Source organism: Erythrobacter sp. EC-HK427 (assembly GCF_902498745.1).
Taxonomy (GTDB): Bacteria; Pseudomonadota; Alphaproteobacteria; order Sphingomonadales; family Sphingomonadaceae; genus Alteraurantiacibacter.
The window spans coordinates 2588032-2644706 of record NZ_LR701479.1 but is presented as its reverse complement, the minus strand read 5'-3'; the positions used below and the strand labels follow the sequence as shown (position 1 = coordinate 2644706).

Annotated in this window: 55 protein-coding genes and 1 tRNA gene (2 of these 56 only partly in view); 36 read left to right on the top strand and 20 right to left on the bottom strand. The window is 62.4% G+C overall.

Going from position 1 to position 56675, the window contains the following annotated elements; translation table 11 throughout:
* A protein-coding gene (locus GC121_RS12970) for a trehalose-6-phosphate synthase (RefSeq protein WP_151974998.1) crosses the window boundary here: on the top strand, positions 1 to 861 show its 3' portion. The gene continues 540 nt to the left of window position 1, outside the view; only the last 861 of its 1401 coding nucleotides appear in the window; the start codon falls outside the window, past its left edge; its stop codon occupies positions 859 to 861.
* A 26-nt stretch (positions 862 to 887) separates the two neighbouring features.
* On the opposite strand, the gene GC121_RS12965 is transcribed toward GC121_RS12970, so the two are convergent.
* From GC121_RS12965 to GC121_RS12950, 4 genes are all read right to left on the bottom strand, one after another.
* Positions 888 to 1325, bottom strand: coding sequence for a PleD family two-component system response regulator (locus GC121_RS12965; RefSeq protein ID WP_151974996.1), 438 nt, complete (start codon positions 1323 to 1325; stop codon positions 888 to 890).
* An 86-nt stretch (positions 1326 to 1411) separates the two neighbouring features.
* On the bottom strand, positions 1412 to 1831 hold the full coding sequence (locus GC121_RS12960; RefSeq protein ID WP_151974994.1) for an MAPEG family protein: 420 nt from the start codon (positions 1829 to 1831) through the stop codon (positions 1412 to 1414).
* Positions 1831 to 2274 carry an MAPEG family protein gene (locus GC121_RS12955; RefSeq protein WP_151974992.1) on the bottom strand — a complete coding sequence of 148 codons (444 nt, stop codon included), beginning with the start codon at positions 2272 to 2274 and terminating at the stop codon, positions 1831 to 1833. The genes GC121_RS12960 and GC121_RS12955 overlap by 1 nt, the downstream gene beginning before the upstream one ends.
* A gap of 65 nt (positions 2275 to 2339) precedes the next feature.
* The gene (locus tag GC121_RS12950; protein WP_151974990.1) at positions 2340 to 3311 is read right to left on the bottom strand and encodes a threonine/serine dehydratase; all 972 of its coding nucleotides are present in this window, start codon (positions 3309 to 3311) and stop codon (positions 2340 to 2342) included.
* Between the two features lie 262 nt (positions 3312 to 3573).
* Here GC121_RS12950 and GC121_RS12945 point away from each other — a divergent pair, with 262 nt between their 5' ends.
* The 3 genes from GC121_RS12945 to GC121_RS12935 are packed head-to-tail and all read left to right on the top strand — an operon-like array spanning position 3574 to position 5829.
* The gene (locus GC121_RS12945; RefSeq protein ID WP_151974988.1) at positions 3574 to 4632 is read left to right on the top strand and encodes a deoxyhypusine synthase; all 1059 of its coding nucleotides are present in this window, start codon (positions 3574 to 3576) and stop codon (positions 4630 to 4632) included.
* A 7-nt stretch (positions 4633 to 4639) separates the two neighbouring features.
* Entirely contained in the window at positions 4640 to 5335 is a 696-nt protein-coding gene (locus GC121_RS12940) for a hypothetical protein (protein ID WP_151974986.1), read from the top strand.
* On the top strand, positions 5332 to 5829 hold the full coding sequence (locus GC121_RS12935) for an N-acetyltransferase (RefSeq protein WP_199857857.1): 498 nt from the start codon (positions 5332 to 5334) through the stop codon (positions 5827 to 5829). The genes GC121_RS12940 and GC121_RS12935 overlap by 4 nt, the downstream gene beginning before the upstream one ends.
* Here the strand turns inward: GC121_RS12935 and GC121_RS12930 are convergent.
* Entirely contained in the window at positions 5826 to 6779 is a 954-nt protein-coding gene (locus tag GC121_RS12930) for a DUF3137 domain-containing protein (RefSeq protein ID WP_151974982.1), read from the bottom strand. The two genes, GC121_RS12935 and GC121_RS12930, sit on opposite strands and share 4 nt — an antisense overlap.
* Positions 6780 to 6852: 73 nt before the next feature.
* Between GC121_RS12930 and GC121_RS12925 the strand changes: the two genes are divergently transcribed.
* Together GC121_RS12925 and GC121_RS12920 are read left to right on the top strand one after the other, a co-directional pair.
* Entirely contained in the window at positions 6853 to 7404 is a 552-nt protein-coding gene (locus GC121_RS12925; protein WP_151974980.1) for a LemA family protein, read from the top strand.
* A 147-nt stretch (positions 7405 to 7551) separates the two neighbouring features.
* Positions 7552 to 8757 carry a type III PLP-dependent enzyme gene (locus GC121_RS12920; protein WP_151974978.1) on the top strand — a complete coding sequence of 402 codons (1206 nt, stop codon included), beginning with the start codon at positions 7552 to 7554 and terminating at the stop codon, positions 8755 to 8757.
* 20 nt (positions 8758 to 8777) lie between these two features.
* Here the strand turns inward: GC121_RS12920 and GC121_RS12915 are convergent, their stop codons facing one another.
* From GC121_RS12915 to murI, 4 genes are all read right to left on the bottom strand, one after another.
* Positions 8778 to 10916, bottom strand: coding sequence for a bifunctional diguanylate cyclase/phosphodiesterase (locus tag GC121_RS12915; protein ID WP_234421252.1), 2139 nt, complete (start codon positions 10914 to 10916; stop codon positions 8778 to 8780).
* Between the two features lie 235 nt (positions 10917 to 11151).
* Positions 11152 to 11574, bottom strand: coding sequence for a hypothetical protein (locus tag GC121_RS12910; protein ID WP_151974974.1), 423 nt, complete (start codon positions 11572 to 11574; stop codon positions 11152 to 11154).
* Positions 11575 to 11576: 2 nt separating this feature from the next.
* Entirely contained in the window at positions 11577 to 12797 is a 1221-nt protein-coding gene (gene hemA, locus GC121_RS12905; protein ID WP_151975740.1) for a 5-aminolevulinate synthase, read from the bottom strand.
* 141 nt (positions 12798 to 12938) lie between these two features.
* Positions 12939 to 13727: a glutamate racemase gene (gene murI / locus GC121_RS12900; RefSeq protein ID WP_151974972.1), complete on the bottom strand. Its 789-nt coding sequence runs from the start codon at positions 13725 to 13727 to the stop codon at positions 12939 to 12941.
* A gap of 116 nt (positions 13728 to 13843) precedes the next feature.
* Here murI and plsY point away from each other — a divergent pair, with 116 nt between their 5' ends.
* The 6 genes from plsY (at position 13844) to GC121_RS15880 (ending at position 19896) form a co-directional block, all read left to right on the top strand.
* Positions 13844 to 14455: a glycerol-3-phosphate 1-O-acyltransferase PlsY gene (gene plsY, locus GC121_RS12895; RefSeq protein ID WP_151974970.1), complete on the top strand. Its 612-nt coding sequence runs from the start codon at positions 13844 to 13846 to the stop codon at positions 14453 to 14455.
* Complete coding sequence (gene dprA / locus GC121_RS12890; protein ID WP_234421250.1) at positions 14452 to 15561, top strand: DNA-processing protein DprA; 1110 nt, start codon at positions 14452 to 14454, stop codon at positions 15559 to 15561. Before plsY ends, dprA begins: the two co-directional genes overlap by 4 nt.
* A gap of 18 nt (positions 15562 to 15579) precedes the next feature.
* Complete coding sequence (locus tag GC121_RS12885; RefSeq protein ID WP_151974966.1) at positions 15580 to 16284, top strand: hypothetical protein; 705 nt, start codon at positions 15580 to 15582, stop codon at positions 16282 to 16284.
* Between the two features lie 74 nt (positions 16285 to 16358).
* Positions 16359 to 18911 (top strand): type I DNA topoisomerase, encoded by a 2553-nt coding sequence (gene topA, locus GC121_RS12880; protein ID WP_151974964.1) that lies wholly within the window; start codon positions 16359 to 16361, stop codon positions 18909 to 18911.
* A gap of 75 nt (positions 18912 to 18986) precedes the next feature.
* Complete coding sequence (locus GC121_RS12875; protein ID WP_234421248.1) at positions 18987 to 19226, top strand: hypothetical protein; 240 nt, start codon at positions 18987 to 18989, stop codon at positions 19224 to 19226.
* Between the two features lie 19 nt (positions 19227 to 19245).
* Positions 19246 to 19896, top strand: coding sequence for a response regulator (locus GC121_RS15880; protein WP_339390192.1), 651 nt, complete (start codon positions 19246 to 19248; stop codon positions 19894 to 19896).
* 10 nt (positions 19897 to 19906) lie between these two features.
* On the opposite strand, the gene era is transcribed toward GC121_RS15880, so the two are convergent.
* From era to lepB, 3 genes are read right to left on the bottom strand one after another with little or no spacing between them, the layout of a single operon-like run.
* Positions 19907 to 20809: a GTPase Era gene (gene era, locus GC121_RS12865; RefSeq protein WP_151974962.1), complete on the bottom strand. Its 903-nt coding sequence runs from the start codon at positions 20807 to 20809 to the stop codon at positions 19907 to 19909.
* A complete protein-coding gene (gene rnc / locus GC121_RS12860) occupies positions 20806 to 21477 on the bottom strand; it encodes a ribonuclease III (RefSeq protein WP_151974960.1) in 672 nt (223 codons plus the stop codon). The genes era and rnc overlap by 4 nt, the downstream gene beginning before the upstream one ends.
* A complete protein-coding gene (gene lepB, locus GC121_RS12855) occupies positions 21474 to 22283 on the bottom strand; it encodes a signal peptidase I (protein WP_151974958.1) in 810 nt (269 codons plus the stop codon). Before lepB ends, rnc begins: the two co-directional genes overlap by 4 nt.
* 253 nt (positions 22284 to 22536) lie before the next feature.
* Here lepB and pgi point away from each other — a divergent pair, with 253 nt between their 5' ends.
* The 3 genes from pgi (at position 22537) to GC121_RS12840 (ending at position 25227) form a co-directional block, all read left to right on the top strand.
* Positions 22537 to 24057 carry a glucose-6-phosphate isomerase gene (gene pgi / locus GC121_RS12850; RefSeq protein WP_151975738.1) on the top strand — a complete coding sequence of 507 codons (1521 nt, stop codon included), beginning with the start codon at positions 22537 to 22539 and terminating at the stop codon, positions 24055 to 24057.
* Positions 24054 to 24605, top strand: a complete 552-nt coding sequence (locus tag GC121_RS12845; protein WP_151974954.1) for a hypothetical protein — start codon at positions 24054 to 24056, stop codon at positions 24603 to 24605. Before pgi ends, GC121_RS12845 begins: the two co-directional genes overlap by 4 nt.
* Positions 24606 to 24756: 151 nt before the next feature.
* On the top strand, positions 24757 to 25227 hold the full coding sequence (locus tag GC121_RS12840; RefSeq protein WP_151974952.1) for a TspO/MBR family protein: 471 nt from the start codon (positions 24757 to 24759) through the stop codon (positions 25225 to 25227).
* Between the two features lie 99 nt (positions 25228 to 25326).
* Here GC121_RS12840 and GC121_RS12835 read toward each other — a convergent pair whose 3' ends face one another.
* Complete coding sequence (locus tag GC121_RS12835; protein WP_151974950.1) at positions 25327 to 27660, bottom strand: TonB-dependent receptor; 2334 nt, start codon at positions 27658 to 27660, stop codon at positions 25327 to 25329.
* A 428-nt stretch (positions 27661 to 28088) separates the two neighbouring features.
* Here GC121_RS12835 and GC121_RS12830 point away from each other — a divergent pair, with 428 nt between their 5' ends.
* The 4 genes from GC121_RS12830 (at position 28089) to GC121_RS12815 (ending at position 33220) form a co-directional block, all read left to right on the top strand.
* The gene (locus tag GC121_RS12830; protein WP_151974948.1) at positions 28089 to 29513 is read left to right on the top strand and encodes a DEAD/DEAH box helicase; all 1425 of its coding nucleotides are present in this window, start codon (positions 28089 to 28091) and stop codon (positions 29511 to 29513) included.
* 95 nt (positions 29514 to 29608) lie between these two features.
* Positions 29609 to 30637: a hypothetical protein gene (locus GC121_RS12825; protein WP_151974946.1), complete on the top strand. Its 1029-nt coding sequence runs from the start codon at positions 29609 to 29611 to the stop codon at positions 30635 to 30637.
* Between the two features lie 112 nt (positions 30638 to 30749).
* Positions 30750 to 32102 (top strand): glutathione-disulfide reductase, encoded by a 1353-nt coding sequence (gene gorA / locus GC121_RS12820; RefSeq protein WP_151974944.1) that lies wholly within the window; start codon positions 30750 to 30752, stop codon positions 32100 to 32102.
* Between the two features lie 101 nt (positions 32103 to 32203).
* The gene (locus tag GC121_RS12815; protein WP_151974942.1) at positions 32204 to 33220 is read left to right on the top strand and encodes an isoaspartyl peptidase/L-asparaginase family protein; all 1017 of its coding nucleotides are present in this window, start codon (positions 32204 to 32206) and stop codon (positions 33218 to 33220) included.
* Positions 33221 to 33338: 118 nt separating this feature from the next.
* Here the strand turns inward: GC121_RS12815 and aroB are convergent, their stop codons facing one another.
* The gene (aroB, locus tag GC121_RS12810; protein WP_151974940.1) at positions 33339 to 34448 is read right to left on the bottom strand and encodes a 3-dehydroquinate synthase; all 1110 of its coding nucleotides are present in this window, start codon (positions 34446 to 34448) and stop codon (positions 33339 to 33341) included.
* A complete protein-coding gene (locus tag GC121_RS12805; RefSeq protein ID WP_151974938.1) occupies positions 34436 to 35014 on the bottom strand; it encodes a shikimate kinase in 579 nt (192 codons plus the stop codon). The genes aroB and GC121_RS12805 overlap by 13 nt, the downstream gene beginning before the upstream one ends.
* Before the next feature lie 91 nt (positions 35015 to 35105).
* Here GC121_RS12805 and GC121_RS15370 point away from each other — a divergent pair, with 91 nt between their 5' ends.
* The 5 genes from GC121_RS15370 to GC121_RS12785 all read left to right on the top strand — a co-directional run bounded on the left by GC121_RS15370 (position 35106) and on the right by GC121_RS12785 (position 40573).
* Positions 35106 to 35243, top strand: coding sequence for a hypothetical protein (locus GC121_RS15370; protein ID WP_199857856.1), 138 nt, complete (start codon positions 35106 to 35108; stop codon positions 35241 to 35243).
* Positions 35240 to 37114, top strand: coding sequence for a hypothetical protein (locus GC121_RS12800; RefSeq protein WP_234421246.1), 1875 nt, complete (start codon positions 35240 to 35242; stop codon positions 37112 to 37114). The genes GC121_RS15370 and GC121_RS12800 overlap by 4 nt, the downstream gene beginning before the upstream one ends.
* Positions 37114 to 37998: a tyrosine recombinase gene (locus GC121_RS12795; RefSeq protein WP_234421244.1), complete on the top strand. Its 885-nt coding sequence runs from the start codon at positions 37114 to 37116 to the stop codon at positions 37996 to 37998. Before GC121_RS12800 ends, GC121_RS12795 begins: the two co-directional genes overlap by 1 nt.
* Before the next feature lie 11 nt (positions 37999 to 38009).
* On the top strand, positions 38010 to 38969 hold the full coding sequence (locus tag GC121_RS12790) for an acetyl-CoA carboxylase carboxyltransferase subunit alpha (RefSeq protein WP_151974936.1): 960 nt from the start codon (positions 38010 to 38012) through the stop codon (positions 38967 to 38969).
* Positions 38970 to 39094: 125 nt separating this feature from the next.
* Positions 39095 to 40573, top strand: a complete 1479-nt coding sequence (locus tag GC121_RS12785) for a M48 family metalloprotease (protein WP_151974934.1) — start codon at positions 39095 to 39097, stop codon at positions 40571 to 40573.
* A 124-nt stretch (positions 40574 to 40697) separates the two neighbouring features.
* Here the strand turns inward: GC121_RS12785 and GC121_RS12780 are convergent, their stop codons facing one another.
* From GC121_RS12780 to GC121_RS12765, 4 genes are all read right to left on the bottom strand, one after another.
* On the bottom strand, positions 40698 to 40880 hold the full coding sequence (locus tag GC121_RS12780; RefSeq protein WP_151974932.1) for a Flp family type IVb pilin: 183 nt from the start codon (positions 40878 to 40880) through the stop codon (positions 40698 to 40700).
* 227 nt (positions 40881 to 41107) lie between these two features.
* Positions 41108 to 41290 carry a Flp family type IVb pilin gene (locus GC121_RS12775; RefSeq protein WP_151974930.1) on the bottom strand — a complete coding sequence of 61 codons (183 nt, stop codon included), beginning with the start codon at positions 41288 to 41290 and terminating at the stop codon, positions 41108 to 41110.
* A gap of 229 nt (positions 41291 to 41519) precedes the next feature.
* The gene (locus GC121_RS12770) at positions 41520 to 41702 is read right to left on the bottom strand and encodes a Flp family type IVb pilin (protein ID WP_151974928.1); all 183 of its coding nucleotides are present in this window, start codon (positions 41700 to 41702) and stop codon (positions 41520 to 41522) included.
* A gap of 60 nt (positions 41703 to 41762) precedes the next feature.
* Entirely contained in the window at positions 41763 to 41951 is a 189-nt protein-coding gene (locus GC121_RS12765; RefSeq protein WP_151974926.1) for a Flp family type IVb pilin, read from the bottom strand.
* Positions 41952 to 42022: 71 nt separating this feature from the next.
* Here GC121_RS12765 and GC121_RS12760 point away from each other — a divergent pair, with 71 nt between their 5' ends.
* The 5 genes from GC121_RS12760 to GC121_RS12740 all read left to right on the top strand — a co-directional run bounded on the left by GC121_RS12760 (position 42023) and on the right by GC121_RS12740 (position 46218).
* The gene (locus tag GC121_RS12760; RefSeq protein WP_151974924.1) at positions 42023 to 42466 is read left to right on the top strand and encodes a (deoxy)nucleoside triphosphate pyrophosphohydrolase; all 444 of its coding nucleotides are present in this window, start codon (positions 42023 to 42025) and stop codon (positions 42464 to 42466) included.
* A 47-nt stretch (positions 42467 to 42513) separates the two neighbouring features.
* Positions 42514 to 42590: transfer RNA gene (locus GC121_RS12755), tRNA-Arg, on the top strand.
* 160 nt (positions 42591 to 42750) lie between these two features.
* Positions 42751 to 44280 carry a phospholipase D-like domain-containing protein gene (locus GC121_RS12750; RefSeq protein ID WP_234421243.1) on the top strand — a complete coding sequence of 510 codons (1530 nt, stop codon included), beginning with the start codon at positions 42751 to 42753 and terminating at the stop codon, positions 44278 to 44280.
* Positions 44277 to 44876, top strand: a complete 600-nt coding sequence (gene folE, locus GC121_RS12745) for a GTP cyclohydrolase I FolE (RefSeq protein WP_151974922.1) — start codon at positions 44277 to 44279, stop codon at positions 44874 to 44876. Before GC121_RS12750 ends, folE begins: the two co-directional genes overlap by 4 nt.
* A 49-nt stretch (positions 44877 to 44925) precedes the next feature.
* Positions 44926 to 46218, top strand: a complete 1293-nt coding sequence (locus GC121_RS12740; RefSeq protein ID WP_151974920.1) for a UDP-N-acetylglucosamine 1-carboxyvinyltransferase — start codon at positions 44926 to 44928, stop codon at positions 46216 to 46218.
* A 143-nt stretch (positions 46219 to 46361) separates the two neighbouring features.
* Here GC121_RS12740 and GC121_RS12735 read toward each other — a convergent pair whose 3' ends face one another.
* Positions 46362 to 46841 carry a peroxiredoxin gene (locus tag GC121_RS12735; RefSeq protein WP_151974918.1) on the bottom strand — a complete coding sequence of 160 codons (480 nt, stop codon included), beginning with the start codon at positions 46839 to 46841 and terminating at the stop codon, positions 46362 to 46364.
* A 213-nt stretch (positions 46842 to 47054) separates the two neighbouring features.
* On the opposite strand from GC121_RS12735, the gene ahcY reads away from it, so the two are divergent.
* The 7 genes from ahcY to addA form a co-directional block, all read left to right on the top strand.
* Complete coding sequence (gene ahcY / locus GC121_RS12730) at positions 47055 to 48467, top strand: adenosylhomocysteinase (RefSeq protein ID WP_234421242.1); 1413 nt, start codon at positions 47055 to 47057, stop codon at positions 48465 to 48467.
* Positions 48468 to 48554: 87 nt separating this feature from the next.
* Positions 48555 to 50894, top strand: a complete 2340-nt coding sequence (locus tag GC121_RS12725; RefSeq protein WP_151974914.1) for a PAS domain-containing sensor histidine kinase — start codon at positions 48555 to 48557, stop codon at positions 50892 to 50894.
* A 120-nt stretch (positions 50895 to 51014) separates the two neighbouring features.
* Positions 51015 to 51452 (top strand): tRNA (adenosine(37)-N6)-threonylcarbamoyltransferase complex ATPase subunit type 1 TsaE, encoded by a 438-nt coding sequence (tsaE, locus tag GC121_RS12720; RefSeq protein ID WP_151974913.1) that lies wholly within the window; start codon positions 51015 to 51017, stop codon positions 51450 to 51452.
* Positions 51449 to 52444, top strand: coding sequence for an aminoglycoside phosphotransferase family protein (locus GC121_RS12715; protein WP_151974911.1), 996 nt, complete (start codon positions 51449 to 51451; stop codon positions 52442 to 52444). The genes tsaE and GC121_RS12715 overlap by 4 nt, the downstream gene beginning before the upstream one ends.
* The gene (locus GC121_RS12710; RefSeq protein ID WP_151974910.1) at positions 52441 to 53157 is read left to right on the top strand and encodes a nucleotidyltransferase family protein; all 717 of its coding nucleotides are present in this window, start codon (positions 52441 to 52443) and stop codon (positions 53155 to 53157) included. Before GC121_RS12715 ends, GC121_RS12710 begins: the two co-directional genes overlap by 4 nt.
* The gene (locus tag GC121_RS12705; protein WP_151974908.1) at positions 53150 to 56125 is read left to right on the top strand and encodes a PD-(D/E)XK nuclease family protein; all 2976 of its coding nucleotides are present in this window, start codon (positions 53150 to 53152) and stop codon (positions 56123 to 56125) included. The genes GC121_RS12710 and GC121_RS12705 overlap by 8 nt, the downstream gene beginning before the upstream one ends.
* Positions 56095 to 56675: the start of a double-strand break repair helicase AddA gene (addA, locus tag GC121_RS12700; RefSeq protein WP_151974906.1), read on the top strand. The gene runs 2911 nt beyond the window's last position; the window shows 581 of its 3492 coding nt (coding positions 1–581); the start codon lies at positions 56095 to 56097; the stop codon falls past the right edge of the window. Before GC121_RS12705 ends, addA begins: the two co-directional genes overlap by 31 nt.

Genomic DNA, 56675 nt, shown 5'->3' with positions numbered 1-56675 from the left:
ATGCTGCATTACGATCTGCTCGGTTTCCAGACCGCTGTCTGGCTGGAAAGTTTCCTACATTATTGCGGCAAAGAACTGGGAGCGGATGTCGACACCGAAACCGGCGCCATCACACTGGATGGCAAAACCACGATTGCTCGCGCTTATCCTATTGGAATTGATTTCGACTACTTCACCGTAATGGGCAAGACCGATGCGGCGGCGCAGGCGGAGGAGCGGCTTTTGTCCTCCACCCGTAACCGCAGCGCAATGATCGGCGTCGACCGGCTCGACTATTCCAAGGGCCTGCCCGAGCGGCTCGACGGTATCAGCCGCTTCTTTGATCGCTATCCCGAGCGGGTGCGCGATCTCGTCTTTATCCAGATTGCACCGCCCAGCCGCGAGGATATCGGCAGCTACAAGGATATACGCGCGCTGCTGGAACAGAAGGCAGGGCAAATCAATGGTGCGTGCAGCGAAGTTGACCTTGTGCCCGTCCGCTATGTCAACAAGGGCTACAGCCAGGAAGAGCTGATCGGCTTTTATCGGGCCGCGAGAATCGGCGTGGTGACCCCCTTGCGCGATGGCATGAACCTTGTGGCCAAGGAATATGTGGCTGCGCAGGACCCGGAAAATCCCGGCGTGTTGATCCTTTCGCGCTTTGCCGGGGCGGCGGAGCAACTCGATTGCCATGGCGAGGGCGCGGTACTCGTTAATCCCTACAGCGCGGATGAGATGGCGCATGCGATCCGCGTGGCACTGGATATGCCACTGGAAGAACGCAAGAGCCGGTATCACAAAATGATCGTCACCGTGCGCGAAGAGAATGTGCACGAATGGACGGCGAGCTTTATCGCCGATCTGGCGGGCGTCGCTGCCTGACGGCCGGTTTGCCGCGCCTATTTGCGTCAGATCATTCGTATCGCAGGCGGCGTGCTGGCGGGCATATGCTTGAGATGCCGCTGCGTCGCGCCGATCTGCCGCGCTTTCAGCATCTGGCGCACGCGGAACAGCAGCATCTTCTCGCTGAAGGGCTTGCGGATATAATCCTGCGCGCCGTGGTAATAGGCGATCTGTTCTTCGCGGATGGCCGTCACCGCGGTCAGCATGATGACCGGAATATCGTAAAGCCGCGGGGAATTGCGCAGGCGGCGCAGCAGCGCGCTGCCATTCTCGCGCGGCATATTCTGGTCGAGCAGGATCAGGTCGGGCTTGCGCTTCACCAGCAATTCCGCCGCCGCCTTGGTACTGTTCACCCAGCCGCAGCCATGGCCGGCATTGGTGAGGATATTGGCCGCGTGTTCGGCCACAATGTCGTCGTCATCGACAATCAGGATATATGCCATCGCCCATGCTCCTTCTTTGCCGGGGGCATGGCTGTGGTAAACGAGGGTGGTGCAGGGCGGCTGAAGCGGGCCCTGCGCACTAATCCCTAGAATGCGGCAAACGCGGCGAGCACGACCAGCGCGATGAGCACCAGCGAGGATGCCGCAAACAAAGCAAAGCGGATCACCACGCGGTTGATCGTTGCCTGCACCAGCGAATGCACCACCCGCAGCGCAACATAGGCCCAGCCCAGCAAGGCGGCGAGGCCGTTACCTGCTTCGAGCAATGCCAGCGTCAGCGCCACCGCATAAAACACCGTCGGCGCTTCATGCAGATGGTTGTAATTATGTGCTTTCCACTGGATGTGCGGGGGCAGGGTGCGATCGAGGGAGGCATCGGGATCGCGCGCCAGACTGTCCGGATCGACCTTTGCGGCGGACATTGCGGGGAGCCGCGTCGTATACATCCACAGCCACATCACCATCGTCCATGCGGCCAGCGCAATCAGTGGTTGCAGAATATCCATCAGAGCGTCGCCATCAGCGCGCGGATGGCGAGATAGGTGAGCGCGAATGTGCTCAGCAGGAACAGCATGAAGCGCACCGGGATCGTGTTCACCAGCGCCTGCCACAGCGAATGTGCGATACGCAGGGCGGTGTAGAGCCATGCGGCGATCACCATATCCTGCGTCGGCCCGACCATCGCGAGGATCACGACCACCGCGTAGAACAGCGTCGGCTGCTCCATCAAATGGGTGTAATTGTGCGACTTCCAGTTCACATTGTCGGGAACCAAGCCTTCGAGATCCTGCCCGCGTCCGCCCGGCTTGCTTGTGCTGACTGCGCCGGTGGAGCCGCGCGCCTCGCGCATCGCTTTCATCGCCGGAAAGCGCGTGAACGCCATCCAGAACAGCATGATGATCGACCACAGGATAAGCGCGGCGGCGGGTGCAAGAATGGCGGTATTCATGGTGTGAACTCTCCCCGAAAGACGCAGCAAGAGTTACTGCACTCAATTAGATTGTCAATTGCAACCTAATCAGCGTTCGCCAGCACCTTTGCGAAGGCGGCGGCGTCGGTATTGCCGCCGGTCAGCATCACCGCCGTGCTGTCATCCAGCGTGACTTTGCCCGCCAGCACCGCTGCTAGCGCCGCTGCGCCGCCGGGTTCGAGGACGAGCCGCAAATGCGCAAAGGCAAAGCGTTGCGCGTCGCGGATGTCCTTTTCCGAAACGCGCGCCCATTCGCGGCAGCGCTCCTTCATCACCGCGAAGTTGATCGGGAACGTGGCGAAGGTCTGGATCGCGTCGCAGGCGGTCGGCGGAGGGTTAGCGCCCACGCTCTGGATTTCGCCGCTTTCGAGGCTGCGGCACACATCGTCCCACCCTTCGGGTTCGCAGGGCACGATGCTCGCATCGGGGCAGGCGAGGGCGAGGCCTGCGGTGAGGCCGCCGCCGCCGCAGCACACGACGATGCGAGAGACCTCGCGGCCCGTTTGTGCCTGCATTTGTGCGGCAATTTCTATACCCGCACTGCCTTGCCCCTCGATCACCCACGGATCGCCATAGGCATGGGCATAGGTCGCGCCCTTTTCCGCCGCGATGGCCTTGGCGATCTCCTCCCGGTTTTCGGTCATGCGATCATAGGTGACGACGCGCGCGCCATAGGCGGCAGTGCGCTCCAGCTTCACGCGCGGGGCATCCTGCGGCATGACGATAGTCGCTTCGACGCCCAGCATCCGTGCGGCGAGCGCGATGCCCTGCGCATGATTGCCGCTGGACACCGCGACAACCCCGCGCGCGCGTTCCTCTGCGGACATCTCGGTCAGCCGGTGCCACGCGCCGCGGATTTTAAACGCGCCCATCGGTTGCAGGCAATCGGCCTTCGCCCAGACGGTATGCCCGCCCGCCTCGAACGGCAGCAGCGGGGTCGGCGGGAAGTGGGCGGCGATATTGGCAGCAGCGCGGAGCACGCCTTCGCGAGTGGGTTTTCTGGTGTCTGTTTCCATCGTCACGATGGTCTGCCGCTTTCCTACAGAATTGGAAAGATGCTGGATGATCCGGCTATGCGAATCTCCCCCGAATTTTGGCCTCTATCCCGCGCTGGAAGCGGGATTGCGGGTGGTGGGATGCGGTTGGCGTTTTTTGCCTCTGGACCGTGTAACAGGTGTAACAGGTTCGCCGTTCCCTCTTCCCTTTTGCGGCGTTTTGGGGAACGGGGGAGCCATGCGGCCCGTTCAGCGGGCAAACCGGACAGGAGTCGATGACAACATGAGTGACAAGCCCATCAACGATACGCGCAAGAAGGAACTGCTGAGCGCGCAGGTCGAACATATCGACATCACCAGCTTCGATGCCCGTCCGATCGTAGATTCGATGAAGAAGATGAGCTTCACCAGCCGCGATCTCGGCCGCGCGACCGAGATTTACAACCAGATGCTGGCCGACAAGGATTGCACGATCTTCCTCGTCATCGCAGGCTCCACCAGCGCGGGCGGCTGCATGGATCTGTATGCAGAGCTGATCCGTTCCAACATGGTCGATTGCGTCGTGGCAACGGGCGCGACGATTGTGGACATGGACTTCTTCGAAGGGCTTGGTCACAAGCATTATCAAGCACTTGAAGTGCCGGATGATGACACGCTGCGCAGCCTCTATATCGACCGTATCTACGATACCTATATCGATGAAGAGCAGTTGCAGGATTGCGACTTCACCATCAACGCCATCGCCAACAGCCTGCCGCCCGGGCCCTATTCGAGCCGCGCTTTCATCCGCGAGATGGGAAAGTATCTGGTCGAGCATGGCAAGAAGGATAACAGCCTCGTCAAGCTGGCTTACGAGCATGACGTGCCGATCTTCTGCCCGGCTTTCGTGGACTCGTCCGCCGGTTTCGGCCTGGTGAAGCACCAGGTTGACCAGATGGCCAAGGGCGAGCCATACATGATGATCGACGCGGTGGCGGATTTCCGCGAACTGACCGACATCAAGATCAAGGGCGGCGAATCCGGCCTGCTGATGATCGGCGGCGGGGTACCCAAGAACTTCATCCAGGACACTGTGGTGTGCGCCGAAATCCTCGGTCACGAAGACGTGTCGGTGCACAAATACGCGGTGCAGATCACGGTTGCCGACGTGCGCGACGGCGCGTGTTCGTCCTCCACGCTGCAAGAAGCGGCAAGCTGGGGCAAGGTCTCCACCGCGATCGAGCAGATGGTGTTTGCCGAGGCGGGCAGCGTGATGCCGCTGCTGGCATCCGACGCCTATCACCGCGGCCACTGGAAGACCCGCGAGAAGCGCCGTTGGGCAAAGCTCTTCGCGGGCGAGTAATTCTGCAATGTTGGTGGCGATGACGATGGAAAGCCAGGCAACCGAGAACCTTCTCGCGCTTGTCGCTCTGGTAATCTCCGTCATCGCCGCCGCTTACAGCTGGTGGGTCAGCCGCCAGCAGATGAAGCTGGAACGGCACGTTTCTGCCCGTGATGACCGGGTGGAAAAGTCGACCGCCTATCTTCAACTGGAGGTGCATTCGTCCGAGGCGTTTCGCTACGCCGCGCTGAATGCCGAGGCGATGCGGCCTTATGAAGCAAGCACCAAGCCAGCCCGGCTGCCCAAGCATGACCGGCAGAATGCCGAGATTGCGCGGCAATACTACTTTCAATGCCTTAACCTGTTCGAAGTCTGCTCGAACTTCCGCCGCAATGGTGTGATTGACGAAGCGGTCTATGCGAGCTGGGTCGCGTGGTTCCACGAGGTGCTCGACCAGTGGTATTTCCGCGAATTGTGGGTCACCGAAATGCGCGAGAATTACACGCCCGATGTGCGCAACCTGTTCGACATCGGGGTGCAGATTTATGCCGACCACAAAGACCCTGATGAACGCCGCCGCCAGTTCTACCATGCGGCCTGCCACCTGCTCGGCGGGTGCAAGGCTGTGGCGGGCTGGCTCGACGGAATCGAGCAAGTGCCCGAATGGCCTGCGAAGGAGCATGGCACGCTGGTGATGGTGCCGCGAAAGGCCGCAAAGCGATGACCGGTAGCCCCGCCGTCCGCTGGAACGCGCCGGAAGACATCCCGGACGCGGCCGCCTTTGCTGCCCGCGTGATCGGTGCGCAGGCGAGTTATATCAGCCATGGCGAAATCCAGACGGGCCTTAGCGATGACGGCGTAAGCTGGATTCCCGATCTGGAGGAACGCTACGCCGCCGATTTCGCCGATCCGGGTGATCGCGATATGTTGGTTGCGCGCGGCGTGGGCGGGGCGGTATGCGGAATGCTGATCGTCGCCTTCGAGCACGGCGAACATCGCAGCTTCGCGGTGATCGAGGACATGGCGGTTGACCCGCAGGCGCGCTCTGGGGGCATCGGCAGGCAGTTGCTCGAGCGAGCGATGGAACGCATCGCAGCGCGCGGCATCGACTGGGTGTTCCTCGAAAGCGGGCTGCACAACGAGGACGCACACCGCTTCTTCGAGAAGAACGGCTTTGCCAAACTTTCCAGCGTGTTCGGGCGTCGGCTGACTACCTAAACACCCGTGCGCGCCTCGCGGCTGTTGAGCTCTTTGGCGAGGTCGGACAAGCGCATGAACTGGTCTACCGTCTGTTCGATTTTCGTGCGGTCGTCGCTCGCCTCGATGCTCCCGCTCTCGAACATATTGCCGGTTTTGAGCGTGACGACGAGGCTGCCCTCGTGGAAGATCGTCGCCACATCGTCGCCGTGATAGCTCTTTTCGACCGCGATCAGCCGCTCGACATAAAGCGGGTCGATCAGATCGCGCGCTTCCACCTGATCGCTGGTGTAGATGTCGAAGCGGTCCTCGAAATCGGGATGCGTCATATCGGCATAGTCGAGTTGCATGCCGTTCACTTTGACGCTGTCCGACTTGCCGCCCCAGAATTTGCGATAGGCGTTGTCTTTCACCAGAATGGTCGTGCCGAGAAAGCGCTTGGAATAGCCGATGCTCATCACCAGTCCGTGGAAGACGGTGACCCAGCGGGTATTTTTGCCGGAGCCGCGCCTCTCCTCCAGCTTGGCCTCGTGCACGCTGAACGGGATGCTTCCGAAATGGCCGCGCCACTCGTCTTCGAAATGGGCGCGGTCGTGACTGGGCAGCACCTTGCACGCCTTCGCCAGCTCGAACGGCATTCCGGGCTCGCAATCATGGCTGTAGCTGAGGCCAAGGGCATCGGCGATGGCATCATTGATGCCCACTTTCACCGCTTTGACCGCGTTCATGACCGGCATATAGGCCCAGCCGAAGCCGAGCGCGCCCAACACAAACGTGCCCCAAATGACGGGCGCGAGATCAAAACTGAACGCGATCAGCACGAAGGCTGCCAGCGGCAAGAGCACGACCAGCACTGTGAAGCGCCGGCTGCGCATCGTTTTCTTCGCGTCTTCGCGCACATTCTCCTGCTCGCGCAGCCACGCTCCCAGTGGCCCGGCCAGCAGTGTGTCCACATCAGGACGTTCAATCATCGCTTACCCCCTTTTCCCCATGGCGCTTTGATGGCACACAAGGGGCTCACAGGGGAAGGGCAGGAACGCAATCATGGAATTTATCCTTATCGGCATCGTCATCGTGCTGGTCGTCGTCGTCATCGGCATTTACAACCGGCTTGTCGGCTTGCGGCAGAACGTCAATCAGGGGGTGGCCGATATCGACGCGCAATTGCGCCAGCGGCATGATCTCATCCCCAATCTGGTGAACACCGTGAAAGGCTATGCCAGCCATGAAGCGGATACGCTGGAAGCGGTGATCGCGGCGCGCAACAAGGCGGCGAGCGGTTCGGTCAATTCGCAGGACGAGGCGACGTTGCGGATCGCGCTCGACAAGGTGCTGGCGCTGGGCGAGGCCTATCCCGATCTGAAGGCGAACACCAATTTTCAGGAATTGCAGCGCGAGCTGGCCAATGTCGAAGACAAGCTGGCGGCAGCGCGCCGTGCGCTCAACGCGGCGGTATCGCGCTACAATACCGGGCGGGAAAGCTTTCCTGCGGTGCTGTTTGCCGGCACGCTGGGCTTTCAGCAGGCCGATTTTCACCGGCTCGACGACAGCGAGAAGGGCGTGGTCGACCAGGTACCCAATGTGGACTTCTCCTGACCGAAAGTCTGCGTAGGAATCGACGCGAATTCACTTGCAATTAAGCGGGGGCGCTTTATTTCCGCGCTTCCGCTGCCCCATGGGACACCCTCCGCAAGGCAGCCAGCTTTAACGCTAATGGTTTAACGCCTTAGGGGGTCCCTTGAATTGCACCAGTTTCCAGACGCAAAGGCTGTAGTTTCGGCGCTTGAGCCGGACGAACCTGTAATCCTCACGCGCCCCCACGCGGCGGCGCGCGCTGCGCGCTTCTTTGTCGAGAAGTTTCCGGGCACCTCGATGTATGCGGTGAAGGCGAATCCCTCGCCCGATTTGCTGCGCGTGCTGTGGGACAATGGCGTGACGCATTACGATGTCGCTTCCATCGGTGAAGTGCGTCTGGTGCGCGGCCTGCTTCCGCAAGCAAAGCTGTGCTTCATGCATCCGGTGAAGACGCCGCGCGCCATTCGCGAGGCCTATTTCACGCATGGCGTGCGCACTTTCAGCCTTGATACGCTGGACGAGCTGCAAAAGATCGTTACCGCGACGACTGATGATGACGGCGTTGAAGCGAGCGATCTGCAATTGCTGGTGCGCCTGCGGGTTTCCTCCGAACATTCGGAGCTTTCGCTCGCGGCCAAGTTCGGCGTCGATCTGATCGATGCCGCGCCGCTGTTGCAGGCGACCCGCCAGCATTGCGACGCGCTGGGCATCTGTTTCCATGTCGGCAGTCAGGCGATGACGCCATTTGCTTATGTGCAGGCGCTAGAGCGGGTGCGCGCAGCCATCGCCGAAGCCGCCGTCACTGTGGACATCATCGATGTGGGCGGCGGGTTCCCGAGTGAATATCCGGGCATGGAGCCGCCGCCCCTCGAAGATTACTTCGCCATGATCCACCGCCATTTCGAAGCCCTGCCGATTTCCTATTCGGCAGAACTTTGGGCTGAACCGGGCCGTGCGCTCTGCGCCGAATATTCGTCGATCATCGTGCGCGTTGAAAAGCGCCGCGAGAACGAGCTCTATATAAATGACGGTGCCTATGGCGCGCTGTTCGATGCGGCTCACGTGGCGTGGCGCTTCCCCGTGCGCGCGCTGGAGGATGATCTCATCAAGCCGCTCGGTGAATTTGCCTTCTATGGCCCGACTTGCGACGACGCCGACTATATGGCCGGCCCGTTCTTGTTGCCCGAAGATATACAGGCGGGGGACTATATCGAGATCGGGATGCTGGGTGCCTATGGCGCGGCGATGAAGACCGATTTCAACGGCTTCGGTGCCGTGGAAGGCGCGATTGTGATGGATGAGCCGATGGCCAGCCTCTATCGCGGCGACCGCGCCGATCCGCGCGAAAGCGACAATGTGGTGAGCCTTCGCTAAGAGCTTGGCGTGCGCGGGGGTTAACTTCCGCGCGCCACCTGCACTTCGAGGAATTGCGGCGCGGATTTCGGGCCGTCTCCCATCATCTGTGACGGGTAATTGCCCGGCGGCAGCGCGGCAAGCGGCATCCCTGCGGCGGCCAGCGCATAGGGCGACACGCGGTGCCGTGTGACAAGGCCTCCTGCGCCGTCGCTGACCAACGGCGTTTCAAACTCTACCCCGATGATGGCATCCTGCGAACGGCGCACGGTGCACACCGCCAATTGCCCGCCGCCAAGATCGAGCACCAGCCCGGTACCCACCGGCACGCCGACCAGTCCTTCGATCCGCGAGCCGGTTTGCGAAAGATCGCGCATCACGGCGTTGTAGCGGTTGTCCTCATGGATCACACCAATGCGGCGGAAGACGGAGCGGCGTTCGGGCCGGTAGGTTTCCGGGCCGCTCGGTTCGATCTTGTAGCCGCCATTGGCGATGATTTCGAGGATGTCGCTTTGCGGGCGGGCCTTGGAGTAAATCCACCCCTGGATATATTTCGCGCCCTTTGCCGTCACCAGCTTGAATTGGTCGAAAGCCTCGACGCCTTCCACCGTGACATCCATGCCCAGCGCTTCGGACAGACCGATAATCGCGGTGATGATCTTCGCGCTGTTCTCGTTCTTCTGGGTGCAGCTGTCGACAAAGCTCTTGTCGACTTTCAGCTTGTCGAACGGCGCGTTGCGCAGGTAGCTGAGCGAGGAATAGCCGGTGCCGAAATCGTCGAGCGCCAAGCGGACGCCCAGCGCCTTCAGCGTCTTGAAGGTCTGGTCGGTGGCCTCGCTGTCGCCCATGAAGACCGTCTCGGTCAGCTCCAGCTCCAGCCGGTCGGGCGCAAGACCCGTTTCGGCGAGCGCCTGCGTCACCACCGCTGGGAAGCCCTTGTTGGTGAATTGCCGCGCCGAGACATTGACCGCGATCCGCACATTCTCCGGCCATTGCAGCGCATCCTCACAGGCGCGGCGCAGCGCCCATTGGCCGAGCTGGTTAATGAGATCGCTCTCCTCCGCCGCCGGAATGAAGACCCCGGGGCTGACATTGCCGCGTTCGGGATGCTCCCAGCGCATCAGCGCTTCGAATCCGACCACGGCGTTGTCGCTGGTGCGCACGACGGGCTGGTAATGGAGCGCCAGCTGCTCGGTCGCCAGCGCCTCGCGCAGATCATCCAGCAGCTCCTGCCGTTCCTGCTCTACGTCTTTGAGGTCGGCTGAGTAGAAACGATAGGTGCCGCGCCCGCTGTTCTTGGCGGCGTAAAGCGCCAAGTCGGCGCCGTGGATGATTTCCTCGGCTTCCAGCCCGTCATAGGGGGCGATGGAAATGCCCACCGACGCCCCGATGATCGCCCGCTTGCCGTCCAGCTGATAGGGCGAGGTGAGCATCTGGATGATCTTTTCAGCCAGATCGCCCAATTTGCCGCGATCATCCTCGTCGGGCATAACAATCTGGAACTCGTCGCCGCCCAGCCGCCCGACTTCGCATCCACTTGGAACGACCGCCATCAGGCGCTCGGCAACCTGCCGCAGCAGATCGTCACCGGCTTGGTGGCCCATCGTGTCGTTCACCTGCTTGAACTTGTCGAGATCGAGCATCAGCAGGGCGCAGGATCGCTTCTCGCGCTTGTAGGCGGCGAGCGTGCTTTCCAGCTTGCGGTTCATCCGGTGGCGATTGGCAAGGCCGGTGAGCGAATCATATTCGGCCAGCCGCGAATCCTCGCGCGCCCGTTCGTAGGCTTGCGTGATATCCTTGGTGCTGCCGCGATAACCTTGGAACTTGCCCTCCGCATCGAACAGCGGATGGCCAGACAGGGCCCACCAGCTTTCCTTGGGCGTCGGCGCACCCGGCTGCCGGATGGGGCGCACCGGCAGGTCGGTGATCTTCTTGCGCGACTTGAGCTGGAATTGCAGCGGGCGGTCCGAACGGTCAGAATTGTCGGGATCGATTTCGAACAGCTCGGTCAGCGGCTTGTCGAGCAGGCTGGCAAGGCCTTCTTCCAGATGCTCGTCCGCGCTGGGGGAGAGGTAGATCAGGCGATCTTCGGCGTCGGTTGCCCAGATCCAGGCGATGCCGGTGCGCTCGTAATCATCGAGGACTTTGATCCGCGCCGCCGTATCATCGGCCGAGATCACGCGCGATGCGGGACGAGCGGAAACCGACCCGCCGCCAAAACCCCTAAGAAGTCCACCAACTGCCATTACGTACCCACATTGTGCGCCGCGCCGGAAAGGCGGGGCGGAACAGCAAGGCTATGCCAGATATGTGGTTACCAAGCGGCTAACATCTTGGTGATACTGGATGGAGCGCTGCTACGCTTTTGGGAGCAGTGGCAGTCATATCGAATGAGGTTAAACGACTACGAAGACCCTATTGCTCTTCACGCGTTTGTTCAGGTTCCGGTTTAGCGTTCATTCTTGCGACGTACTTCAACATTGCAACAAGACTAATGATGAAGCAGATGGCGAGGAGCTTGGCCAAAACACTTTCGAGCTGAAAATCATTCTCACGACCGAAAAACTCGCGTGTACCCCTCATAACTGTAAGCCATTCTAATCCAGCCGCAGCAAATCCCGCAGCGACCAGAGATCTCCAATCGGATCCCAACAATCCACCGATAAGCAATGCGGAAAGTAGCAAAAAAGGATCAAGCGCTGATCCCGCTGCTTTACCTCCCAAAATCCCAAACGGATGCGATTGCCAAACGAAAATATCGATTATGAAGAGCAATAGAAAGGCAAGCGTGACAAATACTGTGGCGTGCCTAGCAGGGGAAGCGACCAAGGAAGTCACTATTACGCGGCTTTGCGCAATTCTAGCGCGAGCCTATCCCAAATCTCGATTAGCGCGCCGGTCAATTCGGCCATCATCGCTTCGGAATGCATCGGGCCGGGCGTGAAGCGCAGGCGTTCGGTGCCGCGCGGAACGGTGGGGAAGTTGATCGGCTGCACATACACACCGTATTCGGCGAGCAGGATGTCGCTGATCTGCTTGGCGCGCACCGGATCACCCACCATCAGCGGGACGATGTGCGTGGTGCTGTCCATCACCGGCAGGCCAGCCTCGCGGAACAGGCGCTTGAGTGTCGCGGCATTGGCCTGCTGCGCATCGCGTTCCACACTGCTTGCCTTCAGATGCCGCACTGACGCCAAAACACCTGCCACCAGCGCAGGGCTGAGAGATGTCGTGAAGATAAAACCGGGGGCGTAGGAACGGATGCAGTCGATGATCTTCTGGCTCGACGCGACATAGCCGCCCATCACGCCGAAGGCCTTGCCCAGCGTGCCCTCGATGAGGTCGATCCGGTGCGCCGCCTCGTCCCGCTCCGAAATGCCGCCGCCATGCTCTCCATACATCCCGACCGCGTGGACTTCGTCGATATAGGTGAGGGCGTTGTATTTCTCCGCCAGATCGCAAATCGCGTGGATTGGCGCGACATCGCCGTCCATCGAGTAGACGCTTTCGAAGGCGATGACTTTCGGCGTGTTCGCATCTTCGGCCGCCAGCAACTCTTCGAGATGCTGCAAGTCGTTATGCCGGAAAACCCTCTTCTCGCAGCCTGAATTGCGGATGCCCGCGATCATGCTGGCGTGGTTCAGTTCGTCAGAGAAAATGACGCAGCCGGGCAGCAGCTTGGCCAGCGTCGAAAGCGTCGCGTCATTCGAGACATAGCCGCTGGTGAACAGCAGCGCGGCTTCCTTGCCGTGCAGCTGCGCCAGCTCGTTCTCCAGCTCCACATGGTAATGGGTGTTGCCGCCGATATTGCGCGTGCCGCCCGAGCCCGCGCCAACATCGTGCAGCGCCTCTTCCATCGCGGCGATCACTTTGGGATGCTGGCCCATGGCGAGGTAATCGTTGGAACACCAAACGGTGATCGGCTTCGGCCCGTTATGCCCGGCAAAGCAGCGCGCATTGGGAAACGCGCCCTTGTTGCGCAGAATGTCGATAAACACGCGGTAGCGGCCTTCGGTATGAAGGCGGTCAATGGCCTGGTCGAAAACCTGATCGTAATTCACGGCACGCACCCCGGAAGCGGGTTTCAGAATTGTGGCGATTTAGGGAAGGTTTGCCGCAGATTGAAGCACGAAGTTTGCGAGGCGTTCGCAACTACTTCTCGGCGCAGGCAAAAGCGCGCCTGACCTGCCCGAAAATCCGTATCAGAATTGCTCCACACGGGTGATGCCGAAGGGCGCGAATGCGGCGTAAATCGCGGAATCGGGGGTGGCGGTGGTGACCGCGAAGCTGCCCGCCGAATGATCGAACGCCTCGTTCTGCGTGAGCGAAACTATGCGCCGGGCAATGCCATCCGCGCCGTCAATAAAGGTCACCGCGCCGCCCATTGCCGCGCGCAATTCGTCCTCCAGCAGCGGGAAATGCGTGCAGGCGAGCACCACTGTGTCGATGGCATCTCCGCCCGCCTGTTCGCGCAAACCGGCCACGGCGCTGGCGATGATCGCGGGATCGGGCGTGCCGCCGCGCAGCTTTGCTTCAGCCGCGCCGACCAGACCGGGGGCGGCGTAACGGATCAGCCGCTTGTCGGAGGCGAATTGCGCTTCCAGATCGTCGACATAGCGTTGCCGGATCGTTGCCGCAGTGCCGAGCAGGCCGATCGTACCCGATTTGGTGAGCGCCGCCGCAGGCTTGATCGCTGGCACAGTGCCCACAATCGGCACGTTCAGCACATCGCGCACCATGCCGAGCGCAATCGTGCTGGCGGTGTTGCAGGCAATGCAGATGAGGCGCGGCGCATACCGCTCGCTCATCCTCCCGAGCAGCCCGGCCACCCGCGCGGCAATTTCCGCCTCGGTTTTTTCGCCATAGGGCAGGCCGGCGGTGTCGGCGGCGTAGATCACCGGCGCATCGGGCAAAGCCGCGCGCAGCGCCCGCAGCACGGTCAAGCCGCCAAGGCCGCTATCGAACAGCAAGATGGGAGATTTCGCGTCCAAATCCGTTTCTTTCGCGCCACCCTTCGCTTGTCGAAGGCGAGCATTTGCGGTTTAACGCGCTTTAGGAGCAAGCGCGGGGATTCAGCAAGCACTTGCAGGTGGCACAAGGGTTGATCGTGGAAAATATCATCGGTTTCGCAATCGGATATCTGTGCGGCTCGATACCCTTTGGCCTGATTCTGGCGCTGGCGACGGGCAAGGGCGATATCCGCAAGACCGGATCGGGCAATATCGGCGCAACCAATGTGCTGCGCACCGGCAGCAAGGGACTGGCGGTGGCCACTCTGCTGCTCGATCTGGCCAAGGGGCTGGTGCCGGTGCTGCTGGTGACGCAGTGGTACGGCGTCGCTTCGGTGATGCCGAATGCCGCTTGGGGGCCGGTGCCATGGGCCGCGCTTGGCGCGGTACTGGGGCATTGCTTCCCCGTCTGGCTCGGCTTCAAAGGTGGGAAGGGCGTGGCGACCAATGCGGGCGTGGCGTTCGGCCTCGCGTGGCCAATCGGGCTCGCCTATGCGGTGGTGTGGATCGCCGTGCTGGCTATCGGACGCATCAGTTCGGTGGCGGGGATGAGCGCGGTCGTGGCGGCGGCAATTGCCGCCGTGGTGCTGGGGTTTGAACCTTTCGTGCCGGTGCTGGCAGTGATCGCGCTGCTTATCATCTGGCTCCACCGCGCCAATATCGCGCGGCTATTGAAGGGCGAGGAGCCCAAGGTCGGCAGCAAGAAGTGACCGACGCGCCCAAGCTCAGCCAGGACGAGGCGTTTGCGCGCATTCGCCTGCTGCGCTCGGCCAATATCGGGCCGGTAAGTTATTCGCAGTTGCTGTCGCGCTTCGGCACAGCGGCGGAGGCGCTGGAGGCTCTGCCCGACCTCGCCGCGCGCGGGGCGAAGCGCAATTACACCCCCGCCGCTCGCGACCGGATCGAGCGCGAGATTGCCGAGGCGCGCAAGGCGGGTGCGCGCTATCTGTTCCACGATATGCCCGACTATCCCGCGCTGTTGGCCGAGATGGAAAACGCGCCGCCGATCATCACCATGCGCGGTCGGATCGAACTGGCGAGCCAGCCTTGCGTCGCCATGGTCGGCGCGCGCAATGCCTCGGCAGCGGCGGTCAAGCTGTCGCGCGACTTTGCCCGCAAGTTGTCGGAAGCGGGGTTTGTCGTCGTCTCCGGTCTGGCGAGGGGGATCGACGGGGCGAGCCATGAGGGCGCAATGCCTTCGACCATCGGCGTCATCGCCAGCGGGATCGACATTGCCTACCCGCCGCAACACGCCAAATTGCAGGAGCAGATCGCCAGCGAAGGCCTGCTGATCGCCGAGGAGCCTCCAGGTACCGAACCACGCGGGCAACATTTCCCGAAGCGCAACCGCATCATTGCAGGACTCGCCATCGGCACGGTGGTGGTGGAGGCGGCGGTGAAGTCGGGCTCACTCATCACAGCGCGTTTGGCGGCAGAGGCGGGGCGCGAGGTGATGGCGATCCCCGGCAGCCCGCTGGAAGCGCGCAGCCACGGCTGCAACCACCTGATCCGCGAAGGCGCGGTGCTGGTGCAAGAGCCGGAGGATGTGATCGAACTGCTGACCGGCTTCGACGGCGTGCCGCGCTCCAGCTTCCGCGATCCGGTGACTCCGGCCGATTTCGCGCCGCTGGAAGAACCTAGCGAGGCCGAAACCCGCGCCATCGCCGATATGCTGACCCTCGCGCCCGTGTCGGTCGATGAGTTGATCCGCCAGTCAGGCGCAAGCGCGGGTGCGGTGCAGATGGCGCTGCTGGAACTGGAGATTGCGGGACGACTTGAAAGGCACGCAGGTGGCAAGGTAAGCCTCACTACGTAAGTGAAACAGGGGATGAAGATGGAAAACGAACTGACAGTGCGGGAGGTTGTCGAAGGGACAATCGCCAAGGTTCAGGAAAATATGCAGATGCTCGTCGTCTTCGTGTTGACGCTAACAGTTCTGGGAACGGCGCTGCAGGGCGGCTTTTTCTTTCTGGGCGATGGCGACATCGCGGGTTTCGAAATACCTTCCTTCGTTCTGACGGCATTCGGGATAAGCGCCGGTATTGCCGGTATCGCGCTCCTGATCGTCGCAATTGTCGCCAGCTATCTGTTGTGGGAGTTGCTTCTGCGGCGTGCCGGCTATTACCCGCCCGACAGCGAGCGGCGTTTTTTCCGCTATGTTGCGCAGGCTATTCTGATCGGCATCGGAACCGGGCTCGGGTTCATGCTGCTGGTCATCCCGGGTCTCATTTTCGGTGCTCGTTGGGCGGCTGCGCCTGCATTCTTGATCGCCAACAAGCGGGGCACGATCGAGTCAATGGGAGACAGCTGGGACATGGTGAGCGGCAATACGACGCCTGTTGTATTGGCTTATCTCACTGGTGTGGCGATCATTGTCGTGCTTGGATTGGTGTTGAACATAACCGGATTTGGTTTGGTCTCGATTTTCTTTGAGAACCTTGTCAGCAATATCGGTACGGTTCTGACAATCGCTATGGGCGTTTTCTTGTACGACCGGTTGCATGGGCGAAGCGAGACGTTGTCACAGGTGTTTGACTAAACCCGCTTGACGAATCCGCCGCGCGTCCCAACCCTCGCGCGTACGTACACGTGTAAGGGCCGGTCCACACCATCATGCAATTAGTCATCGTCGAATCGCCCGCGAAGGCGAAAACCATCGAGAAGTATCTGGGCAAGGACTACAAGGTCCTCGCATCCTACGGCCACGTCCGCGATCTGCCGCCCAAGGATGGCAGCGTGCGCCCGGACGAGGATTTCGCGATGGACTGGGAAGTCTATGCCGACGCCCGCAACAAGGCGCAGGTCAAGGCGATTTCGGATGCCGCGAAAAAAGCTGACCGTCTGATCCTCGCCACCGACCCTGACCGCGAAGGGGAGGCGATCAGCTGGCACGTGATGGACTTGCTCAAGAAGCGCAAGGCCTTGCCTGCCGAGGTGGAGCGCGTGACGTTCAACGCCATCACCAAAGCGGCGGTGACCGAGGCGATGAAAAAGCCGCGCCAGCTCGATCAGGATCTGATCGACGCCTATCTCGGCCGCCGCGCGCTCGATTACCTGTTTGGCTTCACGCTCTCCCCCGTGCTGTGGCGCAAGCTGCCGGGGGCCAAGTCGGCGGGCCGGGTGCAATCGGTCGCGTTGCGGCTGATCTGCGAGCGGGAGCGCGAGATCGAGCTGTTCCGGGCCGAAGAATATTGGTCGGTCGTGGCGAAGATGGCGCATGACGGCACCGAATTTGATGCGAGGCTTGTGCGGTTCGATGGGAAGAGACTGGAGAAGCTCTCGCTAGGCGACAAGGGCAGTGCCGATGCAGCCAAGGCTGCGGTGGAGCAAGGGCGCTTCACCGTCGAAGAGGTCGAGACCAAGCCGCTGAAGCGCAATCCCGCACCGCCCTTTACAACCTCGACCCTGCAGCAAGAGGCCGCGCGCAAACTCGGATTCTCCGCCAGCCACACGATGCGCTGTGCGCAATCGCTGTATGAAGCGGGCGCGATCACCTATATGCGGACCGACGGCGTGCAGATGGATATGAGCGCCATTCTCGCTGCGCGCGATGCTATCGCGGAACGGTTCTCCGAAGACTATCGCCCGGAAAAGCCGCGCTTTTACCAGACCAAGGCGAAGAACGCACAGGAAGCGCACGAAGCCATTCGCCCGACCGATTTCCGCAAGGATCGCGCCGGATCGGGGGATGAGGCGAAGCTCTATGACCTGATTTTTAAGCGCGCCATGGCCAGCCAGATGGCGACCGCGCAATTGGAGCGCACCACGGTCACACTGCGCGATCCGACCGGTCAACACGAACTGCGCGCGACTGGCCAGGTGGTGAAATTCCCCGGATTTCTGGCGGTTTACTCCGAGAGTTTCGACGAAAAATCGGACGAGGATGACGACAATCTCCTCCCCGTGATGCGCAAGGGCGATGCGCCTGCGAAGAAGGCTGTGGAGGCGACCCAGCACTTCACCCAGCCGCCACCGCGCTTCTCCGAAGCATCGCTGGTGAAGCGGTTGGAGGAACTCGGCATCGGGCGGCCTTCCACCTATGCCTCCACCATCCAGACACTGCGCGACCGGGACTATGTGCGGATGGAGAAAAACCGCTTTTTTGCAGAGGATTCGGGGCGGCTCCTCACAGCGTTTCTCGAGCGATTCTTCCCCACCTATGTCGCCTATGATTTCACCGCCAGCCTCGAAGACGAGCTGGACGAGGTTTCTGGCGGGCGCGCGGAATACAAGGCATTGCTCGAAAGTTTCTGGAAGGACTTCAAACCCAAAAGCGACGAGGTGATGGAGCAGAAGCCTTCGGAAGTGACCGAAGTGCTCGACGAATTCCTCGCTGACTTCCTCTTCCCACCGCGCGAGGATGGCCACGATCCGCGCTGGTGCCCGCTCTGCGCCGAACAAGGCCGCAATGGCGGTGAACTGCATCTGCGCGGCGGGCGGTTCGGCGCGTTTGTCGCCTGCGTCAACTATCCCGAATGCACCTTCCGCCGCAAATTCGGCCAGCCCGGCGGGGAAGACGGTTCGGACGATGGCGTGATTGGAGAGCATCCCGAGACGGGCCAGGCGATCTCGCGCAAATCGGGCCGGTTCGGGCCCTATGTGGAAATGGGCGAGGGCAAGGAAGCCAAGCGCGCCTCCATCCCCAAGGATCTGGACGATTTCGGCCTCGAATGGGCGGTGAAGCTGCTCGACCTTCCGCGCATCATCGGCGCGCATCCCGAAACGGGCTTGGAAATCGAAGCGGCGATCGGGCGTTACGGGCCGTATCTGCGGCACGATGGCAAATATGCCAAGCTCTCCAGCACCCGCGATGTGTTCGAAACCGGGATGAATGCCGCTGTCACTCTGCTCGCCGAAGCCGCCAATCGCGGGGGGCGAGGGGCAAGCAGCCGCGAGCCGTTGAAGGTTCTCGGCCAGACCGAAGCAGGCAATGACATCAAGCTGATGGATGGCCGCTACGGCGCCTATGTGACCGACGGAACCGTCAACGCGACGCTGCCCAAGGATAAGGACAAGGACGCGCTGACACTGGAAGAGGCGCTGGTGCTGATTGCCGAAAAGGCCGCGAAAGCGCCTGCGAAGAAGGGCGGACGGAAAAAGGCTCCGGCGAAGAAAGCTGCTGCCAAGAAGAAGGCACCCGCCAAGAAGAAGGAAGCCGCGAAATAGGGCACACGCAAGGCCGTTCGCAATTCGTCAACCAATCATCATTAGGCCGTGACCCCGACATCAGGGGCGTGCCGTGTGATCGAGATCGAAATCCAGAACGAAACCGACCAGACGCAGCAGCGGCTGCGCTTTGCCTCGGTGCCGCGCATTGGCGAGGGGCTGCGGTTGCAGGACAAGAGCGGTTTGTGGGAGACCTACGACGTACTCGATGTCTGGTACCAGAAGGCTGCGTTTGGCGACGTCTGGGTGCCCTATATCCATGTCCGCGCGGCAGTGGCGACGGCGCCGCTGATGGCGGCATCCAGCGGCTATTGATGGTCAGAGGGATCACACGATGCAACATCTGATCAAGCGCCAAACCGGGATGCGCGCGGGCGAGGGCCTGCTGAAGGACAAGCGCACGCTGGCCGAACGGCTTGCCGATGCGCGTAAGGCTCCCGGCGTGGCCGATCCGGAAGACTTTGTCGCCGAGGAGGAACCGCTCGAACTGACCGAACTCGCGCCCGATCAGGAAGGCGATCTCGAACAGGTGGTGGAGGTGCTCGCCGATGTCGATGCGACCGATGCGATTGTGCAGCAGGCGATGGCGGCACGCGGCGCTGTGCCTGCGGGCAGGCAGGGCAAGACCTGCCTCGTGGTTGATGACAGCCGCGTGGTGCGCAAGCTGGCGGGCAAGATCGCGGCCGAACTGGGCTATATCGTGATCGAGGCTGAGGATGGCCGCGAGGCACTGCTCCGCTGCGAGAAGGCGATGCCCGATCTGGTGGTGACCGACTGGCAAATGCCGGTGATGAGCGGCCCCGAATTCGTCCGCGCCTTGCGGGCCTTGCCGACAACGAAGCGCCCGACCGTGGTGTTCTGCACCTCCAAGGGCGAGGCGAAGGACATCCACACCGGCATCGGCGCGGGTGCGGACGACTACATCGTCAAGCCCTTCACCGAAGAGGCGTTGAAGGCGAAACTGGTGAAGGTGATGGCGGGTTGAGGCGCGCGCTCTAACGCACCCAATCCAGCCCGATTTCTTCATAAATCTCGCGGCTTTCGGCCCAGCGTTCGTCCACTTTGACGTGGAGGAACAGGTGGACTTTGACGCCCAGGATTCCCGCGAGTTCGTTGCGCGCCGCCTCGCCGATTTCCTTGATCCGTCGACCCTGTTTGCCGAGCACGATCGGCTTCTGGCTGTCGCGCGCAATCACGATTTGTTGGCGGATTTCGACCGAGCCATCGGGCCGCTGTTCGTAGCTTTCGGGGCGCACGGCGGCATCGTAGGGTAGCTCCTCGTGGAGTTGCCGGTAGAGCTGTTCGCGGGTCACTTCGGCGGCGAGCAGGCGTTCCGACGCATCGGACACCTGATCTTCGGGATAGTGCCACGGGCCTTCGGGCATCAGCGCGGCGAGGTGATCCTTCAGTTCCGGCACCCCGTCGCCCGTCAAAGCGGAAACGAAGTAGACTTCCGAGAAATCGGCCAGCGCGGTCAACTCCTGCGCCAGTTCGAGCAGCGGTTCCTTCTTGCTCACATCGACCTTGTTAAGGACGAGGATCTTGCGCTCCGTGCGATCCTTCAGCCCTTCCAGCAACGGCATCAGTTCGTGCCGCCGTTGCTTCACCGGATCGACCACCAGCAGCACCGCGTCCGCCGCCGTTGTGCCTTCCCACGCGGCGCTGACCATTGCGCGGTCGAGGCGGCGCTTCGGCTCGAAAATGCCGGGTGTATCGACCAGCAGGATCTGCGTTGCATCGTGCAGCGCAATGCCGAGCAGGCGCGCGCGGGTCGTCTGCGCCTTGGCGGAGGTGATCGCGACCTTCTGGCCGACCAACTGGTTCACCAGCGTGGATTTGCCCGCATTGGGCGCGCCGATCACGGCGATGAGGCCGCATTTGGTCTCAGAAGTGGTCACCCGAATTTCTCCATAAACAGTCGCGCCGCCTCGGTTTCCGCATCGCGTTTGCCGCTGGCCATCGCCTCTACCTCGCCGACCTTGTGGACGCGCACGCGCACGGTGAAGCGGCGGGCGTGGTCAGGGCCGTCAATGCTGGTCACTTCGTATTCGGGCGGGCGGCGCTGGTTGCCGGCGGCCCATTCCTGCAAGGCGGATTTGGGATGTTTGGACTGGCCGGTTTTGCCATCGACCGCCTCGCCCCAAAAGCGGCAGATCAGCGCTTCGGTCGCGTCGAAGCCGCTTTCGATGAAACTCGCGCCGAGCAGCGATTCCATGATGTCGCCCAGCACATTGTCGCTGTCCTGTGCGCCGTCTTCGCGGGCCTGCTTGCCCATCAGCAGGTGCTGCGCGACGCCAAGCTCGCGCGCGCGATCCGCACAGGCGCCTTTGGCCACCAGCGCGTTCAGCCGCTGCGCCATGCGGCCTTCGTCGCTCGCGCTATCGGCGTAGAGCCAGTGCGCGATGGTGAGGCCGAGCACGCGGTCGCCCAGAAACTCCAGCCGCTGGTAATCGCGCTTGGCACCGGTGCTGCCATGGGTGAGTGCCTCGGCCCACAGCGCCTCGTTACCAACGGCAAAGCCGTGGGCTTCAAGCCAGCCCCGCGTGGCTGGATCGAGCCCGCTCATATGCCTTTGAACATCCGGCTCCAACGCACACCGCCGCCCCACGACCAGTACATGAAGCTTGCTTCGCCGACGAGGTTCTCGACCGGCACCAAGCCGATCCCGCGCTGCGCTTCGGCAGGGAAGCGGCTGTCGAGCGAGTTGTCGCGGTTGTCGCCCATCAGGAACAGCTGGCCTTCGCCCACGATGAACGGCGCGGTATTGTCCTGCGGGGTCACACCCAGATCGAGGATGTTGTAGGTGACACCGTTGGGGAGCGTCTCGCGATACTGCGGATTGCTGCAAACAGGGCCGTCTTCGGTCGAGATGCGGGTTCCGCGGCAATCATCGCCGGTGGCCAGTGGAATGACGAAGTCTTCGACCTGTTCCATCTCCACCGGCACATCGTTGATATGCAGCACGCCTTCGACCATTTGCACCGTGTCGCCCGGCAGGCCGATTACGCGCTTGATGTAGTCGCTGCGGTCAATAGGGTGCTTGAAGATCACCACATCGCCGCGTTCGGGCAGCGTCTGGAACAGGTGCCAGTCGCCCGCCTCGGGATCGAGCGGCAGCGCGGCGCGCGAATAGCCGTAGCTCCACTTCTGCGCGAACAGATGGTCACCCACCAGCAGGCGCGGCATCATGCTTTGCGAGGGGATGTTGAAGCTGGTGAAGGCGAAGGTGCGGAAGATCAGCACCACGATCACCAGCTTGACGAGGAACCAGCCGAAGCTCTTCCAGTCGTCTTCCTTCGCTTCCGGCTTGGCGGCTTTGGCCGGCGCTGCGCCAGCGGGCTCTTCGATCTCTCGGATATGCTCTTCAGACATGGGCGTAACCCTTGTTGCGGAGCGCGGCGAAGGTCAAGCATTTGCATCGGCGCGCCCGCCGATTCCCGCCACTTCCGGGGGCAAATCCAACGAACCTGTTACACCTGTTACACAGTCCTGGAGCAAAAACTGCGGCCTGCACGCGGGCAGCGCTTTGGGAGCGTTCCCGCATAGCTATTTCGCGGTTTGCAATCATGGCCAAGGCGCGTAGCGATAGGCGCCCATTGTAGGAAAGGATTCTCCACCCGTGCCCCTGACCCGTGACGAAGCGTGGAACGCGCTCGCCCTGCATCCCGATCCCACGCTGGAAGAGCTGTTTGCCGCCGATCCCGATCGGGTGGACAAGCTTTCCACAAGGCTCGAACTGCGCGGGGGCGAGGCACCTTTGGGCATCCGCTTCGACTGGTCGAAAACGCATTTGACCGACACACTGCTGAGCGAATTTGAAGCGCTGGCCGAAGCGTGCGATTTCGCCGGAATGCGCGCCAAGATGTTTACAGGCGAGGTGGTGAACCCCACCGAAGGCCGCGCAGCAGAGCACACCGCCTTGCGCGGGGTCGGCAAGGAATCCAGCGTCGAGGAAGCCGCCGCGCTGCTCGAACGCATGAAGTTGATGGTCGAGGCGATTCACGGAGGGGTTTTCGGCGAGGTCAAGCATCTGATCCATGTCGGCATTGGCGGCAGCGCGCTTGGCCCCGCGCTGGCGGTGGACGCGCTTACCCGCGACGGGGCGGAAGTCGACGTGCACGTTGTCTCCAATATCGACGGGGTGGCCTTGGAAGCCGCGTTCAAGGCGTGCGATCCGGCGACGACGATGCTGGCAGTCGCCTCCAAAACCTTCACCACCATAGAGACGATGACCAATGCGACCAGCGCGTTGAAATGGCTCGCCGACAATGGGGTGGACGATCCCACGGGCCGCGTGATCGCACTTACCGCCGCGCCGGAGAAGGCGGTGGAATGGGGCGTCGATGAAACGCGCATCCTGCCTTTTGCCGAGAGCGTGGGCGGGCGCTATTCGCTGTGGTCGAGCATCGGCTTCCCGATTGCCGTCGCGCTCGGCTATGCCGATTTTCAGGCGATGCTGGATGGCGCGGCGAAGGTGGACGAGCATTTCCGCGATACCGACGGGCGGGCTAACTTGCCCCTGCGCGCCGCCTTTGCCGATCTGTTCTACTCCCGCCTGGAAGGCGCGCAGACCCGCGCCGTGTTCGCCTATGACGAGCGGCTGCGGCTGTTGCCCGATTATCTCCAGCAGCTGGAAATGGAATCGAACGGCAAGAGCGTGAACGTCGATGGCCTGCCCACCGGCCCGACCGCGCCGATCACCTGGGGCGGGGTGGGGACGGACGCGCAGCACGCGGTGTTCCAGCTGCTCCATCAGGGCACACATCTGGTGCCGATCGACTTTATTGCCAGCATCGAGCCGGGCGATATGCTGGATGCCGCGCACCACCACATCCTGCTGATGAACTGCTTTGCGCAAGGTGCAGCACTGATGAGTGGCAAACACTCTGACGACCCGCACCGCAACTACCCCGGCAACCGCCCCTCCGCGACGATCCTGTGCGACGATATCGACGCGATGACCTTCGGCGCACTGATCGCCTTCCACGAACACCGCACGTTTGCGAGCGGGGTGATGCTCGGCATCAACCCCTTCGACCAGTTCGGCGTGGAACTGGGCAAGGAAATCGCGAAGAAGATCGAAAAGGGCGGCGAGCGGTTTGACGCGAGTACGGAGGCGTTGTTGAAGGCTGCTGGGGTGGGGTGAGTATGGGTATTTCAAGACGAGAATTGATTGTTGGCGCCACCGTTGCATCAACACTTGCCGCGAGCGCGAGCGTTTCTGCCTGCTCGCCGGTCGATTTCGAAATTCCCACGCTTTCGGGTCGCTTCTTCGCGTTGATTGGTCGGGGCGAGTGGGTGCAAGCGAAGGAGTATCTCGCGGAAGATGCGACCTTGTCAGTAGTCAGTTCGGCAGGAGGACACCTTTACTCAGAGCCGCAAGCTATCGTCGAAGTGCTCGGTCGTCTGCTTTCAACTGAAGGCTTCAATATGGTCGGCGATGGGCGCGGTGACGACGCTCTTGGCGGGATGTATTGGAGGCAGGTCGGCCCTTGGCTTTGCAGCGATATGCTGAAGGGGGATGCCGTAACCGTAAGCGGATGTGGCGGAGACGTATGGGGTTCAATGTTCAGCGTGCTGACTGACCCATTTACCGTTGAAGGAAAGCTCTCAACGATTCTGCTGGTTGAGTCTTTTGATTTCATCATCGGCCCGCTCGAGATGAGCAGGGAGTTTGAGCCTCCAGTGGACTGACGAATTATTTCGAAAGGAGGCTGTAGTCGCGAGCCAGCAGGGCGTGGCGATCCAACTTCTGACGTTGCAGCAAGCGGATAGCGTGGAAGCTGGATTGCCGAGTCGCCCAACGGCTCCTCGCAATGACGTGGAATAGGTGTATGCTCGCCCAATGACCTTCCCCCTTATCTTCGCCATCACATGGGCGCTCATTCTCGCTGCAGGCGGGGCGCTGCTTACCAGTATTGGCGAGTGGTATTACAAGCTCAACAAGCCCAGCTGGCAGCCGCCGGACTGGCTGTTCGGCCCAGCGTGGACGACCATTTTCGGCCTTGCCGCTTGGGCGTTCTATCGCAGTTGGGACGGAGCCGTGGCGGCGGGGGAGACGCAGTGGCTGATCGCGCTCTACGTTATCAATGGCGTGGCGAACTTCGTCTGGTCGCCGATCTTCTTCACGCTCCGCCGGCCCGACTGGGCGCTGGTCGAAGTGCCGCTCCTTTGGGCGAGCGTGCTGGCGCTGGTGCTGACGCTGGGCCGGTGGGACGGTCTCGCGCCGTGGCTGATCGTGCCGTACCTCGCATGGGTCAGCTTCGCCACCGTGCTCAACTGGAAGATCGTGCAGCTCAACAAGCCGTTCGGCTAAGCCTGCGTCATTGCGAGGAGCCGCAGGCGACGCCGCAATCCAGTCCCAACGTCAGGACTGGATTGCCGCGCCTGCGGCTCGCAATGACGCGCGCGCTCCCTAGAACCGCACCGCCGCAAACACGCCGTAAGTGCGCGGTTCATTGACCATGGCGGTGAGGTTGTTGAAGTCGATCCCGCTCACCGCGCTTTCATCATCGGTGATGTTACGCACGAACGCAGCGACTTCGAACGTGCCGTTGTCCCAACCCAGCCGCGCGCCGCCTTCCAGCAGGCTCGCATCCTGGAATTCCACGCTTTCATACAGGAAGAAGTTGATGCGGCTGCGGTAATACCAGTCGGTCAGCAGGTACACATCGCCGTCACCCACGGGGAATTCGTAGCGGGCCGTCCAGTTGGCGATCCATTCGGGCGCCTGCGGCAGGCTGTTGCCGTCGATGCTGACAATCGCGGCGGCAAAAGGCGCGGCCGGGGTCACAATCGGATCGGTGATGGTGCAGAGCGAGACATCGGGGAATGTGTCCACCCGCACCCCGCCGCACGCCGCGGTGGTGAGGCCGGCGTCCTGAATCTCGGTGTGATTATAGCTGAGGCCTGCGGTGAAGGTCAGCCCGTCCACCGGCGCCAGCTGCGCGTCAAGTTCGAGGCCGTAACCGCGCACATTGTCCGCATTCACCAGCCGGTTCGCGTTCACATTGCCGCCCACGGCGGTCAGCTGCGCATCGTTGAGATCGTAAATGTAGCCGGTGAGGTTCACCCGCGCACGGCTATCCCAGAAGGTCGACTTGATGCCGGTTTCATAGGACGTGATCGTTTCCGAACCCGCGACGGTCACACCGTCTTCCAGCGGCGTGGCGGTGGCGGGCGGGAAGAGGATGCGGCCCTGGATGCTCGGCGCGCGATAGCCACGGGCGACGCGGGCGTAGAGGTTTACATCATCGGTTGCGGCATAGGTGATGCTCGCGTCCCAAGTGATCGTATCATCGCTCACTTCGCGGGTGACGGTGCCGAGCGGGTTTTGCAGGAAGACAGGGAATTGCGAATCGGCGCTGCGCACCACTTCGAATTCGCGGCTGTCATCATTGTAGCGGGCACCGGCGCTGATGCTCAGCTGCTCGGTCAGATCGTAAGTGAACGATCCGAAAAGGCCGAAGGCGTCGCTCTGCTGGAACTGGCTGACGACGATATTCACGCCGCCGGGCTGGTTCAGCGGATCGCCCAGCGTGGAGAAGTTGTCGCTGCGGATGCTCAGATCTTCGCTGAAGAAGAAGATGCCGCCCTGATAGCTGAGCGGGCCGTCGCCATTGCTGGCGATGCGCAGTTCCTGCGTGAACTGGTCGAGCCCGGGGATCAGGTCGCGGGTTTCGGCGGTGAAGGGGATCTGCCCGGGGCCGGTGAGGTTCGGCGGCAGGAAGTTCGCGCCAAAACCGCCATCGACATCGCCGACGGAGGAGGACTCGCCGTGCCAGAAGCTGGTCACCGAAATCACCGATACCGCGCCCAGATCAAGCGTCACGCGGGCAGCGAGGTTCTGCGTGGTGACGCTTTGCGCATTCTGCCCGTCGACCGAAACCGTGTCGCGGTCAAAATTGGCGTTGAGGCCTTCCTGTCCGCGGGTGAAATTGTTGGCGCGGAACAGCCGCGCGGTGCCGTCCAGATCGCGGATTTGTCCGGTCAGCAGGATTTCAAAGTTGTCGGTCGGCTCAAGTAGCAATTGCGCGCGGAAGGCGATATCGGTGTAGCCGCCAAAGGCATCTTCGGTGGTACCGGAGGGCAGGACATTGTCCACCCAGTTATCCTGCCGCTGCACAAGGCCCGACAGGCGCAGCGCGCCAACATCGCCCACCGGCACGTTGAAGGCGGCTTCGGCATTCACATTGTTGAATGAGCCATAGGAGACCTGCGCATAACCTTCGAGGTTGCTGCTCGGTTCCACCGTATCGAATTTGACGATCCCTGCGGGCGTGTTGCGCCCGAACAGCGTGCCCTGCGGGCCGCGCAGGACTTCGACCTGCTGCATATCGAACACCGGGAAGCCCTTGAGGATCGGGTTTTCGAGAACGACATCATCATACACAAGGCTGACGGGCTGCGAGGCGTTGAAGTCGAAATCGGTGTTGCCGAGGCCGCGAATATAGAAGCGCGGGAAGGTGCGGCCGAACGAACTCTCGACGATCAGGCTGGGCGCGCGGCCCGAGAGTGCGCGGATGTCCGCCCCGCTGGCATTGACCGCGGCGAGCGTGTCACTGTCCACGGCGGTCACCGATACGGGAACGTCCTGAATGTCCTCGCTGCGGCGCTGCGCGGTGACGATGATCGTGCCGACGCCGGTTTCTTCCTGCGCGCCTTCGTCCTGCGCGAAAGCGGGGTTGGCGGTGGCGGTCGCACCGATCAGCGCGGAGGTGGCAAGCAGACGGGAAAAACTCTTGGTCATACCGAATGTCCTTAAGATCGCGCGGATGGGCGCAGCGGAGGCGGGATGGCGGCAGGCATTCGGTGGTGCCGCCTGTGCGAAGGCTTCTGAATCCGTATTGCGCGGGTAGGGTCAATCCTGTGCCTGTGGGAAATGTGAAGGTTCGCTTACATTGTTGTTGATTGGTGACACTTGTGTCTGAAATACGACAAGGATTGCCCTCGCGGCGACCGATTTGCTTTGACTTTCCGCAGTGCAGCATCCATATGCCCAGCATCGAAGCGCGCGCCTGCGTGAAGCGGCGGTAGTGAGAAAGCTACAAAGCCCCGGCAGCCCTTCGGTCCTTTTCCAAGAGACTTCCCTTTTCACGCGGGTCGTTTTGACACCCGCGCCGCGCCCGGAATCCGTTCCGCGTGCGCGCCGCATTTATTGCGAGTTCAATACTACACATGACTATCAAATTTTCCGACCTCGGACTGTCGCAGCCCGTTATGCAGGCCCTCGATATGCAGGGCTACGAAACCCCCACGCCCATCCAGGCGCAGGCCATTCCCGCCGTCCTTGAAGGGCGCGACCTGCTCGGTATCGCGCAGACCGGCACCGGCAAAACCGCCGCGTTCATGCTCCCCAGCATCGACAATCTGCGCAAGGCCGATAACCAGATCCCGTTCAAATCCTGCCGTATGCTGGTGCTTGCGCCGACCCGCGAGCTGGCCGGGCAGATCGCCCAGTCGGCGATGGATTACGGCGCGCTTGCGGGCCTGAAAGTCCACTCCATCGTCGGCGGCACCAGCGTCAGCAAGGATCGCAACAAGCTGCATCGCGGCACCGATATTCTGGTCGCCACACCGGGGCGCTTGCTCGATCTGATCGACCAGAAGGCGTTCAACCTGTCGGGCCTCGAAATCCTCGTGCTCGACGAGGCTGACCAGATGCTCGATCTCGGCTTTATCCATGCCCTGCGCAAAATCCGCGATCTGGCCCCGGCCGACCGGCAGACGCTGTTCTTCAGCGCCACTATGCCCAAGGCGATCAAGGAGCTGGTCTCCGGCTATTGCAACAATCCGGTGCAGGTGAGCGTAACGCCCGCCGCCACCACAGCTGAGCGGATCGACCAGTATCTGTTCATGGTGCAGGGCGATGAGAAGCAGGCCTTGCTGGAAATGATTCTGTCCGAACGCCATCAGGTTCCGGGCAAGTTCGAACGCGTGCTCATCTTCACCCGCACCAAACACGGCGCTGACCGGGTGGTGAAGAAGCTTTCGCAAATCGGCATTCCGGCCAACGCCATCCATGGCAACAAGAGCCAGCCGCAGCGCCAGCGTGCGCTCGACGAGTTCAAGCGGGCGAAAACCCCGATCCTGATCGCCACCGATGTTGCGGCGCGCGGGATCGATATTCCGGGCGTTTCCCACGTCATCAATTTCGAGCTGCCCAACGTGCCCGAGCAATATGTGCACCGCATCGGCCGCACCGCGCGCGCCGGAGCGGACGGGATCGCGATTGCCTTCTGCGCCGAGGACGAACGCGCCTATCTGAAGGACATCCAGAAGATGACCGATGCCGAGTTCGAACGGCTCGCCCTGCCGGAGAATTTCCGTGCGGTGGTCGAAGGGGTCGGCCCGACCAAGCGGGCGGCGCCCACCAAGATGAAGCGCGTGCAGCCAATGCCGCGCGGTGTCTCTGCCCAGCGTTCGGAAGAGCGCAAGGACAAGCCCAAGGACAAGCATCAGGCACGCAAGGGCAAGCCAAACCGGACCGGTGGCGCCCGCCCGCATGGTAGCGCCGAAGGCAGGCCCGGCGGCAATCGCCGTCGTGGCGGCGGCGGTGGCGGTAATCGCCCGCAGCGCAGCGGTGGCCAGCGACAAGGCTAATTAGGGGTAGGGCTAATCCTGCTGCGATAGACAAATCTTAAGCATAAGCCGTGTAGCGTTCCCGTCATGAAAACTGACGGGGACGCCACGCTGCGATGATACGCACTAAAACCACTCTGGTTGTCGGCGCGGGCGCATCTGCGGAACTGCAATTCCCCGATAGTGCGGCGCTATTGACGCGGATTGCCGGAGGGCTCGAATTCGCGCGCCTCGGCACCGAGGTAGTGAGCGATGATATCGCCGCCATGGCCGCGCATCTGGAAGCAATTGCCGAAGCGGCGCGGGTCAACAAATCGCACCTGTTCAAGGCGGGCCAGCAGATCCGCTCTGCAGCGCGGCTTGGCGGGTCGATTGACGCAGTGCTGGAGCAATTCGGCGACAATCCGATGGTGCTGGCAGTCGGCAAACTCGCCATCACTCATTTCACATTGGCTGCGGAGGCAGAATCGCCGCTCGCTGCCGAACCGCGCGATCCGGGCGATCTGCCGGTGCGCGGCAGCGAAAACTGGCTCTTCCAACTGGCGCAGGCGATTGTCAGCGGGGTGCCGCGGGCAAAGGCAGACCGCTGCCTCGACAATCTCTCGATCATCAGCTTCGATTACGACCGCTCGATCGAAACCTATCTGCCATGGGCCCTTTCCATGGCCTTCGGCATGAACATCGTCGAAGCGCGCGAGCTGGTGGCGGAAAAGCTGCGGCTGATCCACGTCTACGGAACGCCGGGGCGGCTAGACTGGCAGTCGGGCAAGGAGCCGGTCGCCGATTGGGGCGCGCGCACAATCGACAATTTGCCGGCGGTCGTCGAGCAGATCCATTCGCTCTCCGAACGGCTCGAAGAACGCGGCTTCAAGCGCAAGCTGTTCGGCGAACTGGTGTTCGGCAAGCGCCTGCTCTTCCTCGGCTTCGGCTTTGATGCAATGAACTGCTCGCTGCTCTTCGACGCGCCGATGGAGCATTATCCCGATGTCTATATCGCCATGCCCGGCGCGTCCGAAACGCAGCAAGTTGCGGTGCGCAAGGTGCTGCTGACGCTCGCCAAGCTGAAGCAGGAGGAGGCGATTACCATTGCCGATGTGTCTGCATGGCAATTGCTGCGCGATTACGCATCCTATCTGCAAAGCTGATCGGGCCAGCCCAGTCCAGTCCAACCCACGGCCCAATGTAACTTTCGGCGGTTGCGGCGCGGATGGCGAGTGTCCATAGCGCGCAGCAGCATTGCAGTTACAGGAAGCAGACATGGCCGACAGCTACGATTTCGACCTCTTTACCATCGGCATCGGATCGGGCGGCACGCGGGCGAGCCGGGTGGCGGCGGCGCATGGCGCAAAGGTGGCGGCGGCGGAGGAATTCCGCGTGGGCGGAACCTGCGTTATCCGCGGCTGTGTGCCCAAGAAAATGCTCGTCTACGGCGCGCATTTTGCCGAGGATCTGGAGGACGCCAGGCAATTTGGCTGGGACATCGGCGAATGCACTTTCGACTGGGTGCGGCTGCGCGACCATGTCCTGTCTGATGTGACCCGCCTTGAAGGACTCCACACCGAAACGCTGGAAAACCATCAGGTCACAATTTTCAAGGAACGCGCGACGATCACCGGCGACCATGAAATCACGCTGGAAAGCGGCAAGGTGGTGACCGCTAAATACATTTTGGTCGCCACCGGCGCGCGGCCCTTCGTGCCGGAATTTTCCGGCAGCGAGCACGTTATCACCTCGAACGAGGCGTTCCATCTGGACGCCGTGCCGGAACGCATTCTGATCGCAGGTGGCGGCTATATCGCCAATGAATTCGCTGGCATCTTCAACCAGTTCGGCAGTAAGGTGACAATCGTCAACCGCTCGGATGTGATTTTGCGCGGCTATGATCCGGCGCTGCGCGACCGGCTGCTGCAAATCTCGCTCACCAAGGGCATCGAATTCTGTTTCAACTGCTCGTTCGAATGGATCGAGAAGCAGGAGGACGGCACTTTGCTGGTCAAACTGACCGGCCACGAGCCGCGCGTGTTCGACCAGGTGATGATCGCCACCGGACGCGTCCCCAATACCGAAGGTTTGGGGCTGGAGACGGTCGGGGTCGAACTGGGCGCGAAGGGCGAAATCATCGTCGATGCCTTCAGCAGGTCGAGCGTTGATTACATCTATGCCGTGGGCGATGTGACCGACCGGGTGCAGCTAACCCCCGTGGCGATCCGCGAAGGCCAGGCCTTTGCCGACAGCGTGTTCGGAAAGGGGGAGCCCTATGCGGTGGACCATTCCTGCATCCCCAGCGCCGTGTTCAGCCACCCGCCCATCGCCTCTGTCGGCATGACCGAGGGCGAAGCGCGCAACAAGCTGGGCGCGGTCCGCGTCTACCAATCCGACTTCCGCCCGATGAAGCACGTTGTCGCAGGGCGTAACGAACGCGGACTGTACAAGATGATTGTCGACGCCGCGAACGACAAAGTGGTCGGCATCCACATGATCGCGCCCGAAGCGCCCGAGATTCTGCAAGGGGCCGCGATTGCGGTGAAGGCAGGGCTGACCAAGGCCGATTTCGATGCCACCATGGCCATCCACCCGACGATGGCGGAAGAACTGGTGCTGATGAAATAGGATTGCGAAGCGGATCGTCCAAAGCCAGCCCAACGGCCCCTTGAATTCAGCCCATGTTCTGGCGCACAAGCAGCGCCAACGAAAAACAAGAGGGCTGCCTGATGAACCGCTTTTTCCGCTCCGCCTTGCTGGCGCTTGCGCTGTGTGCGCCCGCGAGCGCCCATGCGCATAATCACGATCCGGTCGACACCGATTGGGCGATTGCTCTTCATGGCGGGGCAGGGACGCTAAGCCGTGAGGCGATGACGCCCGAGCGCGAGGCGGAATATACCGCTTCCCTGCAGGCAGCGCTGGATGCGGGCGCGGCGATCCTTGCCGAAGGCGGAACGGCGGAGGACGCGATTGTCGCGGTCATCACGATTCTGGAAGACGATCCGCTGTTCAATGCCGGGCGCGGCGCGGTGCTGACATGGGATGGCGGGATCTCGCACGATGCCTCGATCATGCTCGGCGATAGCCGCGCTGCTGGCGCGACGGCGGGCACATCCACCGTGCGTCACCCGATCCTGCTGGCACAAGAAGTCATGCGCGACGGCCGCCATGTTTTCCTCAGCGGCGCGGGTGCGGAGGAGTTTGCCGACCGCACCGAACTTGAACGGATGGAACCCGAATGGTTCATCACGCAGCCGCGTGTCGAAGCGCTTGAGCGCTATCGCGCCAACAGCACCGCATCGCTCGCCGATGACGAGCACCGGTACGGCACGGTCGGCGCGGTGGCGCGGGACCGGCACGGCAATCTTGCCGCTGGTACCTCGACCGGCGGGATGACCGGCAAAAGGTGGGACAGGATCGGCGATGCGCCGATTATCGGCGCGGGCACCTATGCCGATAACCGCGCCTGCGCCGTGTCGGCCACCGGCACGGGCGAGTATTTCATTCGCGCCAATGTCGCGAGCTCGATCTGCAATCTGATGCGCCTCACTGGCATGGGCCCGCGCGAGGCGGCGGACAATCTGATGGCCGAAGTCGCAGAACTTGGCGGCAGCGGCGGGGTGATCGTCGTCTCCCCGCAGGGCGAAGCAGCGTTTTCCTTCAACACCAGCGGAATGTATCGCGGTCGCGCCAATTCCGAAGGGCTGAACGAAGTGGCGATTTTTGCGGAGGAGGGGGGAGAGTAGTTATTCTCCGCCTCCGACTGCCCTGAGCTTGTCGAAGGGCTGCACTTTGATTTTGAAAGCTAGCGCAAGGTCAGAAGAAAAGCAGTCCTTCGACAAGCTCAGGACAATCGGTATTCTCCTAAGTTCCCCGCAGCTCTCCATCCAGAAACGCTGCCACATCCGCGAGATCAACCGCGCGGTCCAGAAACGCTTCACCGATCCCGCGCAGCAGGATGAAGGGCAGGGTGCCTGCATCCATCTTCTTGTCGTGCAGCATATGGGCCGTGAGCGCCTTGCCGTCGCATTTGAGGCCAAGCGAGGATAGCTCCGCAGGCAATCCCGCAGCAGCAATCGCGGAGGCTATCCGTTCTGCGTCAGCCTGCGCAAGATAACCCTTTCGTGCCGAATAGCGCGCGGCGAGCACCATCCCTGTGGCTACCGCTTCACCATGAAGCAGGCGGTCGGAATAGCCGGTCTCGGCTTCGAGCGCGTGCCCGAATGTGTGGCCGAGATTGAGAAGGGCCCGCGCGCCGCTCGTCTCGCGTTCGTCCTCGGCAACAATGCGCGCTTTGGCCTCCACGCTGGTAGTCACCGCGCGAGTGATGGCGTCCGGCTCCAGCGCCAGCACATCGCGGCCATGCGCCTCGCACCAATCGAAGAACGCGGCATCGCCGAGAATGCCGTATTTGATGACTTCGGCATAGCCGCAGCGCAGTTCGCGCGGAGCGAGCGTTGCCAGCACATCGGTGTCGGCCAGCACCAGAGCGGGCTGGTAGAAGGCCCCGACAAGGTTCTTGCCCGCCGCCACATTGATCGCCGTCTTGCCGCCCACCGAGCTATCGACCTGCGCCAGCAAGCTGGTGGGCACCTGGATAAAGCCGCAGCCGCGTTTGAGCATGGAGGCGGCAAACCCGGTAAGATCGCCGATCACCCCGCCGCCCAGCGCGACGATATGGTCACCGCGCTCGACTTCCTCGGCGAGCAGCCATTCGACCGTGCGCGATAGGCCGTCCCAGCTTTTCGCGCTTTCGCCCGGTGCATGGATCAGCCAGCGCGCCTCTTTCCCCGCCGCGCCCAGTGCCGCCTCGACCGTTTCGGCCCAGAGCGCGTGGACATTGGCGTCGGTCACAATCGGCACGCGCGGCTTGCGCAGCAGCGCGCCGCTTTGCGCGGCCAGATCGCGCAGCAAGCCGCCGCCGATACGCACATCATAGCTGCGCCCCGCCAATTCGACTCTCACCCCAGCCATTGATCGAGCCTTTCGAGAATGCGTCCCACCGCGACTTCATGCGGGCCGTTATCGCTGCGCACATGGATATGCGCTTCGGAATAGAACGGTTCGCGCTCTGCCTTCATCGCCGAGACTTTCGCAGGGATATCGCCCGAACGCAGCAGCGGGCGGCGCTTGTTGCGGCTCACCCGCTCGACCAGAGTGTCGATCGCCGCATCCAGCCAAATCGCAACCCCCTCTTGCAGGATCAGCGCGCGCGTTTCGGCTTGCAGGAAAGCGCCGCCGCCGGTGGCGATAACGCGGGGTTTGGTGCTTTCCTCGATCAGCCGCGCGATCACCCTCCGCTCGCCATCGCGGAAATGGTCTTCGCCATATTGATCGAACACTTCGGTAATGGTCATTTGCGCGGCTGCCATGATTTCATCGTCGGCATCGGTAAAGCCGATCCCCAGCGTGTTCGCCAGCTTGCGCCCCACCGTGCTTTTGCCGACACCCATCATGCCCACCAGCACCAAAGGCCGGTCAAGCCGCGCGCTGACGGCACGGATAAGCGCTTGATCGGGGAGGTGCTTTGCAATCGTCATTGCCGCAAGGCCTATAGTTAGGCTAACCGCGCTGGCAAGGTCGCCCGCGCGCTTGTCCGGGTGTGATAGGGAAAACGGGATCATCAGCACGGTGCCAGATCGCAGGACGATAATTGGAACGCTGCTGGTGCTGACGGGTCTGCTGCTGTTTGTCGCCTGGTGGGATGGCGGCCGGGAAGACCAGCGGCTGATTACCCAGCCCGTGAATGTGCCGGAGTCGAGCGAGTGAAGCGAATTGGTGTGTTTTTGAGCGGTGCGGCGCTCGCTTTGACTTCCAGCATGGCGCTGGCAGGCGATCCGGAGGATTTGCTCCCGCCCGCGTTCCGCAATCCCCCGCCGCAGCCCGCGCCCACTGCCGCACCGGCACCCACACCGACTCCGCGCGCGACGGTTGGCGGCACGCCTGCGGCGACGCCTGTGCCTTCTGGCGGGGGTGTGTCTGCGCCTTCCGTGCCATCGGCTCCGCAAGGCGCAAGCGGGGAGGCGGGCGCGCCATCCGGCGGCGGTTTCCGTCTGCCCGAAGGCTTCCCCACGCTCGAAGAGCTCGAATCGATGGAATCGGACGAGATCAACGAAGTGCTCGGCCTGCGTCCGCGCTTCGATATTCCCCCAGCCGCCCGGCGCGAGGTCGAGCGGGTGGGTGTGCTTTCCTCGGCAGAGGGCGGTTTTCCCTACGGCTCGCTCGAAGGCCAGCCCGGGCGATTAGTCGAAGCATCGCTGCGCGCGCTTGACGGGCCGATGGTCTCGCGCTGGGGGCATATCCTTGTCCGCCGTGCATTGGCGAGCCGCCTCAATGCGCCGCAAGGGATGAATCCCGTTACCTTCGCCGCGATGCGGGCGCAGGCTTTGGGCGCGATGGGCGAGGGCGCTGTTGCGCGCGCGCTGGTGCAGGATGTCGACGGCAACAATTACAATCGCTCGCTCACCGATGCGGCGTTTGATAGCTATCTGGCAACCGGCGATATTCTCGGAATGTGTCCGGTCGCCCGCCTGCGCAGCGATCTGCGCGAGGATGGCGATTGGGAAATGCTGCAAGGCGTCTGCCTCGCCTATGTCGGCGAAGCGCGCAGTGCCGACCGGCGGCTCGGCAGGACGCTGGGCGATGGCGAGGCGGCGGAAATCGACGTCCGTCTGGCGCAGCGTTACGCAGGCGCTGCGGGTGAGGGCGGGCGCGCGGTCAATATCGAGTGGGATGGGGTAGAAGAACTCACCCCGTGGCGGTTCGCGCTGGCGAGGGCTTTGGGCGTGGAAATTCCCGAGAGCCTGCTGGAGGATGCCCCTGCGCGCTTACGGCTGAACGATGTGCTGATCCCGGCGACCCCGCTCGATCAGCGCATCGGCGTGGCCGATCTGGCGGGCGCGCGCGGGATTCTCTCCTCCTCGGCCATGGTCGATCTCTATTCGCAGCTTTGGGCAAGCGATGCCTTCGAGCAGGGCGAGAAGGCCGACGCTGCGCTGTTGCGCGATGCCTTCGCCGCTGGCGGGATCGCGGCCCGCATCGCGGCAATGCGCAGCCTGTGGGGGGAGGATGCGCTCTATGGCCGCAAAGTCCTCACCGCCTATGCCGCCGCGCGCATTCCGGTAAGCGAGGCCTATGTTGACGATGCGTCTGGGCTGATTGCGTCGATGCTGAGCGCGGGGCTTGATCGCAACGCGCTGCAATGGGGAAGTGTGGTGCCGGAAGGAAGCGAGGCTTGGGCTATGCTCGCACTGGCGCAGCCCGAACGCTCCGAGAATGTCAGCACCGGTGCCATCGACAGCTTTGCCGGGGACGACGCAAGCGCGGATTCGCGCAAAACCGCATTTCTTGTCGCAGGCCTTGCCGGGCTTGGCCGCATCGACGCGCAAGACTTCGCCGCCTTTGGTGAGGATTTGGGCGTGGATTACACGCGGGACAGCGCGTGGAGCCAAGCCATTACCCGCGCAGCTGCGGTTGATAACCCCGCGCTTGTCGCGCTGTTGGCGGGCGTGGGAATGCGCGGCAGTTCGTGGGAGCAGATGACCCCGCGCCATCTCTATTACATCGTCTCCTCATTGAACCGCGTCGGCCTTTCCGCCGAAGCCCGGATGATCGCCGTGGAGGCGGTTACGCGCGGCTGATGATGTCCGCCGCCATCGACGCCTTTCTAGCCATGCTGGCGGCAGAGCGCGGAGCGGCGGCGAATACGCTGGCGGCCTATCGCCGCGATCTGGAAGGCGCGGGCGAAGTGGCGGGCGATCTGGAGCGGGCGGGCAAGGCCGATCTTTCGTGTCTGACCCGCGCCTGGGCCGATCTCGCTCCCTCCACCGTGGCGCGCAAGATTTCTGCGCTGCGCCAGTTTTACGGCTTTTGCATGGATGAAGGCTGGCGCGGGGACGATCCTTCCGCCGTGCTGGTGCGCCCGCAAGCGCGGCGGCCCCTGCCCAAAATCCTCTCCCACGCAGAAGTCGAGCGATTTCTGACGCAGGCGGAGGAAGAGGCGGCAGGAGACAAGCCCAATGCCGTGCGGATGCTGGCACTGCTGGAATTGCTCTACGGATCAGGACTGCGCGCGACCGAGCTTGTGTCGCTGCCGATAACCGCCGTGCCCCGCGATGCGCCCTTTCTGTCGATTACTGGCAAGGGCGGGCAGCAGCGCATGGTGCCCGTCTCGCGCCGCGCGAAGGAGGCGCTGGGGCGCTGGGTCGCGGTCCGTAGCGCTCCGGGTTCGCCCCATCTCTTCCCCTCGCGCACGGGCTACATCAGCCGTATCCGCCTGTATCAATTGGTGAAAGAGCTGGCACTGCGGGCGGGGCTCGATCCTGCGAAGGTCAGCCCGCACGTGCTCCGCCATGCCTTTGCCACGCATCTGCTGGAGGGCGGCGCTGATTTGCGTGTGCTGCAAACCCTGCTCGGCCATGCTGATATCGCCACCACGCAAATCTACACCCATGTCGATTCCGCGCGGCTTGTGGCGCTGGTGAATGAACGGCATCCTCTTGCAGCGGCGCGCGCGGGCGGGTAGCGGCATCGCCCATGGCTTCTTTTCTGGAATTCGAAAAACCCGTTGCCGAGCTGGAGGCAAAGATCGCCGAATTGCGCAGCGCGGCGGGTGACGGCAGCGATGTCGATATTTCGACCGAACTCTCGCGGCTCGAAACGAAGAGCGCGCAATTGCTCGAATCGACTTATGCCAAGTTGACGCCGTGGCAGAAGACGCAGGTTGCGCGGCATTCCGCGCGCCCGCATTTCCGCGACTATGTGGCGCTGGGCTTCGATCACTTCATGCCGCTGGGTGGTGACCGTCTCTATGGAGACGATCTGGCGATCATGGGCGGTCTTGCAACGCTAAAGGGCCGCAAGCTGGTGCTGATCGGGCACGAGAAAGGTCACGACACCGAAACGCGCATCAAGCACAATTTCGGCATGGGCAAGCCCGAGGGCTATCGCAAGGCGATCCGTCTGATGGAACTGGCCGACCGGTTCGGTCTGCCGGTGGTGACGCTGGTTGACACTTCGGGCGCGTTTCCGGGCATTGAAGCGGAGGAGCGCGGACAGGCCGAGGCGATTGCCCGCTCGACCGAAGCGTGTCTCGCGCTGGGTGTCCCGATGGTCGCGGCCATCGTGGGCGAGGGCGGTTCGGGCGGCGCGGTCGCGCTGGCGAGTGCCGAGCGGGTGCTGATGTTCGAACACGCAGTCTATTCGGTGATTTCGCCTGAAGGCTGCGCTTCGATCCTGTGGCGTACGGGTGAGAAAGCGCCGCTGGCGGCCGAAGCAATGAAGCTGACAGCGCAGGATCTGCTCGAATTGAAAGTGATCGACCGGATCGTGCCAGAGCCTATGGGCGGCGCGCACCGCGATCATGGCACCGCTGTGGGCAATCTGGCGCAGGCGATTGACGAAGAGCTGACCGCGCTCGGCGCGCTCAACGCCGACCAGCTGCGCCGCCAGCGTGAAGACCGATTCCTCGCCATCGGCTCGCAATTCCTCCGCTAACATCCTGTCATTTGACAGAGTTTTGCAACCGCTCGGCTGCGGAACATTGCCAAGCCTCGCCCGTTTTGCAAGACAGGTAGCGCGTCGTCTGGAATAGCTCGGCGCGCATGGAGGAGGCCCGCCCAATGTCGCATTTGCACACCCGTAAAGTCCGCTCGCTCGCTATCGCCGGGGTTGCCGCACTGGCATTGTCGGCCTGTGCCACCGTTCCCGGCGCCAATGTCTCGCCCGGCTCGCCGATCACGGCAGAGGAAGCGCAGCTTGGCGCACAGTATCACGAGCAGTTCGTGGCCGAATTCGGCGGCGAGATGACCGGGCCGCAGGCGCGCTATGTTGAGCAGGTGGGGCAGAACATCGCCGTCCAGTCAGGGCTCGCCTCTACGCCCGGCGCGTTTGATGTAACTTTGCTCAATTCCAGCGTGAACAATGCCTTCGCGGTGCCCGGTGGCTATGTCTATGCGACGCGCCAGTTGGTCAATCTGATGAACAACGAGGCGGAATTGGCCGCAGTGTTGGGGCACGAGGTCGGCCATGTCTCCGCGCGGCATTCGGCGCGTCGCCAGCAGGCCGCGCAGACGAACCAGCTGCTGGGCTTGCTCGGTGTGATCGGCGGTAGCCTGATCGGCGGTGATCTGGGCAATTTGCTCAGCCAAGCGGGGCAGCAGGCGCCGCAGATTCTTACCCTGCGCTACTCGCGCAATCAGGAATTGGAGGCCGATGCGCTCGGCATCCAGTATTTGAACCGCGCCGGTTATGATCCGCGCGCGATGGCGACGCTGCTGCAAAGCCTTGCCGCGCAAAACCAGCTCGATGCGCAGTTGCAGGGCCGCGATGATGCGACGATCCCCGAATGGGCATCAACGCACCCCGATCCGGCGAGCCGCGTGCAGAACGCGACGGCGCTGGCGGGCAACGCGACGGGTGTAACCAATCGCGACACCTTCCTCCAACGGATCGACGGAATGATCTATGGTGACGATCCCGAACAGGGCGTGATCGAGGGCAGCCGGTTTATCCATCCGGTGCTGCGCTTCAGCTTCACCGCGCCGCAGGGCTTTTACATGGTCAACAGCACCCGCGCAGTGGCGATCAATGGCGATGCGGGCAGGGCGCAGCTGACGCTGGCGCCGTATAGCGGCAATCTTGATGCCTATGTCCGCTCGGTGTTCCAGGCCTTGGGGGGTGAGCAGCAGCAGATTGCGCCATCCAGCATCCAGCGTACGACGGTGAACGGCCTTTCGGCGGCCTATGGCACGGCGCGGGTCGCCAATGGCCAGCAGCAGGTGGATGTCACGGTTTTCGCGTATGAATTTGCGAATGACCGCGCGTATCACTTCCTCGCGATTACGCCTGCGGGACAGGCCGCGACATTCAACTCGCTCTACAATTCGATGCGGCGGATCACCGCCAGCGAGGCGGGCAGCGTGGTGCCGCGCCGGGTCGATATCGTGACTGCCGGACGCAGCGACACCGTGGCAACACTCTCACGCCGGATGGCTTATGACGATGCGCAGGAAGCGCGCTTCCGTGTGCTCAACGGGCTTTTCGGCAATGCGCAGGTCGTGCCGGGGCAGAACTACAAGATCGTGGTCCGCGCCAACTGACCGGCTCCGTGCAAATACACAAGAAGGGCCGCCCCAGCGATGGAGCGGCCCGTCTTTTTGCTTTGCGCAAAACAAAAGGGCGACAGGTTGTCCTGCCGCCCTTCCGTTTGTCGTATGAGCGCGATTAGGCGTTCGACGAGTTCGCTGCGGTCAGCTCGGTCTTCACGTTGTTGAAGGTCGAGCTCAGCTCGGTGCCGAGGCTCTGCATGGCGGTGATCGCAGCAACAGCGATCAGAGCAGCAATCAGGCCGTATTCGATGGCGGTCGCGCCCTGCTCGTCACGGACGAGGTTCTTGAAAAAAGTCATGTTAGTCTCCTAGTTTTTAGTCTTCGATACCCTGCAAGGATAGTATTGATCCAACCTCACAGCGTTCGAAGTAGGGCAAAGCTCTTACCAAGGCCTTAAAGGAGCCGAGATAAATCACTGAATGCCCATCAAGTTCGGGTCTTTGTGTGAGATGTGAGCCTGCTTTGGACAAAACAAAAGGGCGGCAGGTTGCCCTGCCGCCCTTCGTTCTTAGCGTCAGCTTGCGATTAGGCGTTGGCCGAGTTCGCAGTGGTCAGCTCGGTCTTCACGTTGTTGAAGGTCGAGCTCAGCTCGGTGCCGAGGCTCTGCATGGCGGTGATCGCAGCAACGGCGATCAGCGCAGCAATCAGGCCGTATTCGATGGCGGTGGCACCCTGCTCGTCACGGACGAGGTTCTTGAAAAAGGTCATGTTAGTCTCCTGGTGTCTTGTCTTTGATACCCGGCCGCAGCAGCGTTTCCCGCGCGGCTACGGATACTTCTAGGGGCAAGTCCTTGATAAAATCCTAACCCCGCCCGGAAGAATTTTGACTCGTATCGAAATGCCGCCAGTTGGTGTCTTCCCGATGCTGACGATCGAGGAATATAGAAAACGGGCGGCAGGTTGCCCTACCGCCCGTTTATGCTCCAGTCTGACCAACCTAAGCGTTTGCTGAGTTGGCTGCGATCATCTTGGTCTGGACACCGTTGTACATCGTGCTCATCTCGGTTCCGAGGTTCTGCATTGCTGTGACCGCGGCGACAGCGACCAGCATGGCGATCAGCCCGTATTCAATAGCGGTTGCACCCTGTTCGTCGCGGATGACGTACTCGAAATAGTTCATGCGATTCTGTCCTGCGTGTGTCGGTTCAAACCGATGTTCGTTCAAACGGGCGGCTTGCCATCATGCGCCGCCACGTGCGGCGACGACTTTGCTGTCTACCCCGTTCCACATGGTGACGGTTTCGGTGGCAAGGCCTTGCAGCGCGACAATCATGGCGATGAAGATCAATGCCACGATCAGACCATATTCAACGGCGGTTGCGCCGCGATCGTCGTGCAGCAACCGTTTCAGGAAATGTTGTGCCGACATAGGTTTTCCGAATGTAAGAGGCGCGATAGGGCACTTTTTCGCAAGTGTGGGTAAACGGGAGATTTCACCAGATGGTTAACGTGGAAAATATCCCGACATGGCTGCCCGTGGTGGCGCTGGCGCTGATCGATGATGAGGGGCGTTTGCTGCTTCAGGAACGGCCTTCAGGCAAGCACCATGGCGGACTGTGGGAGTTTCCAGGAGGCAAGGTTGAAGCGGGGGAATCACCGAGGGACTCGCTGGTGCGGGAGATCGAGGAGGAGCTTGGGTTACACCTCGATCCGCACCAGTTCGTCCCCTCGGGATTTGCCGAGGAAAGCCAGCAAAGCCGCATTGTCCTGTTTCTTTACAGCACGCGCCAGAATGCCGGCGTTCCCGTGCCGCGCGAGGGGCAAAGAGTGGGCTGGTTCACCCCTGCATCGGCGCAAGACCTGCCGCTTGCCCCGATGGACCGGCGCCTGCTTGCGCAGCTGGATATGGGACCGGCGCTGAAAAAGCCCCACAAATCGGATTAGAGCCTTGCCAAGCGCCAATGCCCCGCTTATGTGCCGCCTCCTCCAGCGCACCCGTAGCTCAGCTGGATAGAGTACCTGACTACGAATCAGGTGGTCGGAGGTTCGAATCCTTCCGGGTGCGCCATAAAAAGGGACTGCCTGCAAAGGCGGTCCCTTTTTTGCTTTTCGGTGTGGCGGGGAGTGGCTCTGCCGTAACAGCGAGCTAATTCTTGACCAGCTTCCGCTGACCGCCCATTCGCGTCACACGGGCCTAAGATAGGTTCGGGAGACTCCGCATCACCAACTTGCCCGACATCGACGATGGGTTGGACGACAACTCGGTTGAACCCGGCGTGTGGCGCTATGCCCGCGCGCGCCGGGTACGCGTGGTGGTTGATGGCGAAGACTATTTCGACCTGATCCAGCAAGCGATGCTTAATGCACAGCAGCGCATCCTGCTGATCGGGTGGGATTTCGATACGCGCATCCATCTCAGCCGCGGGCGACGGTGGTGGCAAAAGGGCTGGCGGCGGAATTATCCTTCGCGCCTCGGCAGCTTTATCGTTTGGCTGAGCCGCAACCGTCCCAATCTGGAAATCCGCATCCTGAAATGGAGTTACGGCGTCTTCCAGTTCTTCTCGCGCGGCGCGATGATGCTCGATTTGTTGCGCTGGTGGCCGCACCGGCGGATCGACTTCAAATTCGACACAGCGCACCCCGTGGCCTGCTCGCACCACCAGAAGATTGTCGTGATCGACTGCGATTTCGCCGTTTGCGGCGGGATCGATCTGACCACCGGGCGATGGGACACGCGCGAGCACCGGCCGAAGGACTCGCGGCGGCGCGGGCCCAGCAAGCGGCCTTACGGCCCATGGCACGATGTGGCGATGTTTGTGGAAGGGGACGCGGCTGCCGCGCTCGATGGCCTGGGACGGTCGCGTTGGATTCAGGCAGGAGGCAAGGCTTTGCCGGTGCTTGGCTCCAATGTGCAATCTGCGTGGCCCGAGGGCCTTTCGGCAGACTTCGAGGACATCGAGGTCGGCATTTCCCGAACCCGCGCCGCCTATGGCGAAGTGCCCAAGATTGATGAGGTCGAGCAGCTCTTCCTCGACCAGATCGCCGCCGCCAAATTGTTCGTCTATGTCGAAAACCAGTTCCTGACCTCGCGTACGATTTGCGAGGCGATTGCGAAGCGCCTTGCCGAAGACAATCCGCCCGAATTTGTCTTCGTCATGCCGCTGGAGGCAGAAAGCTGGCTTGAAAACAGCGCCATGTCTCCGGCAAGGGCACGGTTATACGAGGCGTTGCAAGAACTTGACTGCCTCGACCGCTTCCATCTCTTTGTGCCCTATAATGAAGACACGCCGATTTATGTCCATGCCAAGCTGATGATCGTGGACGATCGCATCCTGCGCATCGGTTCTGCCAATATGAACAACCGTTCGATGGGGTTGGATAGCGAATGCGATGTCTTCATCGATTGCGCCCGTAAAGGCAACGCCAAGGCCGAGGAGGGCATCCGCGCCCTTCGCTACGCGCTGCTTGCCGAACATCTGGGGGTGCGGGAGGAAAATATGCCCGAGATTGCCGCGCGGCATGACAGTATGGCCAGCCTGATCGCCGCCGCGGGTGATAGCACGCACCGCCATTTGCGGCCCTTCCACCCGACTGTGGATGAAAGCCTGCTCAGCGCGCTGGCAGACCGGCAACTTTTCGATCCCGAGGAACCGGAACACCTCTTCACCGTTCGAGAGCCTAGACATGGCCTTTTCCGACCGGGCAGCGTATTGGCAAAGGCCCGCAATGCTCTCAGCAGAAAGCGTAGATTTTCATGACCGCATCCACGCCAGCCAATCCTCTGGCCAAGCCCGATGTTCCGGAGGACGTGCAGGAAGCCATCCGCACGCTGATCCGCTGGACGGGTGACGATCCGACGCGCGAAGGCTTGCTCGACACGCCCAAGCGGGTGGCGCGGGCATGGAAGGAATACTGCCAGGGTTATGACGAGGATCCGGCGGTTCATCTGTCGCGGGTGTTCGAAGAAGTCGGCGGCTATGACGAGATCGTGCTGCTAAAGGATATTCCGTTCCACAGCCATTGCGAGCACCACATGGCGCCGATCATCGGCAAGGCGGCGATTGCCTATTTGCCGACCGACAATGTCGTGGGCATTTCCAAACTCGCCCGCGTGCTGCACGGCTTCGCGCGGCGTTTGCAGATTCAGGAGCGGCTGACGGCAGAAGTGGCGCAGTGCATCTGGGACAATCTCAACCCGCGCGGCGTGGCAGTGGTGATCGAGGCGAGCCATGCCTGCATGACCGCGCGCGGCGTGCGCACCCCCGGCGTTGGCATGGTCACCAGCAAGGTGATGGGCACCTTCCGCAGCGATTCGCGCAGCCGCGAGGAAGTGCTCAAGCTGATGGGATATTGATCGCCCCCCGAACACCCTGTAGGCGCGCCTGAATCTATCGAGGTATTCCATGACGGCGCTATATGTTCGGGGCGGGCAGCCCCTTAAAGGCAAGATCGATCCATCGGCGAACAAGAACGCGGTTTTGCCGGTCCTCTGCGCGACCTTGCTGTCTGACGCGCCGATCATGCTGCGCAATGTGCCCGAAATCACCGATGTGCAGCGCATCTTCGCTTTCTTCACCGATCTCGGCACCACGATCGCGTGGGACAAGGCGGCAAAGACGCTGGAGATTGACCACTCGACCATATCCAGCAGCGCCAAGGCGACTTTGCCGCAGGCGATGCGCGCGTCGATCATGATGATCCCCGGCCTGCTCGCCCGTTTGGGCGAGGCCCGTCTGGAACATGAGGTGAAGGGCTGCACGCTGGGCGCGCGTGAAATCGATCCGCACGTGCAGGTGTTCAAGGCTTTCGGGGCGGACGTTTCCTACGAAGGCAAGGACATCGTCTTCCGCAAAAGCACGAAGGGCGAAGGTACGCGGATGTGGCTGGAATATGCCTCCGTCACCACGACCGAGAATTTCATCATCAGCGCGCTGGCGTCCAAAGGCACAAGCCAGATCGTCAACGCCGCGTGCGAACCGCACGTGCAGGAAATGTGCACCTTCCTTGAAGCGATGGGCTGCACCATTCGCGGCAAGGGCACATCGATGGTGGGCGTCGATGGCTGCGACCGGTTCGAGCCGGTGGATTACACCTTTGTCGAGGATTTCCACGAGATCGCGACGTTCCTTGCGCTCGCCGCAGTGACGGGCGGGGACATCTCGGTGCGCAACACGCGGCCCGAAGACTTCATGCTTATCGACCGCACGTTCGAGAAATTCGGCGCCCATGTCGAACACAAGGATGGCTGGTCGCGCCTCAATGCGCCTGCCGAGCTGGTGGTGCAGCAGAATTTCACCTCGCACATCACCACCAAGGTGGAGGCCGCGCCGTGGCCCTATATCCCGGCAGATTTGCTGCCTATCTTTATCGCGCTGGGCGTGAAGGCGAAGGGCCAGACGATGTTCTGGAACAAGGTCTATGAAGGCGGGCTGACCTGGCACACCGAACTGAGCCTCTTCGGCGCGCATACATTGTTGTGCGATCCGCACCGACTGATCACCTTCGGCGGGGACAAGCTGCGCCCGGCCACTGTCACCAGCCCCTATATCATCCGCGTCGCCATCGCGATGCTGATGGTCGCGGCGAGCATCGATGGCGAAAGCACGATCCTCGACGCCGACCCGATCCGCCGCGCGCACCCGGATTTCGTGCCCAATATCGACAGCCTTGGCGTCGATGTGGAGTGGGCGGATTAGGGCGCGTTTGCGGCTTGGAGCGGTAGGGCGTCTGTCGCTCAGCGCTTACGAGGCATAGGCGGGGCAGTCCTGCGCCACCCCGAAGCAAAAGGGGCACTCCTTCCGGGATGCCCTCACTGCGCAAATGCTATCATTTTTAGCGATTACAGCTGCCCGAGCAGGTGCTCCGCGCTGGAGACGCCGAATTCGCCCGGACCCTCGACATTCAGCTGGGTGACGACACCGTCTTCCACCAGCATCGAATAGCGGTTCGAGCGGGTGCCCATGCCATAGGCGGAGAAGTCCGCATCGAGGCCCAGTGCCTTGGCGAAGGTGGCGCTACCATCGGCGAGCATCTTGATATCGTCCGATCCGGCGGCCTGCTTCCATGCGTTCATTACGAAAGCATCGTTCACCGACGTGCAGGCGATCTCGTCAATGCCCCTGGCTTTCAGCTCGGCGGCCTTTTCAACAAAACCCGGCAAGTGCTTGGCCGAACAGGTCGGGGTGAACGCGCCGGGGACGGCGAACAGGGCGACCTTCTTGCCGGCGAAAAACTCGCTTGCCTGCATCTGGTTGGGGCCGTCGCTGGTGGCGTGCACCAGAGTGACGTCGGGCAGTTTTTCACCTTTGGAAATGGGCATTTGTTAACCTCCATGGACCTGAATTTTCATACAGATAGAAATGTAACGCCGGATCGCAAGATGGTTTCCGGCAACCATTCTCATTTTGGGACGCTCAAATGCTGCCATAGGAGGGCTTTACGCTTCGCCCCCGCACGCCTATGGCGCAGCGCAACAAGCGCGCTGCACGGAGCCCCGGCAGTGCTTCACCCCGAAGACTTGCAGGAGCAGCCCGTGGCCGACGCCGCTTTCACCGACTACATCATCAAGGATATTGCGCTCGCCGATTATGGCCGTGCGGAAATCAACATTGCCGAAACAGAAATGCCCGGTCTGATGGCGACCCGCGCGGAATTTGGCGACGCCAAGCCGCTTGCAGGCGCGCGCATCACCGGCTCGCTCCACATGACCATCCAGACCGCCGTGCTGATTGAAACGCTGGTGGAACTTGGCGCGGACGTGCGCTGGGCAACCTGTAACATCTTCTCGACACAGGATCATGCTGCCGCTGCTATCGCTGCCAAGAACATTCCGGTGTTCGCAGTGAAGGGCGAAAGCCTTGCTGAATATTGGGACTATGTCGGAAGCATCTTCGACTGGGAAAATGACGGTGAGGGCACGACCGCGAACCTGATCCTCGACGATGGCGGCGACGCCACCATGTTCGCGCTGTGGGGCGCCCGCATCGAAGCCGGCGAGGAAATGCCCGCGCCGACCAATGCCGAAGAAATCGAAATGCAGCGCGCGCTCAAGGCCTTCATCGCCAAGAAGCCGGGTTATCTGACCGAGACGGTGAAGAACCTGAAGGGCGTTTCGGAAGAAACCACCACCGGCGTGCATCGCCTCTATCACATCGCCAAGCAGGGCAAGCTGCCGTTCCCCGCGATCAATGTGAATGACAGTGTCACCAAGTCGAAGTTCGACAATCTGTATGGCTGCCGCGAATCGCTGGTCGACGCGATCCGCCGCGCGACCGACGTCATGCTGTCGGGCAAGGTTGCCTTTGTGGCCGGTTACGGTGACGTGGGTAAGGGCTCGGCGCAGTCGCTGCGCGATGGCGGCGCGCGCGTGCTGGTGAGCGAAATCGATCCAATCTGCGCGCTGCAGGCAGCGATGGAAGGTTTTGAAGTCACCACGCTGGAAGACGCTGTTACCCGTGCCGACATTTTCGTCACCACCACCGGCAATGAGGACGTCATCACCGCCGATCACATGAAGGCGATGAAGCCGATGTCGATCGTCTGCAATATCGGCCATTTCGACAGCGAGATCCAGATCAGCGCGCTGTCCAACTACGAGTGGACCGAACTCAAGCCCGGCACCGATCTGGTGCGCTTCCCCGATGGCAAGCAGATCATCGTGCTGGCCAAGGGTCGTCTGGTGAACCTCGCTTGCGCCACCGGCCACCCGAGCTTTGTGATGAGCTGTTCCTTCACCAATCAGGTGCTGGCGCAGATGGAACTGTGGACCAATGCCGCGCAGTACCAGAACGATGTGTATGTGCTGCCCAAGCATCTCGACGAGAAGGTTGCCGCGCTGCATCTGGAAAAGCTGGGTGTGAAGCTGACCAAGCTGAGCCAGCAGCAGGCCGATTACATCGGCGTGCCGGTGGAAGGCCCGTTCAAGCCGGAACACTACCGCTACTGATCCGTGGTTCTCCCCTCCCGTTCATGGGAGGGGAGACACCCATTCTGGCCATTGCATCGCAGGCCGCGCTCCCATAGCTGATGGCTTATGCAATTGACCCCCACCGCGCTGGCTTTGCTGGGCCTGCTTCTTGCCGCGTGGACGCTTGGTGCCGCGTGGCTGGTGGTCGGCTCGCTCAAGCGGGCGCGGGCGGCAAAGACGGCGCGCACCACGATGCGCCGCCTGTCCAAAATGATCGACGATTCCCCGGCGATTCCCTTGCTTGTCAAAGGCGATGGCAAGATCGAAGGGCCAGACCGGCTCGGCGCGTGGCTGGGGCTGGGCGGGCTTCCCGGCTTCCTCAGCGAGCTTGACGGCGGAACAACCGGGCTGACCGAAAGCGATCTCGATCAATTGCACGAAGCGGTGCGCCGCACGCAAAAGACCGCCGCACCTTTCCGCATGATGGTGACCCCGCGCGGTTCCGAAAAGACGCTGGCGGTGCGCGGCCAGCTGGCCAATCCGGCGATTGCCAGCGGCGGAGCGGCATTGCTCTGGTGGTTCGACTTTTCCGAAAGCCAGGGTGAGCTGTCCAAGCTGCGCTCGGAAACCGCGCGGGCGCGCAATGATTTTGCCGCGCTTGTTGGGCTGATCGAGGCTGCGCCCATGCCCATGTGGTTCCGCGGGCCAGACCAGCAATTGCGGCTCGTCAATTCCGCCTATGTTGCGGCGGTCGAGGCCCCGAGCGCGGCCAAGGTCGTCGAAAGCCAGATCGAGTTGGTCGAAACGGTGGACGGGCTGACAGCGGCGCAAATCGCTAAGCAGGCGAGCGAGCGCGATACGCCGATCGAGCGAATTGTGCAGGCGACCGTTGGGAGCCAGCGCCGGACATTGCGGGTCAGCGACTTGCCATTGGGCGCGGAGGGCGTCGCCGGATACGCCATCGATATCGAAGAGCTGGAAGAACAAACGCGCAAGCTGCGCGCCTTCCGCGCGGCGCAGCGGTCCATGCTCGATCAATTGTCTATCGGCGTGGCGCAATTTGACGAGGAGCGGCGGCTGACCTTCGCCAACCAGCCCTTCCAGCGCATTTTCGCGCTCCCCAGCAGCGCGCAGATCGATAATCCTGCCTTTGAACGCTTCCTGGACATGGCGCGGGACAAGGCGCGTCTGCCCGAAGTGCGTGATTTCCCCGAATGGCGCGGACAGCTTGCGGCATGGTTCCAGGCCGATGCTCCGGCAGAGGATGCGTGGACGCTGCCCGATGGTACGCATTTGCGCATTATCGCGCAGCCCATGCCCGATGGCGGGCTGGTGCTGGTGGCAGAAGATCGATCCGAACAGCTCGCCCTCTCGGCGACGCGCGACACGCTGCTGCGCACCCGCACCGCCACTTTCGATTCGCTGTTCGAATCGCTTGCGGTGTTCGCTCCCGATGGCCGGATGCAGCTGTGGAACCGCAGCTTCCCCGCAATCTGGAGCATTCCCGAAGAATTTTTCGACGCGCACCCTCATGTCGACAAGCTGCTCGACCGGATTTCGAACCGCCTCGCGCGGCCCGCCCAGCGCAAGGCGATTGGCGAAGTCGTGCGCGCCGCCACACTCGACCGGAAGGAAAAGGGCGGGCGCGTGGTTATGTCGGACGGGCGTACGCTCGAATTTGCCGGCGTTCCGCTGCCCGATGGCAACGGCTTGCTCACGGTGATGGACGTGACCGATTCGACCAAGGCGGAAGAGGCCTTGCGCGAGCGGGCGTCGGCGCTGGAGGAAGCGGACGCGGTGAAGACGCGCTTCCTCGCCAATATGTCCTACGAATTCCGCACGCCGCTCACCTCCATCGGCGGATTTGCCGAATTGCTGCAATCGGGCGTTGCGGGTGAACTCTCCGCGCAGGGGCAGGATTACGTTGCCGCGATCCTATCCTCGGTAGAGCGGCTTTCAACGCAGATCGAAAGTGTGCTCGATCTGACCCAGAGCGAGGCGGGGCTGCTGCCGATTTCCAAGGAAGACATCGAGCTCTTCGGCTTTATGACGCAGCTGGTGCGCGCGCGCGAAGAGGCGATTGAGGCGAAGGCGATTACGCTCGATCTGCGCGGGGACAAGAGCGCGGGCAAGGTCTCAGGCGACCAGCGCCAGCTCGCCCGCGCCATCGGCAATCTGCTCGACAACGCCATTACCGCCGCGCCGGATAAAGGCCGTATCCTCGTGGCGATGACCCGACGCAAGTCGAGCGTCAAGATCATCATTTCGGATAATGGCGCGGGGATGAAACCGGGCGAACTTGCCCGCGCGCTCGATGGCTATCGCTTGCAAGCCAGCGAAGGGCGCGAAGGCAAGCGCGGGCTCGGCCTGCCGCTCGCACGGCAATTGATCGAAGCGCACGGCGGCAAGCTGGAAATCCAGTCCGAATGCGGCGCGGGGACAACTGCAACGGTGATTTTGCCGTGATCCTGCTGACAACCGGATACCCTGAGCTTGTCGAAGGGTTGCACTCCCTTTTCGGATTTCGTGCGAGGCCAAAGGAAAAAGCTGTCCTTCGACAGGCTCAGGACGGTCGGAGTTAGAGCTATGGAACTCTACTTGCCTGATCTCGCCGCAATGTCCGCCTACGGCCAGCGCATTGCCGCAAAGCTCCGCGCGGGGGATGTGGTGGCGCTGTCAGGAACGCTGGGAACGGGCAAGACCACGCTCTGCCGCGCGATCCTCGCGGCATTGGGGCATGGGGGCGAGGTTCCGTCGCCAACCTTCACCATTATCGAAACCTACGATCATCTGCGCCCACCGGTGATCCATGCCGATTTCTACCGCTTGGAAGACCCGTCCGAAGTCGCAAATCTCGGGCTGGACGAATATCGCGAGGGTGCGGTGCTGCTGGCCGAGTGGCCGGACAATGCCGGTGGCTTCGCGCATGAACCCGCCTGTCTCGCTATCCATCTGGAAAGTGCGGAAGAGGGGCGCAAAGCAATTGTCACGGGCGGGGCGGACTGGCTAGAGCGGATGCCATGAACAGCGATTTGCCCGCGGGGCTTGAAGACTTTCTGAACCATGCGGGCTGGGGCGGGGCACAGATTTCCGCTCTGCCCGGCGATGCCAGTTTCCGCCGCTATTTCCGCATTGCCGATGGGGATCGCCGCGCCATGCTGATGGATGCACCGCCGCCAAACGAAGATCCGCGCCCGTTTCTCCATGTGGGCAAATGGCTCGACGCGCAGGGGCTGCGCGCACCCAAGATCTATGCCGAGAATCTCGACCGCGGCTTCGTGCTCATCGAGGATTTCGGGAATGACCGGATGCGCGACTGGCTGGACGACAATCCTTCCGAGGAGCGCCGCGCTTACACCGACGCCATCGATGCGTTGGTGGAACTGCACCAGCGCCCGCCGGGGCCGTTCGATCCCTATGCGATGGATGTTTACTTGCGCGAAGTCGCGCTATTCCCCGAATGGTTCTGCCCCGCCGCTGGGATTACCGTGGACGCCGGGAGCTATCTGGTTGCGTGGGAAGAGGCCTTGGGGCCGTTGCTGCTGCGCCAGCAACCCGGCGTCACCGTGCTGCGGGATTATCATGCGGAAAACATCATGCTGCTGGGGCCGCAGGGCGAATATTCGGGCGGGCAGGGACTGATCGACTTTCAGGACGCGCTGGTGGGGCACCGCGCCTATGACATCGTCTCGCTGTTGCAAGATGCACGGCGCGATGTGTCGGAGGAACTGGAAGGCGCGATGCTGGAACATTACCGCTCGCGCATCGTCACCGATGCGGAGTTTGCCGCCGACTATGCCCGTTTGGGCGCGCAGCGGAACGCCAAGATTGTCGGCATATTTGCCCGCCTGTGGCAGCGTGACGGGAAACCGCGCTATCTCGCAATGATCCCGCGCGTCTGGGCGGCGATGGAGCGCGATCTGGCGCATCCCGCGCTTGTACCTGTGGCGCGCTGGTTCGATGCCAATGTCCCCGATACCATCCGCGCCAATCGCGGCGGAGGCTTGGGCGAATGACCCCGCTCGCTTCTGACACCGCGATGGTGCTCGCGGCAGGGATGGGCAAGCGGATGCGCCCGCTCACCGCGACGCAGCCCAAGCCGATGGTGCGGGTGGCGGGAAAGCCGCTGGTCGATCACACGCTGGACAGGCTGGCCGAGGCGGGCATCGCTAGGGCGGTGGTGAATGTGCATTACCTCGCCGAGCACCTCGAAGCCCATCTGCGCGAGCGCACAGCGCCTGCCATCACGATTTCGGACGAACGCGACGCGTTGCTGGAAACCGGCGGCGGTTTGATCCGCGCGCAGGAGCAACTGCCCGATCCGTTTTTCTGCCTGAACTCAGACAATATCTGGCTCGACGGGCCGCAGAACTGCTTTGCCGATCTCTCGCGCCTGTGGGATGCGGAGCGGATGGATGCGCTGCTGCTGCTCGTCCCGCACAAATCCGCGCATAATTTTGCCGGGCTGGGCGATTTCCATCTCGATGCCGCCGGGCTTGTGAGCCGCCGCAAGCCGCACCGCATCGCGCCGTTCATTTTTTCGGGCATCCAGCTGGTCGCCAAACGCCTGCTGCGCGATGCGCCCGAAGGCGCATTCTCCACCAATGTGCTGTGGAACCGCGCAATAGAAGAAGGTCGGCTGTTCGGCCTGCCGTTCACCGGCCAGTGGTTCGAAGTCGGCACGCCCGAGGCGATCCGGCCGACCGAGGAAGCGTTGAAGAATGTCTGAGGCCGCGCGGCCGAACCTCTATTCCATCGCCGCGCATCGCGGCTTTGCCGACGCGCTCGTCGCCGGATTGGTGCCCCGCTATTCGGAGCCCGATGTCGGGCTCGCCCGCCTGACGCTTCTGCTGCCCTCCGCCCGTGCGGCGCGCACGGTGTCGGAAGCCTTTGTCCGTCATGCAGGCGAGAGCGGCACGCAAGGCCTGCTGATGCCGCGCATGGTGCTGGCGGGTGATCTTGATCTCGACGAATCGCTGGGGCCGCTGTTCGATTCGCTGGGGGCCGGGGCCAGCATCAAACCTGCCGCCGACCCCATACGCCGCTGGCTCAAGCTGGCACAATTTGTGGGGGAAGCGGCGACGGCGCTGGGGCGCGAGCCAATGGGCGCGAACACCCGGCTGCGGCTCGGTTTCGAAATTGGAACAACTCTCGATCGCCTCCATGCCGAGGGCATCAATCCTCGCGAATTGCTCGGCGACCGGCTGCTCCATGTGCTGGAAAACAAGGCCGAGCATTGGAAGCAATCGACCAAGCTGTTCTACCTCGTGGCAGAACAATGGCGCGCCGAGTTGGAGGTGCGCGGCGAGCAGGACGCAGCGGTGCGGCGCAACGCGTTGTTCAAAGCCGCGGCAAAGCGGATGCGCGAGGCTCCCCCGCCAACGCCCTTTGTGGCGGCGGGCGTCACCAGCGCGGCACCGGCGCTTGCGAAACTGCTCCGGACAATTGCCGATTTGCCCAATGGCGCGGTGATCCTGCCCGATTTCGATCTTTCCTTGGATGATGCGACTTGGGAAGAGCTGGGCAGCGCGGGCGATGCCGATACGCCCTTCGCCAAAGGCGATGCGGTGACGCATCCGCAATATCACCTGAAGCTGCTGCTCAACCGCATGGGCGTGCGCCGCGATGAAGTGCGGCCGTGGCACCGCGCGGGCTTGGCAAAAGGGCCGCCCGAACGCAGCCATGCAATCTCCAGCCTGTTCCTGCCGCCCGAAGCGAGCAAGGTGTGGGTCGATCTGCCCGCCGAAAAGCGCCGCATGGCGGGCGTTCGCCTAATCGAGAGCGCCAATCCCGAAGCCGAGGCGCAGACGATTGCGCTGCTGGTGCGCGAGGCCTTGGAAACGCCCGAAAGGCGCGTTGCGGTGGTGACGCCTGATCGCGGGCTGGCCGGGCGCGTCACGCAGCATTTGCGGCGGTGGAATATTCAGGCGGACGATTCGGCAGGCAAGCCGCTCTCGCAAACGCCTGCGGGCCGCGTGCTGCTGCTGCTCGCCGAAGTCGCGGCAGAGGCGGCTGCGCCGGTGCCGCTGATGGCGCTGCTCGAACACCCGCTGGTCTCAGCGGGCGAGGGGCGGCGCGATTGGCTGCGTGCGGCGCGGGCGATGGAGCTCAAACTGCGCGGGCCGCGCAAAGCGCTGGGGCTGGATGCCCTGCGCGGACAGGCGGCGGCAGCAGGGGTAGAGGCGTGGTGGGACGGTGTTGCGGCCATCCTCGCCCCGCTGCTCGAAGCACCGGAGGAATTCGGCCTCGCCGAATGGCTCGATCTGCTGGCCGAGGCGGCAGAACGCTTGTGCGGCGATACCGTCTGGGCGCGCGAGGATGGCCGCGCACTTTCAGCCTTTGTCGAGGAACTGCGCCTGCACGCGCGCGATGTGCCCGTGGCGTTGGCGGCGGGTGATTTGCCCGTTGCCATGCGCGAGGCGATGGATCGCGTGGCGGTGCGCCCGCCTTATGGTGGCCATCCGCGCGTGGCGATTTACGGCCTGCTCGAAGCGCGCATGACCCGCGCCGAGCTGGTGATCTGCGCGGGCCTTAACGAAGGCACCTGGCCGCCGACTCCTTCGCCCGATCCGGTGCTTGCTACCGCGATCCTGCGCGCATTGGGCGTGCCCGGTGCAGATTTCCGCATCGGCCTTGCCTCGCACGATCTGGCGGGAGCTTTGGGCGCGCCCGAAGTCGTGCTCAGCCGCGCGCGGCGGGACGTCTCCGGCCCTGCGATAGCTTCGCGCTTCCTGCTGCGGGTGCGCGCTTTGCTCGGCGAGAAGATGAGCGGGGAGGCGAGCGATACCGGGGTGATCGCGCTGGCGCGCGCCATTGATGACGGGCGCGATTGGATTGCCGTACGGCATACGCAGCCCAAGCCGACACCTTCAGCGGAGCAACGCCCGAAAAAGATCAGCGTCACCGCGCTCGACCGGCTGCGGTCTGACCCTTACGCCTTCTACGCCGCCAAAATTCTCCGCTTGGAGGAGCTGCGCGGACTGGATGCCAATCCCGATCCGGCGTGGCAGGGCACGCTGGCGCATGACATTTTGGAGGACTGGCATTCGAGTAAGGGTAATCTCGCAGAGCTCATGGATAAGCATTTGCGCAAGATGTCCGCGCATCCTTCCGTCCGTGCATTGTGGCGGCCAAGGTTGCTGGCGGCGCTGCAATGGGTGGAGCAGACTTTGGCGGGTGATACTGCGCGCGAGCCGGTGAAATGGGAGGAATGGGGAGAGCTTGAGATCGACGGGGTGCGCGTCTTTGGCAAGGCTGACCGTGTGGATCGCCTCGCCGATGGCAGTTACGCCATTGTCGATTACAAGACCGGCCGCTCGCCGACCAAGAAGGAAGTCGAAAACGGCTACGCCCTGCAACTGGGCTCGCTCGGCCTGATCCTGCAGGATGGTTCGATCGACGGGCTGACAGGCGAGGCCACTTTGTTTGAGTATTGGAAGTTCGGCGCGAACAGCGAATCCCCGACGGGCTTCGGCAAGGTGGAATCGCCGCTAAAGCTGGGATCGCGTCAGGGCGGGATTTTGCCCGATGAATTTCTGCCCAAAACCGAACATTTCGTGCGCGAAGCCATCGCGCAGTGGCTGCAAGGCGATGCGCCCTTCACCGCGCGCCCCAATCCCGATGCGCCCGGCTTTTCCACCTACGACCAGCTGATGCGGTTGGAGGAATGGCAGATCGACGCGGAGGACGAAGCGTGAGCGGCACTGTCTATCCGCTAAAGGGCAGCCAGCGCGAGGCGGTGGAGCCGCAGGAGAACGTCTGGCTCTCCGCGAGCGCGGGCACCGGCAAGACGCAAGTGCTTTCTGCCCGCGTGTTGCGCTTGCTGCTGACCGAGGATGTGCGGCCCGAACAAATCCTCTGCCTCACCTTCACCAAGGCAGGCGCGGCGGAAATGGCCGAGCGCGTGAACGATGTTCTCGCCCGCTGGGTGCGGATGCCCGCCACCGAACTGTTCAAGGATTTGCGGGCCATCGGCGCAGAAGGCAGCGATGCGGAACTGGCGCGCGCGCGCAGCCTGTTTGCAAGTGTGCTCGATTGCCCCGGCGGCGGGCTGCGCATCGATACGATCCACGCCTTCGCGCAATGGCTGCTCTCCGCCTTTCCGGAGGAGGCAGAGCTGCTCCCCGGCACCCGCCCGATGGAAGACCGCGACCGCGATCTGCTGGCCGAACAAGTGCTGCGCGATTTGCTGCTCGAATGGGAAGCGGGCGATCCGGCGGCGGTGGCCGCGCTGGAGGAACTGTCACG

What these genes read in the sequence shown, in the direction of transcription:
- GC121_RS12960 (WP_151974994.1), bottom strand. Translation starts at nt 1,831, where the DNA reads ATGGATATTCTGCAACCACTGATTGCGCTGGCCGCATGGACGATGGTG.
- GC121_RS12740 (WP_151974920.1), top strand. Translation starts at nt 44,926, where the DNA reads ATGACGGCGCTATATGTTCGGGGCGGGCAGCCCCTTAAAGGCAAGATC.
- GC121_RS12785 (WP_151974934.1), top strand. Translation starts at nt 39,095, where the DNA reads ATGTCGCATTTGCACACCCGTAAAGTCCGCTCGCTCGCTATCGCCGGG.
- GC121_RS12710 (WP_151974910.1), top strand. Translation starts at nt 52,441, where the DNA reads ATGACCCCGCTCGCTTCTGACACCGCGATGGTGCTCGCGGCAGGGATG.
- GC121_RS12715 (WP_151974911.1), top strand. Translation starts at nt 51,449, where the DNA reads ATGAACAGCGATTTGCCCGCGGGGCTTGAAGACTTTCTGAACCATGCG.
- GC121_RS12945 (WP_151974988.1), top strand. Translation starts at nt 3,574, where the DNA reads ATGAGTGACAAGCCCATCAACGATACGCGCAAGAAGGAACTGCTGAGC.
- GC121_RS15880 (WP_339390192.1), top strand. Translation starts at nt 19,246, where the DNA reads ATGCAACATCTGATCAAGCGCCAAACCGGGATGCGCGCGGGCGAGGGC.
- GC121_RS12925 (WP_151974980.1), top strand. Translation starts at nt 6,853, where the DNA reads ATGGAATTTATCCTTATCGGCATCGTCATCGTGCTGGTCGTCGTCGTC.
- GC121_RS12775 (WP_151974930.1), bottom strand. Translation starts at nt 41,290, where the DNA reads ATGACCTTTTTCAAGAACCTCGTCCGTGACGAGCAGGGTGCCACCGCC.
- GC121_RS12705 (WP_151974908.1), top strand. Translation starts at nt 53,150, where the DNA reads ATGTCTGAGGCCGCGCGGCCGAACCTCTATTCCATCGCCGCGCATCGC.
- folE (WP_151974922.1), top strand. Translation starts at nt 44,277, where the DNA reads ATGACCGCATCCACGCCAGCCAATCCTCTGGCCAAGCCCGATGTTCCG.
- GC121_RS12940 (WP_151974986.1), top strand. Translation starts at nt 4,640, where the DNA reads ATGTTGGTGGCGATGACGATGGAAAGCCAGGCAACCGAGAACCTTCTC.
- GC121_RS12815 (WP_151974942.1), top strand. Translation starts at nt 32,204, where the DNA reads ATGAACCGCTTTTTCCGCTCCGCCTTGCTGGCGCTTGCGCTGTGTGCG.
- GC121_RS12780 (WP_151974932.1), bottom strand. Translation starts at nt 40,880, where the DNA reads ATGACTTTTTTCAAGAACCTCGTCCGTGACGAGCAGGGCGCGACCGCC.
- GC121_RS12830 (WP_151974948.1), top strand. Translation starts at nt 28,089, where the DNA reads ATGACTATCAAATTTTCCGACCTCGGACTGTCGCAGCCCGTTATGCAG.
- GC121_RS12950 (WP_151974990.1), bottom strand. Translation starts at nt 3,311, where the DNA reads ATGGAAACAGACACCAGAAAACCCACTCGCGAAGGCGTGCTCCGCGCT.
- GC121_RS12955 (WP_151974992.1), bottom strand. Translation starts at nt 2,274, where the DNA reads ATGAATACCGCCATTCTTGCACCCGCCGCCGCGCTTATCCTGTGGTCG.
- GC121_RS12930 (WP_151974982.1), bottom strand. Translation starts at nt 6,779, where the DNA reads ATGATTGAACGTCCTGATGTGGACACACTGCTGGCCGGGCCACTGGGA.
- GC121_RS12835 (WP_151974950.1), bottom strand. Translation starts at nt 27,660, where the DNA reads ATGACCAAGAGTTTTTCCCGTCTGCTTGCCACCTCCGCGCTGATCGGT.
- GC121_RS12790 (WP_151974936.1), top strand. Translation starts at nt 38,010, where the DNA reads ATGGCTTCTTTTCTGGAATTCGAAAAACCCGTTGCCGAGCTGGAGGCA.
- GC121_RS12725 (WP_151974914.1), top strand. Translation starts at nt 48,555, where the DNA reads ATGCAATTGACCCCCACCGCGCTGGCTTTGCTGGGCCTGCTTCTTGCC.
- GC121_RS12795 (WP_234421244.1), top strand. Translation starts at nt 37,114, where the DNA reads ATGATGTCCGCCGCCATCGACGCCTTTCTAGCCATGCTGGCGGCAGAG.
- GC121_RS12885 (WP_151974966.1), top strand. Translation starts at nt 15,580, where the DNA reads ATGGAAAACGAACTGACAGTGCGGGAGGTTGTCGAAGGGACAATCGCC.
- GC121_RS12825 (WP_151974946.1), top strand. Translation starts at nt 29,609, where the DNA reads ATGATACGCACTAAAACCACTCTGGTTGTCGGCGCGGGCGCATCTGCG.
- gorA (WP_151974944.1), top strand. Translation starts at nt 30,750, where the DNA reads ATGGCCGACAGCTACGATTTCGACCTCTTTACCATCGGCATCGGATCG.
- GC121_RS12965 (WP_151974996.1), bottom strand. Translation starts at nt 1,325, where the DNA reads ATGGCATATATCCTGATTGTCGATGACGACGACATTGTGGCCGAACAC.
- tsaE (WP_151974913.1), top strand. Translation starts at nt 51,015, where the DNA reads ATGGAACTCTACTTGCCTGATCTCGCCGCAATGTCCGCCTACGGCCAG.
- GC121_RS12735 (WP_151974918.1), bottom strand. Translation starts at nt 46,841, where the DNA reads ATGCCCATTTCCAAAGGTGAAAAACTGCCCGACGTCACTCTGGTGCAC.
- GC121_RS12760 (WP_151974924.1), top strand. Translation starts at nt 42,023, where the DNA reads ATGGTTAACGTGGAAAATATCCCGACATGGCTGCCCGTGGTGGCGCTG.
- GC121_RS12765 (WP_151974926.1), bottom strand. Translation starts at nt 41,951, where the DNA reads ATGTCGGCACAACATTTCCTGAAACGGTTGCTGCACGACGATCGCGGC.
- lepB (WP_151974958.1), bottom strand. Translation starts at nt 22,283, where the DNA reads ATGTCTGAAGAGCATATCCGAGAGATCGAAGAGCCCGCTGGCGCAGCG.
- GC121_RS12770 (WP_151974928.1), bottom strand. Translation starts at nt 41,702, where the DNA reads ATGAACTATTTCGAGTACGTCATCCGCGACGAACAGGGTGCAACCGCT.
- rnc (WP_151974960.1), bottom strand. Translation starts at nt 21,477, where the DNA reads ATGAGCGGGCTCGATCCAGCCACGCGGGGCTGGCTTGAAGCCCACGGC.
- GC121_RS12805 (WP_151974938.1), bottom strand. Translation starts at nt 35,014, where the DNA reads ATGACGATTGCAAAGCACCTCCCCGATCAAGCGCTTATCCGTGCCGTC.
- topA (WP_151974964.1), top strand. Translation starts at nt 16,359, where the DNA reads ATGCAATTAGTCATCGTCGAATCGCCCGCGAAGGCGAAAACCATCGAG.
- GC121_RS12935 (WP_199857857.1), top strand. Translation starts at nt 5,332, where the DNA reads ATGACCGGTAGCCCCGCCGTCCGCTGGAACGCGCCGGAAGACATCCCG.
- aroB (WP_151974940.1), bottom strand. Translation starts at nt 34,448, where the DNA reads ATGGCTGGGGTGAGAGTCGAATTGGCGGGGCGCAGCTATGATGTGCGT.
- GC121_RS12840 (WP_151974952.1), top strand. Translation starts at nt 24,757, where the DNA reads ATGACCTTCCCCCTTATCTTCGCCATCACATGGGCGCTCATTCTCGCT.